The organism is Methylobacterium sp. Leaf108 (assembly GCF_001423265.1).
In the GTDB taxonomy this organism is placed as follows: domain Bacteria; phylum Pseudomonadota; class Alphaproteobacteria; order Rhizobiales; family Beijerinckiaceae; genus Methylobacterium.
Window position 1 is genome coordinate 1 of record NZ_LMND01000003.1, and the last position, 57,671, is coordinate 57,671.

Below are 57,671 nucleotides of genomic sequence, written 5' to 3' on the forward strand. Positions count from 1 at the left end.
GCTATCCCAGCACACTCGCAGACCTCCACATCGTCGCCTTCGTCTGCCTCATGCTCAAACAGGCCGCTCAACTGGCGGGAGGTTCATAACAGCCTCTAGCCGGCATCATAGCCGTGCGGGGCTGCGCTATGAAACCAATCTGACAGATGTGGAGTGGGCGGTGATCGCGCCCTTGATGCCGGAACCGGCGCCGGGTAGCTGACCTTCTATCTGGAAACGCGGGAGATCCTGAACGCTATCTTCTACGTGCTGGGCGGCGGCATTGCGTGGCGGCTGATCCCGAAGGCCCTGCCGCCGTGCTCGACCACGTTCGGCTACTTCGCTCGCTGGCGGGACGCGGGCCTGTTTGCCTGGATCAACCATGACATCGTCATGGCCGACCACGAGCGGGTCGGGCGGGAGGATTCGCCGACGGCCACGGTGCTCGATAGCCAGAGCGTCAAGACCATCGAGAGCGGTGGGCCGCGTGGCTAGGATGCGGTAATACCAACTCTCATTGATCAGCACCCATGGGCCCATCGGCGCAGTCCGATGGACATGATGCGCCAGGGTTGGGCGACGAGCTTGTTCCAGGCGTCGCAGCAGTGATCGAGGATGTCGTCGTAGGATTGGAAGATCCGGTTTCCGAGCCAGTTGTCGCGAAGGAACTGCCAGAGGTTCTCGACCGGGTTGAGTTCGGGTGAGCGCGCCGGCAGGGGCAACAGGGTGATGTTGTCGGGAATTGGCAGCTTCCTGGTGGTGTGCCAGCCGGCTTGATCGAGCAGGAGGACGGCGTGGGCGCCAGAAGCCAAGGTCGCCGAAATCTCTTCGAGGTGGCGGGCCATGGCCGACGTGGTGCAACGGGGCATGATCAGGCCCGCGCCCACGCCTCTGGCCGGGCAGATCGCCCCGAAGATGTAGGCCGAGGCCGTGCGCTGGTCCTTGGGGGCCGAGGGTCGCGTTCCGCGCTTGGCCCAGCGTCGGGTCAGGGTGTTCTTCTGGCCGACACGGGCCTCGTTGCAGAACCAGACTTCTACCGGCTTGCCGCCGACAGCCTGCGCGACGTCCGCCAGACGGTCGGAGAAGTCTTTTTAAAAACAGCCGTGGCGTCCGGATCCTGGGCGTGATGGCGCGGGCGGGCTGAGAGCTTGCGGTAGCCCATGGCCCGTAAAACTCGGCTCAAGGTCTGCTCGGAGACCGACACGCCGTGATCCTCGGACAGGATCTGGGCCAGATCGCACAACCGCCAACGCACCACACCGTGTGCGGCCGGCGTCGGTCCGTGGTCATCCAGCGCCTTGATGACATCGCGCTGGTCGGCGTTCAGGCGCGGACGGGCTCCGGGGGCCTTGCCGTCTATCAGCCCGTCCGGTCCATCGGCGTTGAAGGCCACGACCCAGTCGCGCACCGTCTGCAGCCCGACCCCGCCGATCTCGGCCGCCTTCGAGCGCAGACCACCCGCGGCGATCACCGACAGCGCCAACAGGAGGCGGGTCTGCGCCGGATCACGCGAACCCTTGGCCAGACCGCGCAAGGCCTCGGCATCGAAGTCTGATCGCAGCGGCACCGGAGCAGCCATCGCATCCTCCTCAGGCTCCAAACCCAAGGAAGGAATCANGGCCAGACCGCGCAAGGCCTCGGCATCGAAGTCTGATCGCAGCGGCACCGGAGCAGCCATCGCATCCTCCTCAGGCTCCAAACCCAAGGAAGGAATCACGACCGAGATACTGACGCTACCCCGCGTGAGTCCTGCTCAACGAGACTTGGTATAAGAAAGTTAAAGGCCGCAAGCGTCAGGCCTTAGTCGATACGGACGGACGTGCGCTCGTTCTCAATCCGCAGCCTGCCAACATCCAGGATCGCAATGAAGCCGGACCGGTGCTACGCCTGTCGCGGCGGAATTTCCCGTTCATCGCCAAGGCCTTTGCCGATGCTGGCTATGCCTGCGAGAGACCTGCGACCGCCGCGATCATCACCGTCGACATCGTGCTCAAACCCAAGGATCAGGTCGGCTTCGCCGTGCATCCGCGTCGGAGGGTGGTCGAGCGCTTCTTTGGTTGGATCAGCCGTAACCGCCGCCTCTGGAAGGACCTGGAAGCGACCCTCGCGTCAGCTCAGGCCTTCCTCTACGCCGCCGCCGTCATGATTCTCGTCCGAAGGCTCGGCCGACCATAATAACTCACCGGACGAACTCTAAGCTGTGTCAGGGCCTGAGTATCGGTTCCAAGGGCGTTGATGACCGTCCCGCCGGCGCTGACAGAAGGGCCGCCACTACGCCCAAGTCCTGCCGGCATGATGCGGACGGACAGAGTCGGGACGAACGTCTCCCGTCCGTGCCCTCAGGTGAGCACGAACTCCGACAAAAGCGACGGTGTGCTGACCCACCGCTCTGCCTGAATCTTGTGATCGATGAGCGTGCCGATGAGCCGCCACAGTTCCTAATGCTCTGGAACATGCCGTCCGAGGCCAAGGCGCTCAGATTAAGATTGGCGATCCGTTCTTCCAGATCAGCAACCTGTGTGAGCGTCAGATCAAACGTAAGCTTTCGTAGCCGAAAACCAAAAAGCCGCGGGGGGCGCCCTCGCGGCTTCGAAGTACTACTGCGGCTCGCGCATCCATTCAGGCAGCGCGAGCTTTCGTTATTGCTTCAGCCGATGGTGCCGCYSCCRAAGGAGCCGTCGGCGAAGGCGAGGCGGCCCTCGGCGATCCCGTACTGGAGGTAGTGCTGCATCGGGTTGATCTGCGCGGCGGCCACGTCGCCGTAGGCCCTCGCGCCATCCAAACTGCTCGTAATGGGTCAGGGGATTGAGACCGGCCGCAGCCACGTCGGTGTAGGTCGTCAGGTAGCCGTCGGTGTCGAATACGGCGTTGGGGTCGCGGCCCTCGGCGATACCGGAGGTTTGGTAGTGGTTCCGGGCGAAGGCGAAGACGTCGGCCGTGCCGAGGGCGGCGTCGGCGACGTCGCCGTTGGCGAGGAGATAGTACTCGGCGTCGAAGCCCGCCCGGGCGAGATCGGCCGTGCGTCCCACCGCCTCGTAGACCGTCCGGCCCTCACCCTGGCCGTACTCAAGGTAATGCGCCAGCGGGTTAAGGCCGGCCGCGGCCACGTCCGAATTGACCGCCAGGTAGCGCTGAGTGTCGAAGCTCGCGCCCGGATCGCGCCCCTCCTTGAAGCCGTAGGTCTGGTAATGGGCGAGCGGGTTGAGGCCCGCCGCCGCTACGTCGCTGTTGGCCGCGAGGTAGCCGTCTGTCGAGAAGAAGGCGTTGGGATCGCGGCCTTCCACGAAGCCGTATTGCGCGTAGTGGGCGTCGGCATCGAGCCCGGCGGCAAAGACGTCGGGGTTAGCGGCGAGGTAGAAAAGGTCGTCGACGAGTCGGTTGTCGTCCGCGTTGTCGATGGTCCGGTCCGCGAACTGGAACTGTTCGATCCCGCGGAACGTATCTGCGCCCTCTGGCCCTGAGATCGTGACGGAACCGTCCGCGCCCAGTCCCACCGCCGCTGCGCCGAGGGCGAACGTAAAGATCGCTTTGTCGATGCCAGTACCGCCGGCGAACCGATCGTTTCCGGCGCCGCCGATGAATGTGTCGTTGCCTGCGCCGCCTGTCAGCACATCGTCACCGCCGCCGCCGACGAGGAAGTCGTTGGCGGTGCCGCCCGTGACGCTGTCGTTCCCCATCCCCGCATTGAAGTAATAGGATCGGGTGCCCTGGACCGCGGTCAGCGTGTCGGCACCGGACGTGCCGAGGGCGACGACCTGGAACTGGTCGCCGCGCTGAGTGCCAGCCACGAGGTCGCGGACGTCGAAGGTCAGTCCGTCGGTGGTCGCGGTGAAAGTGATGCCCTCGTCGTCGAAGCGGCTCACCGGTCCGGTGAGCGCGTCGGCTGCATCCTCAGCCTGCAAGCGCACGGCGAGACCGCCGTCCTGGTTAGCCATCGAGTTGCTGTCGATGGCCGCGCCGTTGCCGACTTGAGACGAGGTGAAGCTCAGTCGGACCTGCCCGGCCGTCGCCGCCGAGACCCGGACCGTATCGGCACCGTCGCCGAGATCGACACTGTCGGCGCCGTCGGTCGTCACGTTCAGGAACGCCGTATCCGTGCCGACGCCGCCGGTGATTCGGTCGTTCCCGAGGCCGCCCGAGAGGGTGTCGTTGCCAGCCCCGCCGTCGAGGGTGTCGTTCGCCCCGCGTCCGTCGATGAAGTCGTTGCCGCCGAGGCCGGCATAGGTGTCGGCGGCGTCGGTGCCAATGTAGGTGTCGTTGCCTGCCGTCACCGCCGTCACGCCCAGACGAACCTGGTCGAGGAGATAGTCGCCGAGTTCGGCCTCGTCGGTGAAGGCACGACCGGATCCCACGGTCTGACCCTGCGCCGTTACCGCGGTATCGATCTGGTCGGCCAGTGAGAGGATCTGGCTCGATCCAGCACCAGCGGTATAGAGCGGGATCACCTGGTTCGAGTGGTTGCCGCTGAAGAACAGCCCTTCCGGTACGCCGTCGCCGTTGGCATCGGGCTGTACCGCCTGGAACGGTACCGTGGCGCCGTCGGGGCCGAACAGAAGATGGTCGTGATCGGCGGTGACGATGAGAAGCGTGTCCTCGAAGGTCGCCTGGCTCTCGTCAGAATTGATGTAGTCCACCACCGACTTCACTGCGTTGTTAAAGTCGATGTACTCCTCGATCATCCGGCCGAGGTTGTTGGCATGCATCGCCCTATCGACGGCGCCGCCCTCGATCGAGAGGTAGAGCCCGTCCGGATCCTGGTTCAACTTGTTGAGCGCGGCCAGGGACAGTTCCGACAGGGTCGGTGACGTCTCAAGCCGGCCAACGCTGAACGGGATCTCGGTTGTGTTCGGGGCGGCGGCACCAGATCGGTTGAAGTTGCTGGACGTGAAGGCCTGGGTGATCATTGCCAGGCGCTCGGTGGTCGGCGTGCCGGTGGCCGCGGCCTGGATCGAGGCGCGATCCTGCAGCAGCTGCCAGCTCTCGCCATCGGTCGACCGAAAGGTGTCGGCCTTGAGCGCGTTCCACTGGTCGGCACCGATCCAGGTGTAGTTCGGGTTGGCGCTGAGGCGGCCGTTGTCGTCGTAATCTGGATTACCGGTCCCCGCGATCACGTCGAGGGTGCCGGCGCTGAACATCTCGAAAGCGATCTGATTGGCGTTCGAACGGGCGATGTTGTGGGCGCCGCCGGTGGCCGACGGCGTCGCGTCGCTGAACTGAACCGTGGTGACCACGCCCGTGGCCTTACCCTGCTGCTTGGCGAGTTCGGCGATCGAAAAGAGCGATTCGCCGGAGCCGTCAACGTCGATGGCGTTGTTATAGGTCTTCTCACCGGTCGCGATCGAGGACGCGGTGTTGCCCGAGTCCGGATAGGTCGCCCGGTTCCACTCGTAACCGGCAAAGCCCTTCGGGTAGGCGATCGAGACGCCACCGTTGGTGACAGTGTCGGAGCCGGCCACCGGCCTGAAATCGTAGTTCTTGGCCGGATCGTAAACAACGTCCAGGTTCTGCTGCGTGCCGGTCGCACCGGGGATCGGGGTGGTGCGGGTATCCAGCGGGAACACCGACTGTGCGGTCGCCGTGAAGGCGGCTCCGTCGGCGATCAGGACCTTGCCGGCCGCACCGGCCCTTGGGTCGCCGTCCGCGAGGCCCTGGAGGTAGAGCCGCGTCGCCTCCAGCGTGTTAAAGCCGGCACCGTCGGCGATCATGACGATGACATTCTTGACGGGACCGGCAGTGCTGGCCATGGCGGCGCGTTTCCTGTTCCAGGCGTCCGGCCCCATGCAGGGACACGGCGCAAGACGTTGAAGGACGATTTGTGGAATACGTGCTCAGTCGGCGTCTGGGGCTACACTAAGCCGACGACGGCGCAATGGTGTAACGCGCGCTTTGCGACATCCAGATGAAGGTAAAGAAGCGCTGACGTCTTCGTGACCGACACATGCCATGATCCTAGCCATATAACATTATAACACTACTTTATTTGTCCCCGCTGATCTATGACATTGATGTTCGCGGCAGCGTCGTCGCGGGCGCGCGGCAAAGCGGACGTGGATGACGAAGTTCGAAATGCACATCCCGCGCTGCACGACACAGGTGGCCGAACTGCCGACGGCGCGGGCCTGATCAGCCCTTGAACGCCCAGATGGCCACGGCGCCATCCGGCCGGCCAGGGTTGTCGCGGCGGTAGGTCCCTTTCTCGAAGGCGATGGCGTTGGCCTCGACCTTCGAGACAATCTCGCCACTGAGCACCATGGCACCGCAGAAATCGACACGGATCACGCCGTGCGATGGGTCAACCCCGAAGAGCTGTTCCGTCGTCCAGCCAAGCGCCGCTGCAGCGTCCGCATGCTTGTCGAGGAAATCGAGGGCCGCGGCATGAACAGCTTGCCACTTCGCGGGCGTCATACCGGGGCAAGGGACTACACCCGGTTTCATCCCGAGGAAGGCACTGCGCCATGCCTGTGGGGTGTCTGGCTTGATATGGAAGGCGGGTGATGCTGGCATCAGATCCGTAGGCTGAGGTGTGCCGATCTGGATAAGTGCTGGTCGTTAATCGGCCATAACCGCGCGGATTGAGCGAGATGATCTATTAAAGGCCGCGGCAGGCTGACGCAGTTAGCGGCGATGCGAGTTTCCGAAATGTGCTGCCCGTGTGCTGCCCACGCTAAAACGCGAACTACCCCCGCAGGGCCAGAAACGCCTTAACCTACTGATAAGTTGAGTGAATATGGTGCTGCTGGACAGGATTGAACTGTCGACCTCCTCATTACCAATGAGGTGCTCTACCACTGAGCTACAGCAGCGTCCGAACCGGGTGGCGCGAGGCGTCCTTCCCGAACGGGTTGGGCATTAGCGGATCACACCGGGCTTGGCAATCGCCGCGACGCCCCGGTCTCGCCGATTGTCCCGCCGGCCCGTGCGGGGGGACGCGATGCCGGTCGGTTTATCCCTTCTTGCGCGTCTCGCCCTTGAAGGCCGAGCGGATGATCGCGGCCAGACCCGCCTCGGCCACCGCCTCGGCGGCCTCGGCGGGGGTGAACCAGCGATCCTCGCGCTGGTCCTGCTCGGGCCACGATTTCAGCTGCTTGCGCACCTCGAGGGGGAAGACCTTGACCTGGCACAGCACCGCGTCGCGGTTCTTGAGGCGCTTCTCGTAGAGGTAGAACCCGAGCGGGCGCTTCCCGACCTGGCCGATCAGCCCGGCCTCCTCGTAGGCCTCGCGGGCGGCGGCGTCGTAGGGCTTGCGGCCCTTCATCGGCCAGCCCTTCGGGATCACCCAGCGCCGGCTTTCCCGCGAGGTGATGAGCAGCACGCACAGCCCCCGTTCGGGCAGGCGCTGGAACGGCAGCGCGCCGACCTGGTTCCGGGTCTCGCGCTCCACATCGGCGTAGGTCGTCATGATGGGGCAACGCCGGGATCGCGGCCCCGTTCACCGCGCGACACGAACGGCGTGGCCGGTGCGCGCCGGATCGGTCCGGTCCCGCACGCTCGGTCGGGTGCGACGGACGCCCGGACGGGGCGTCCGCGATCAGTGGCAGGCACGATGCGGGTGTCTCATGATGATGGAGGACGGAGGCGGCGGACGGCCATCGAGGAATAGACGACAACCGACCGGCTTGACCAGCGTCGCTTAGCCGGCAACGCATGATCCGCGGCCGAGGTTCCGGCCGATGCGGCGCCCGGCGCCGTCGTCGCACCGGGGCCGACCGGGCGCGGGGCCGTCAGTCCGCCGCGCTGAGGTTCTCGATGAGGGCGTTGAGATCGGCCCGCAGCGCCTGCACCTCGGGCTCGGAGAGGTTGAGCTGGCACATCACGGCCTTGCGCACCGCTCCCGCCTCCGCCCGCAGGCCGCGCCCGCGGGCGGTGAGGGTGATCTCGACCTCGCGCTCGTCGGTCAGGCGCCGGCTGCGGGTGACGAAGCCCGCGGTCTCCAGGCGCTTGAGCACCGGCGTCAGCGTCCCGGAATCGAGGCGCAGCCGGCGTCCGATCTCGGAAACGGTGACGCCGTCGGTCTCCCACAGCACGAGCAGGACGAGATACTGCGGATAGGTCAGGCCCATCCGCTCCAGCATCGGGCGATAGCTCTTGGTCATGCGGTGGGCGGCGGCATAGAGCGCGTAGCAGAGCTGGTTGTCCAACAGCAGGGGATCGACGAGGGTCGCCTTCTCCTCCCTCGGCGCATCTACCGTACAGGTCATGCCATCCGTCCTCGACACCGACGCCCCTTATGACCCCGACCGGCCGTGGTGGCGACATCCTCACCGGCCCGGAGGGGAAAAACCTGCACGATGCGTTCGGTTGGGCCCGGCACATTGCGAAATCGTCCCGACTGGGCAGAGACATAGTGCCGAACACTTGTCCCAGCGTATAGGGCCTTTGCGCCGCCACGGCCGCCGGCGTCCACGGCGTCGCGCCTACGGCAGGGTCAGGGGCACCGGCCCGAGGTCGGCGATGGCGCCCTCCGGCGTGAGGCCACGCTCGCTGGCGGCGATGGAGAAGCCGTCGCCGTCCCGGGCGATGGCGTAGAGGCGATAGCTCGCCCGGTGGTGGCGGGCGTTGACGCCGGCTGAGGCGGAGGGCGCCCCCACCACCGGCACCCGCCGTCCGCCAGGCCCGGCGACGACGGCGAGGCTGCCGACGTGGTTGTGCCCGTGCAGGATCATCTCGGCGCCCGCCCGCCCGATCATCGCCGTGAAGGCGGCCGCATCGGTGAGCTCGCGCCCGGGCCTGGCGCCGCCGGGATGGGGCGGATGGTGGATCATCACCACCCGGCACGGCGGCTCGGCCTCGGCGGCGAGCGCCGTCAGCACCGCCTCGGCCGCGGCGATCTGCGCCGCCCCGAGCCGGCCGCTGGCGACGAAGGGTTTCGTGGGGATCGCCGAGGACAGCCCGACGAGGGCGACCGGCCCGCGCCGGCGCAGGTAGGGGAACCCGGCGCGGGCCTCGCCGTCGCCGGTGGCCCAGTCGCCGCAGGCCCCGAGCAGCCCCTCGAGGGAGCCGCGCACGTAGGCGTCGTGGTTGCCCGGCACGAAGCTCACCGCCCCGGGCGGGCCCAGGGCCTCGAGGAAGACGCGCGAGGTCGCCCATTCGCTGGGAAGGCCGATGTTGCACAGGTCGCCGGTGCAGGCGATGTGGTCCTGCCCCTGGGCGTGCAGGTCGGCCACCAGGGCGGCGAGCACGTCCATGTCGTGGCCCTGGCCCCGCCCGCGACGCCAGTTGACGTAGCCGGTGGCGCGCTTGCTCAGGAGCTGGCGCAGGCGGGGTCGCGGCAAAGGCCCCACGTGCGGGTCGGTGAGATGGGCGAGACGGAACATCGCGACCTAGGGCATGATGCGGAAACGCGGGGTCGGGTCTTTCCGACAGCGTCATGCCGGACCGGCATGACGGCACGTCGAGGCCCCGCCTTCGCGGCAACCCGCCGTCGCGTCAAGCGCGGCCGGTCACCCGCTTCCCGTCACTCGCCGGCCGTCACTTGCCGGCCCTCGGTTGCCGGCCGTCACTGGCCGATCGTGAAGGGCTGCTCGACGCGGACCGTGCGGTCGCCGCCGTCCTCGCGCAGGGTGTAGGCGAGCACGTAGGCGCCGGCGGGCGCGCCGTCGAGGCTCATGGTGCTGTTGAGGAAGAACTCCTGGTTCTTGAAATGGCTGGTGAAATCCTGCTTCAGGATGGCCTTCTGGCCGCCCAGGATCTCACCCGACGCCGAGACGATCTCGACGTCGACGGTGACGCCGAACCGGTAGGTGTCCGCACCCACGGGAGTGAAGGCGTAGCCGATCGGCTCGAGGTAGGTCAGGAGCTTCTCCCCCGGCGCGAACACGCTCGAGGGCCGCGCCTCGTAGTCGCCGAAGCTGTTGGCCTTGCGGGTGACGAACATCGCCCGGCGGGCGCCGAACGGCAGCCTCGACCAGATCGCCGCGGTCGCCGCCTGCTGCGCGTCGAACTCGGCGTAGGTGGCCGCCCCGGTGGCCGGTGCGGCCGGGCTCGCGGCGACCGCCGGGGCGGGACGCGCGGCGACCACGGAGCGCAGCCGCTTGCGCACGGCCTGGACGTCCTCGTCCTCCGGCTCCAGGCGGAACGCCGTCTCGACGTCGGCGAGCGCCTTGTCGGCGGCGCCGGTCTTCTCGTAGGCGAGGGCGCGGCTGTAGTAGGTCAGCCCGCGCTTGGGATCGAGGCGGATCGCCTCGTCGAAGTCCTTGATCGCCCGCTCGGAATCGCCCTTGTTGCCGTAGGCGATCCCGCGGTTGACGAAGCTGTCGCCCACGGTCTGATCGAGCTTGATGGACCGATCGTAGTCCTCGATCGCGGCATCGTAGCGTTCCATGTCGTCGTAGGTCGACCCGCGGCTACGGAAGAAGTCCGCGTCGCTGGGATCGACCGCGATGGCCTCGTTGAAATCGGCGATGGCGCGGTCGTAGTCTTCCTTTTTCCTGTAGGCGAGACCGCGATTGTAGAAGGCATGCGCGACGCTCGTCGTCGTCTCGCGCTTGCGCTGGCCGAGGACGAGGTTGCAGCCGGCGATGGTCTGTTCGGGCGTGCCGTCGTCGCTGAAGCAGGCGTCGCGGGGCTTGCCCGCCGCCAGGGCCGAGCCCGCCGTCGAGGCCGAGCCCGCCGTCAACCCGAGCGCCAGCGCGAGGCCGACCCGTCCAGACCAAACACGCATGCCGGCGTTCTCTCACGGTTCGCCCACGCCGGCCCCGACGGCCGGCTGGAACACGGTTGCACCGGCGTCCGAAGCGGGTTCGCGTCGGCGGGCCAACGCTTCACCCTGCCCAGGTCCTTGGTGTGTCACACCATTTCGGGTTGATCACGTCGTGATGCGGACATGGGCTTCGCTCAGGCGCCGCGCGGGCTCGGCGATACGGTTCACGCTCGATTCGAGCGGAAACCGTATCACCGGGTTGTGACGCAAAACCGGTGGCCGCTTTCGCGAAACCTCCTTAGGACCACCGATCCGTTTACGGAAGCGGTTTTGCGGACCCGGTCGGGAAGACCGTGCGTGCCGGGACGCGGTTGCGCCCCGGGAGGGATCGGAGCTAGACAGCCCGGCCTTTCCGCGTCTGCCGCCGTGCCAGCGGAGCGCATCCGCCGGCACCGGGAGACGCTCCGCGCGCGGCGCATCCCGGGGGAGCGAGACATGACACCGACCGCTTGGTCCCGACCCGCCCGTTTCGATTCCGCCCGTTCCGCGGCATGAGCCTGGTCAAGCGCATCGGCCGCGCGCCGGCGGTGCAGACCGTCCTCGGAGTCCTGGCCGAGCGCTACCTGCGCCTCGTGCGCCGCACCAACCGCTTCGTGGTCGAGCCCGCCGGCCCCGACCCCTGGCTCGACGGGCTCTCGCCCTTCATCGCGGGCATGTGGCACGGCCAGCACACGATGATCTCGTTCATGCGCCGGCCGCACGACCGCATCGCCACCATCATCTCCCGCTCGGCGGACGGGAACGTCAACACCATCGCCCTGACCCGGATGGGGGTGCGGGTGATCCGCGCCTCGGGTGCCCGCGGCCGCGCCGTGCGCGACGTGCGCGCCAAGGGCGGGGCCGAGGGCCTGCGCGCCATGCTGCGCGCCCTCAAGGACGGCGAGAGCGTCGCCTTCAGCGCCGACGTGCCGAAGGTGTCGCGGCGCTGCGACGCCGGCATCCTGACCCTGGCCCGCTTCTCGGGCCGCCCGATCGTGCCGGTGGCGGTGGTGACGAGCCGCCACCTGCGCCTGCGCAGCTGGGACCGGGCCTGCTTCGGCCTGCCGTTCGGGCGCGGCGCCATGGTGTTCGGCCGCGCCTTCGAGGTGCCGCGCGAGATCGAACCGGAAGCGTTCGAGGCGATCCGCCTGGCGGTGGAGGCCGAGATGAACCGGGTCCACGACCGCGCCTACACCCTGGTCGGGCGCCACGACCGCGTCGGGAATCCGCCATGACGGCACCGGCTCTCCAGAAGGCGCAGGCCCTGATGAAGGCGCCACCCCTGCCGTTGAGCATCACGGCCTACCGCACCGGCCTCACCCTGGCCGAGCCCGCCCTGTCGGGCCTGCTGGCGTTCCGGGCCCGGCGCGGCAAGGAGGACACCGCCCGCCTGCCCGAGCGCCGGGGCGTGCCCGGGCGGGTCAGGCCACGGGGGCGCCTGTGCTGGATGCACGGGGCCAGCATCGGCGAGGCGCTGTCCCTCGTCGGCCTCGTCGACGGCATGATCGCACGCGGCTTCTCGGTGCTGGTGACCACGGGCACCCGCAGCGCCGCCGAACTGATCGGCGCCCGGCTGCCGCCGGCCGCCTTCCACCAATACGTGCCGTTGGACGCGCCGCGCTGGATCGGCCGCTTCCTCGACCACTGGCGGCCCGACCTCGCCCTGGTGGCCGAATCCGAGATCTGGCCCAGCACCATCGTGGCGCTGCACGCCCGCGGGGTGCCGCTGCTCCTCGTCAACGGCCGGATGTCGGAGCGGTCGTTCAAGGGGTGGGGGCGCACGCCGCGCACCGCCGAGGCGCTGTTGTCGCGCATCGCCGTCTGCCTCGCCCAGACGCAGGAGGACGCGGAGCGGTTCGCGCGGCTCGGGGCGCCGCGGGTGAGCGTCACCGGCAACCTCAAGTACGATTCCGCCGTTCCCGCCGTGGACGAGGCGCATCTGGCGCACCTGCGCAGCGTCGTCGGCGGCCGGCCGGTCTGGGCTGCGGCCAGCACCCATCCGGGCGAGGACGCCATGGTCGCCCGCGCCCACCTCGCGCTCAAGGACCGGCTGCCGGACCTGCTCACCGTCCTGGTGCCGCGCCACCCCCATCGCGGCGCCGAGATCGCGAGCGAGGTCGCCGGCCTCGGCCTGCGCACCGCCCGCCGGGCGCAGGGCGGCTGGCCGCACGGGGCGATCGACCTCTACGTCGCCGATACGCTGGGCGAACTCGGGCTGTTCTATCGCCTGTGCCCGCTGGTGTTCCTCGGCGGTTCGCTGGTACCCCACGGCGGCCAGAACCCGATCGAGCCGACCCGCCTCAAGGCGGCCGTGCTGCACGGGCCGCACGTCGAGAACTTCACACAGGTCTACCGCGCCCTCGACGCGGCCGGGGGCGCCCTGGCGGTGGCCGACGAGCGCGATCTCGCCGCGGCCGTCGCTGACCTCCTGCCGGATCCGCGCCGGCTGCGGGCGATGGCCGCGGCGGGAGGGGCCGCCCTGCTGCCGTTCGAGGGTGCCCTCGACCGGACCCTGGCGGTGATCGAGCCGTTCATCGCGCAGATGACCCTCTCGGCCATGGCCCGGCCGTGAGGGTGAGCGGGTCCTGATGCGGCCCCCGGCCTTCTGGGACGCCTCCTCCCGCCATCCGGCCGCCCGGCTCCTGGCCCCCCTGGGCCGGCTCTACGGCCGCTTCACCGCGGCCCGCATGGACCGGCCCGGCGAGCCCGGCCCCTGCCCGGTGGTCTGCATCGGCAACCTCACCCTCGGGGGGGCCGGCAAGACGCCGACGGCGCTCGCCGTCGCCGCCCTCCTGCGCGATCGCGGCGCCCGGCCGGCCTTCCTCACCCGCGGCTACGGCGGCCGGCTCGCCGGCCCCGTGGCGGTGGACGCCGCTCGCCACGATGCCGCGGCGGTGGGCGACGAGGCCTTGCTGCTCGCCTGGGCCGCCACGACGGTGGTGTCCCGCGACCGGCCGGCCGGCGCGCGCCTCTGCCGCGACCGGGGCGCCACGGCGGTGGTGATGGACGACGGGCTGCAGAACCCGAGCCTGACCAAGACCCTGTCGCTGGCGGTGGTGGATGCGGGTGCGGGCATCGGCAACGGCCTGCCCTTCCCCGCCGGCCCCCTGCGGGTGCCCCTGGCCCGGCAATGGCCCCACGTCGACGCCGTGGTGCTGGTGGGAACGGGCGAACCCGGCGAGCGCGTCGCCGCCATGGCGAGCGCGCGCGGCCTGCCGGTGTTCCGCGCACGGCTGGTGCCGGACCGGTCCGGACCGCCGCTGGCCGGGCGCCGGCTCCTCGCCTTCGCCGGCATCGGCCGGCCGGACAAATTCTTCGCGACCCTGCGCGAGGCCGGCGCCGAGGTCGTCGGGACGCGCGGCTTTCCCGACCACCACCCCTACCGCGCCGGCGACCTCGCCGCCCTCGCCGCCGAGGCGCAGCGCCTCGGGGCCGGGCTGATCACCACGCAGAAGGACCTGGTTCGGGTGCCGCCGGCCTTCGCGGATCGGATCGAGGCGCTGCCGGTGACCCTGCGCTTCGCCGACGAGGCGGCGGTGGCCGGGCTGCTGCGGCGGCTCCCGAGCCTTTGATGGTCACTCCGGTCGGTGCGGACGTCCCCTTCCAGCCTAACCGAGCCGTCGACCGGGTGTCGGGTGTCGGAGGACAGGACCGGTTTCGTCATGGAACCGGCCGGCCCGTCGGTGTTTCACGGGAAACATACTGTCGCCATCGGCGAGGGATTCTTCGGGCTCTCCGCCGCACCTCATGAGAATGAGGAGACTGCTCCTGGCCGCATCGCCGACGCGCGACCCCGTTCACCCCGCCTTCGCACTCCCGGCCAGCCGCTCCATCACCGCCTCCGGCGTGGCATAGGCCTCCTGGCGGTCGACGCTCCAGTAGCGCAGGTCGTCGAGGGGGATGGCGGTTCCGGTCACCGCGCAGCGCACGAAGGTGCCGGGCTTGATCACCCGCATGGTGCCGTCGCCGTATTCCACCACCGCCTCGCCGGATCCGCTCCGATCGTATCGCCCCAGCATCGCTCTTGCGTCCTTCGTCCGTCCTCGCCGTGATGACGTGTCTTAGGAGTGCGGCCGGCGCTTGTCGACGCGGCCGGCCTCGACAGGCGCGAAGCCTTGGTGCCAATGATCGGCGATGCCCGCCTTTCCGCCCGACGCTTCCGCCTTGATGAGCGAGCCCGCCCCGCCCCTCGACGCGCTGTTCGCCGCCGCCCGCCTGGCGCGGGAGCGGGCGCATGCCCCCTATTCGACCTTCCGGGTCGGGGCCGCCCTCGTCGACGAAGCCGGCCGGGTCCATGCCGGCTGCAACGTCGAGAACGCGGCCTATCCGGTGGGCACCTGCGCCGAGGCCGGGGCCATCGCCGCGATGGTGGCGGGCGGCGGGCGGCGCATCCGCGCGATCCTGGTGCTCGGCGACGGCCCGGCCCTGGTGACGCCCTGCGGCGCCTGCCGTCAGCGCATCCGCGAGTTCGCCGAGCCGTCCGCTCCGATCCACGTGGCCGGGCCGGAGGGAATCCGGCGCAGCTTCATCCTCGACGACCTGTTGCCCGCCTCGTTCGGGCCGGACAACCTGGCGTGACGGCCCCCTCGCCCGATGTCGCCGTGGCGGCGGCCCGCGACCACCTGATGCGGCAGGGATTCGCCGGCCCCTACGCCTGCGCGATCGTCACCGGCACCGGGCTCGGCGCCCTGGTCGGCGGCCTCGGGGAGGCCCGTGCCCTGCCCTACGCGGAGATCCCGGGGTTTCCGGCCCCCGGCGTCAGCGGCCACGGCGGGAGCCTGCACAGCGGCCTTCTCGCGGGCCGGCCGGTGCTGGTGTTCGAGGGCCGGGCCCATGCCTACGAGCGCGGGCACGCCGCCGCGATGCGGGTGCCCGTCGGCCTCGCTCGCGCGCTCGGGGCGGGTGCCCTGCTGCTGACCAACGCCGCCGGCTCTCTGATGCCTCAGGCCGGCCCCGGCAGCCTCGTCGCCCTCACCGACCACATCAACCTGTCGGGGCTCAACCCCCTCGTGGGCGAGGCGAGCGACGCCCGCTTCGTCGGCATGGTCGGGGCCTACGACGCGGCCTTGCGCGGGCATCTCCACGCCGCCGCCGAAGCCTGCGCCGTCCCGCTGTTTGAGGGCGTCTACGCCTGGTTCTCCGGCCCGAGCTTCGAGACCCCGGCGGAGGTGCGCATGGCCGGGCGCATGGGGGCCGACCTCGTCGGGATGTCGACGGTGCCCGAGGTCATCCTCGCCCGGTTCTACCGTCTGCCGGTGGCCGCGGTCTCGGTGGTCACCAACCTCGCCGCCGGGATCGAGGGGGGCGACCCCGACCATGCCGAGACCAAGGCGGCGGCCAGCGCCGCGGCCGCCGACCTTGCCCGCCTCGTCGAGGCCTTCGTCGCGAGACTGCCGTGACACGTTTGCCCTTAGACGCCGCCTTCGCCCGGCGCGCCATGCCGCTCCTCGACCTCACCGACCTTTCGGAGGGCTGCACCGCCGCCGCCGTGGCGGCCCTCTGCGCCACGGCGCGCGACAGCAGGGTGGCGGCGGTCTGCGTCTGGCCGCGCTTCGTCACGGAGGCCCGCGGGCACCTGGGGACGAGCGGCGTGCGCGTCGCCACGGTGATCAACTTTCCGGGCGGCGGCGAGGACGTCGCGAGTGCCGTGGCCGACACCCGCGCGGCGCTGTCGGACGGCGCCCATGAGATCGACCTCGTCCTGCCCTACCGCGCCCATCTGGAGGGGCGCGCCGACCCGGTCCGCGCGATGGTCGCCGCGGTACGGGCGGCCTGCGGCGGGGCCCTGCTCAAGGTGATCCTGGAGACCGGGGAGCTGACGACGCCCGAGGCCATCGCCGGGGCGAGCCGCCTCGCCCTGGAAGAAGGTGCCGACATGCTCAAGACTTCCACCGGCAAGAGCCCGGTCTCGGCGACGCCGGAGGCCGCCCGCATCATGCTCGCGGCCATCCGCGCCCATGCCGGGCCGCGCCCGGCCGGCCTCAAGATCTCGGGCGGGGTACGCACCATCGCCGACGCCGCCCCCTACCTCGCCCTGGCCGACGCGGCGATGGGGGCGGAATGGGCGAGCCCGGCGACCTTCCGCTTCGGCGCGAGCCAGCTGCACGGGGCGCTGGCCGCCGCCCTCGGAGAGACGCGATGAGACTCCCCCAGGAGATCATCCGGCACAAGCGCGACGGCCACGACCTCGCGCCCGCCGAGATCGCCGGCTTCATCGCCGGGCTCACCGACGGGCGCGTCACGGAAGGCCAGGCGGCGGCCTTCGCCATGGCGGTGTTCTTTCGCGGGCTGTCCCTGGACGAGCGGGTGGCACTGACCCGGGCGATGACCGAGTCGGGCACGGTGCTGGCCTGGGACCTGCCCGGCCCCGCCCTCGACAAGCATTCGAGCGGTGGCGTCGGCGACACCGTCAGCCTCGTGCTGGCACCGATGGTGGCGGCCTGCGGCGGCTACGTGCCGATGATCTCGGGCCGCGGCCTCGGCCACACCGGCGGCACGCTGGACAAGCTCGCGAGCATCCCCGGCTACGACGTGGCGCCCGACCTCACCCGCTTCCGCCAGGTGGTGCGGGAGGCCGGCTGCGCCATCATCGGCCAGACCGCCGACCTCGCCCCGGCCGACCGGCGCCTCTACGCCATCCGCGACGTCACCGGCACGGTGGAATCGCTCGATCTCATCACCGCCTCGATCCTGTCGAAGAAGCTCGCCGCCGGGCTCGACGGCCTGGTGATGGACGTGAAGACCGGCTCGGGCGCCTTCATGACGAGTCTCGACGAGGCGCGCGCGCTCGCCACCAGCATCGTCACGGTGGCCAAGGGGGCGGGGCTGAACACCGTCGCCCTCGTCACCGACATGGACGCGCCGCTGGCCAGCGCCGCCGGCAACGCCGTGGAGGTGGCCTATGCGATCGACTACCTCACCGGCCGCCGCCGCGAGCCGGCCTTCCACGCGGTGACCCTGGCGCTGGCGGCCGAGATGCTGGTGCTGGGCGGCCTCGCCGGGGATGTCGCGCAGGCGACCCGACGGCTGGAGGCGACCCTGGCCGACGGCCGCGCCGCCGAGGCTTTTTCGCGGATGGTTCGCGCGCTCGGCGGCCCCGCCGACCTCGTGGAGCGCCCCGACCGTCACCTGCCGCGGGCGCCCGTCGTCCGAACGGTCCTGCCAACGGAACAGGGCCACGTCGCCGGCGTGGCGACCCGGGCGCTCGGCCTCGCCGTCATCGCGCTGGGCGGTGGCCGGACCCGGCCGCAGGACGGCATCGACCCGGCCGTCGGCCTCACGAACCTCCCCCGCCCCGGCGACCCGGTCGGCCCCGACCGCCCGCTCGGCATCGTCCATGCGGCGAGCGAGGCGGCTGCGGACGAAGCCGAAGCGGCGGTGCGGGCGGCCTATCGGATCGGGGCGCAGGGGCGTGAACCGAGGCCGGCCGTGATCGAACGGATCGGGTGATCGGTCGGATCGCGCGGACCGGGATCGCCCCCCCTCACGATGCGCCTGTCGCCCTGCGTCCGGCGACCCGGGCATGCACCCCCATCCCCACCGCCATCGCCCCCACGAACACCAGCACCGGCACGGCGCCGGAGGACAGCGCGGCCACCGCCGGGCCGGGGCAGAGGCCGGCCAGCCCCCAGCCGATGCCGAACAGGGCCGAGCCGATCACCAGGGGCGGGTCGATCCGGCGGCCGGCGGGGATCTCGAAGCGGGCGTCGAAGGCCGGCCGGGCGAGGCGGCGCTGGATCAGGGTGCCGAGGGCCGAGACGGTGACGGCGCCCCCGAGGACGGCCATCAGGCTCGGGTCCCAGGCGCCGCCGACGTCGAGAAAGCCGCGCACGCGCACCGGGTCGAGCATCCCTGAGAGCGACAGCCCGAAGCCGAAGACGAGGCCGGCGGCCAGGGCGGACAGGAGGCGGGCCGGGCTCATGCGGCGAGCCTCATGAGGGTGACGGTGGCCATGCCGCTCGCCAGGAAGGTCGCCACCGCGACGAGGGAGCGGGGCGAGAGCCGCGCCAGACCGGCGACCCCGTGCCCGCTGGTGCAGCCCGAGCCGAGGCGGCTGCCGAAGCCGACGAGGAGGCCGGCGACGGCGAGCAGCGGCCACGACGCCTCGATCCGCATCACCGGCCAGGCCCCCGTGGCCACCGCGAACAGCGGCGGGCCCGACAGGAGCCCGAGCACGAAGGCCAGATCGGTCAGGCGGCGCTCGCCCCGGTCCCTGCCGAGACCGGCCACGAGGCCGCTGATGCCGGCGATGCGGCCGTTGAGGAGCAGCAGCATCGCGGCCGACAGCCCGATGAGGAGCCCCCCCGCGAGCGAGGGGAGCAGCGGGCTTAGGATGTCGGTCACGGGGTCTCTCCGGTGTCGGCGTCCCCGGTGCCGGCGTCTCCGGTCCGGTCCGGCGCGTGCCGGCGCAGCCAGGCGAGGGCGCCCGTGAGATCGAAGCCGAGGCCGGCGCCGTAGGCGAGCACGTCCTCGCGCCGCATCCGCCCGTCCAGAACTTCTCCCAGGACGTGCAGGGTGAGCGAGCGGGTGCCGCCGCGGCAATGGGCGAGGACCGGCCCGGGGGCGGCCGCGACCGTCTCGCGGAAGCGGCGCACGTCGTCGCGGGTGATGGTGTCGCCCGTCACCGGCAGGTCGGCGTAGGCGAGCCCGGCCGCCTCGGCCGCCGCGCGCTCGGCCGCCGCGCCCGGCTGGCCTGGCTCCTCCCCGTCGGGCCGGTTGTTGAGGAGGCCGGCGACGCCGTGGGCGGGCAGATCGGCGATCTCGGCCAGACTCGGCTGCCCCGACACCAGGAGCTTGGGGGTGACGCGCGTGAGCGGCATGGGCTGTCCTCTTCGTCGTTGCGGCGGGCGAACGCGACGCCGCCCACTTGTGTTTCGCTGATAGATCGTCAAATATGCATTGTAAATCAATGACTTATAGAATTTTGAACCGCCAATCCAGCCCCACGGAGCAAGAATCGTCCATGAAATGGGATCGTCGCAGAAACCTCCATCCGCGGCCTCACCGACCGCGGCGGGCCTGACCGTTCGACCACCAGAACAGACGCGATTGTCAAGAATAGCAGCATCGGCAGGAGGGTTAGGCCATGGCACCAGGGGATCAGGTGGTGTTCGCACGGCTCGACGTCGCGGAAGCCCTCGGCATCTGGCGGCACGCCACGGGTCGCGTCGTGGGAATCCACCCCGCGACCGACGGGCCGCTGGCGGTGGACGTGGCCTTCGACGGCTACGGCGTCCTCGTCAGCTACATCGCCGCCCTGTTCACGCGCGTCGCCTGACGGCGCGGCCCGCATGACAGCGTCATCACACCTCCAGGAGCGGCCGCCCGTGACGGCGGCCGGCACCCTCGACGGCCTCAAGCCGCCTCTGCGCAGCATCAGCCACAGCACCACCGAGGCCGACGTCTGGCGGGAGATGCGGGCGGAGGCCGAGGCCGCCATCATCGAGGAACCGCTCTACGCGGGCATCATCCAGGCGACGATCCTCGACCAGCGGTCGATCGCGCACGCCTTCGCCTATCGCCTCGCCCATCGCCTGGGCGACGGCGACCTCGCGCGCCTGGCGATGCGCGACCTCTGCCTCTCGGCGTTCGAGGCCGACCCGCACGCCGGGGCGCACGCGGTGCGCGACCTCGTCGCCATCCGCGAGCGCGATCCTACCTGCCGGCGCTACCTCGACCCGTTCCTGTTCTACAAGGGCCTGGCGGCGCTGGAGGGCTACCGGGTCGCCCACTGGCTCTGGCACCAGGGCCGCGCCACCTTGAGCCTCCACGTCCAGAGCCGGATCTCGGAGGTGTTCGGGGCCGACATCCACCCCGCCGCCCGGATCGGCTCGGGCGTGTTCATCGACCACGCCACCGGGGTCGTCATCGGCGAGACCACGGTGATCGCCGACGATGTCTCGATCCTGCAGTCGGTGACGTTGGGCGGCAACGGCAAGGAGAGCGGCGACCGCCACCCCAAGATCGAGCGCGGGGTGCTGCTCAGCGTCGGCGCCAAGGTGCTCGGCAACATCCGGGTCGGCGAGGGCGCCAAGGTCGCCGCCGCCGCGGTGGTGCTGCACGACGTGCCCGCCCACACCACCGTGGCCGGCGTCCCGGCCCGCGTCGTCTCCCGTCTCGGGACCGGCGAGGCGCCCGCCCTCAGCATGGACCAGTTTTTCGCAGACGGGATCTGACCGCCTCCGCGAGAGGCTTTTCTCGTTCGCTTCCACTGCAGCGGCGTTCTCGAGGATAAATCTCTCCCGATTGCGGCGCGGAAAGACCGTTCCCGCAGTCTACCTCCGGATCCGACAAGTCTGTTCTGAGAATTTATGTCAATATAGAATTTAATTCCATTGACGACTGCGAAAATTACAGACTAAATACGGAGCGTCGACGCAATTTATGCTTGCGTTAGACAGTCGACATCACACGAATCGGGGTGATTTTTCCCTGCCCGACAAGGTTCGGGCGGTGCGTTTGCTTGCGGCCATAGCCCGACGGGATGGCAACCGCCCGTCACCAGCCCTCCCGATCACGACCCCCGACGATAAAAAGGAAGCTTGAGACGATGAGTGGACCGGGTCTGAGCGTAAGCGCCTCTGCGGCGCGCAACCTAGCGACGGCGACCGTCACCGCGGTCCAGAACGCCGCCACCACCCCGCGCTGGTTCCACCGGCTCCTGCCCTTCGTGGACGTGCCCGGCGGCGTCTACCGCGTGAACCGCCGCGCGGTGGTGCTGGCCAAGCCCGGCCGCCTGACGCTGGTCAACGAGGGCGAGGAGCGCACGATCCGCTCGGCCTCGCTGCGCGCCGTGCCGCTGTTCAGCCGGCTCGGCGACGCCGAGCTCGCGACGCTGGCCCAGACGTTCACCCTCAGCCACCACAAGGCCGGCGACGTCATCGCCGAGGAGGGCTCCACCGGCCGCAGCCTCGCGGTGGTGGCCGACGGCACCGTCGAGCTCAGCCTGTCGGGTCCGTTCAAGAACCGCCTGCGCCAGGGCCTGGCCACCCGCGGCGACTACTTCGGCGACGACGACCTCGTGGGCGAGAACGCCCCGGCGCCGGCGGTCAAGGCGCTCTCGGCGGTGACGCTGTTGACCCTCGACCGCGCCGCCATCGACGACGAGGCCATCCGCTCGCGCATCACCCAGTACCAGGAGGAGCGCGACCGGCTGAAGGGCCACACCAACTCCCACGGGGAGCAGGGCATCGAGCTCCTGGCCGTCCATACCGGCGAGCCGCGCCTGCCCACCACCTACGTCGATTACGAGATCGACCCGCGCGAGTACCACCTCTCCACCATCCAGACGATCCTGCACACGCACACCCGCGTCACCGACCTCTACTCCAACGAGATCGACCAGCTGCGCGAGCAGATCCGCCTCACGGTGGATGCGGTCAAGGAGCGCGAGGAGTGGGAGCTGTTCAACAACTCCGAGTTCGGCCTGCTCCACGAGGTCGGCCCGCGCCAGCGCATCCCCACCCGCGGCGGCCCGCCCACCCCGGACGACCTCGACGAACTGCTTACCCTGGTGTGGAAGAAGCCGGCCTTCTTCGTGGCGCATCCGCGCGCCATCGCCGCCTTCGGCCGCGAGGCCACCCGCCGCGGCGTGCCGCCGGTGGTGATCCACCTGTTCGGTTCGCCCTTCCTCACCTGGCGCGGCGTCCCGATCGTGCCGAGCGACAAGCTGCCCATCGACATCGACCCGGTCACCGGCGCCCAGACCACCTCGATCCTGCTCCTGCGCGTCGGCGAGCACGAGCAGGGCGTGGTCGGCCTGCAGAAGTCCGGCGTCACCGGCGAGGTCGAGCCCGGCCTGTCGGTGCGCTACATGGGCACCAACGACCACTCCATCGCCTCGCACCTTGTGACCCGCTACTTCTCGGCCGCCGTGCTGGTGGAGGACGCCATCGCGCGCCTCGATAACGTGCTCCTGGGCAACTACCATGACTACGCCTGAGACCGGGTTCCTCCACGCCGCGCCGGGATTTTCCGGCCAGACTTCCCATGCGGATCTCGTGGCCCGGCTGGCCAACGAGATCTACGGCCGGGGCCATGGGCCGAGCGCTCCGTTCACGCCAGCGCAGGCGCCGGGCGTGAGCCGGGAGGCGGGCGTGGGCTCGCGGTCCTTCGGCACGCCCCCCGTGGGCGTGCCCGGCATCACGCACACCCCGCCGCCCGACACGGCGACGATCCCCTCGGTGCATCCCCTGGCCGAGCCGCAGGCTCTTCGGCCGCTGCCGGAGTTCTTCGTGCCGAGCCTGTCCGAGGCAGCGGCCGGCCTGCCCGGCGGCCCCGACCTGCACCGCCGGATCGCGGGCGACCACCCGCGCGCCACCGCCTTCGCGGACGCGCTCGCCGGCGCCTTCGCCCTTCCCTCGGTCCACCCCCAGGGGGCCGGACCGGCGACCGAGCCGGCCCGCCACGACGGGGGCCGGCCCTCGTCCCGGCACGTGCGCACGGTGGAGTATCCGGGCGACTATTACTTCCTCACGTCCGAGACGAGCCGCACCGCGCCGCGGCCGGCCGCCTCGCACCAGATCGACGAGCCTCTGCTCGACGAACATCGCGGCTCGCGGGCCGGCGGGACGCCGACCCACGTCCACGCGCCGGCCTCGGCCCCGCCGGCCGCCGCCTTCGACGTCGAGACGGTTCGAAAGGACTTTCCGGCCCTGCACCAGACCATCAACGGCCATCCGCTGGTCTGGCTCGACAACGCCGCCACCACGCACAAGCCCCGGAGCGTCATCGACGCCACGTCCGAGTTCTACGGCCGCCACAACTCGAACATCCACCGGGCCGCCCACACCCTGGCGGCGCGCTCCACCGACCTGTTCGAGGGGGCGCGCGAGACGGTGCGGCGCTTCCTCAACGCGCCGAGCAAGGACGACATCGTCTTCCTGCGCGGCACCACCGAGGCGATCAACCTCGTGGCCAATTCCTACGGCCGCGCCAACATCGGTCCGGGCGACGAGATCATCGTCAGCCAGATCGAGCACCACGCCAACATCGTGCCCTGGCAGCTCCTGACCCAGGCCACCGGCGCCACCCTGCGGGTGATCCCGGTCAACGACCGGGGCGAGATCGTCTTCGAGCGGTTCGCCGCCCTGCTCTCGGGCCGCACCAGGATCGTGTCGGTGACCCATGTCGCCAACGCGCTCGGCACCATCAACCCGGTGGCCGAGATCATCGCGCTGTCCCACGCCTACGGGGTGCCGGTGCTGGTGGACGCGGCCCAATCCTCGCCGCACATTCCCCTCGACGTGCAGGCCCTCGACGCCGACTTCCTGGTGTTCTCCGGCCACAAGGTGTTCGGGCCCACCGGCATCGGGGCGCTCTACGGCAAGACGCACCTGCTCGCGGCGATGCCGCCGTGGCAGGGCGGCGGCCACATGATCGAGGACGTCACCTTCGCGAAAACCGTCTACAAGGGCGCGCCCGAAAAGTTCGAGGCCGGCACGCCCGACATCGCCGGCGCGGTGGGGTTAGGCGCCGCCCTCGACTACCTCGAGGGCGTGGGCCTGCCCGGCATCGCGGCCTACGAGCACGACCTCCTGGAGTATGCGCAGGCCGGCCTCGCCGAGGTGCGGGGCGTGCGCCTCATCGGCACCGCCCGCCGGAAGGCCAGCGTGATGTCCTTCACGGTGGCCGGCCACGACAACGAGGCGGTGGCCAAGCACCTCGACGCCCGCGGCATCGCGGTACGCTCAGGGCATCATTGCGCCCTGCCGGCCCTGCGCCGCTTCGGCGTCGACCAGTCGGTGCGCGCCTCGCTCGCCTTCTACAACACCCGCGAGGACGTGGACGTCTTCCTCAAAGGCCTGCACGCCTTGGCGCGGCGATAGGCGGACCGCGGGAGACGGGTCCACCCGTCTCCCGCCACGGCCGTGCCGATTGTCTGGAGGTGGCGTCCCCGGCAGGTTGAACCGATGAGGCGAAATTCTGCTTGTTAATCAGTATTCTAGCGCCGCCCTTGAGGCAAACTTTGTATGACCATCCTGCCTGGACGGTCAAGCCGGATCACTAGGTCACCCCGACTACCCAAGGGGTCAACCATGCGAGACCTCACACGTAGAGGCCAGCGCAGGCGTTTCCCCCCGTAGGGGTACTCGCGCACGCCCTAGCGCGTGGAGTAGCACCCCCGCCTACCCGCGTGACCATCTCCGGGCGCCCGCGCGAATGAGTCACCGGGCCGGCAGCCCTGGCTGCATCCCGCCGTCCGCCTCAAGTCCAGGCGCAGCATCATCCTTCGCAACTTAAGTCGGCATCGGCGAGGGGTGAGACGTGGCCGCACCTCGGCAGCGGCGAGCCAAGACCATATCACCACTCATCGACGAGCGTTGATGGGTATTGACACAGACCTATCGAGGACTCAGCTTAGGGCGAGCGCCACCGAGGCCCGCCGCCATGACCACCTACGTCGCCTACTGCCGAGTGAGCACCGACAAGCAGGGCCGCTCTGGGCTAGGCTTGGAAGCCCAGCAATCCGCCATACAGTCCCACCTCCGGCCGGGAGACCTCCTCCTCCAGCCGCCCTACGTCGAGGTGGAGAGCGGCAAGCGGGCCGACCGGCCGCAGCTCCAGGCCGCCATCGCGCGGTGCCGGAGGACGGGCGCTACGCTCCTCATCGCGAAGCTGGACCGACTGGCCCGCAACGTCGCCTTCATCTCGAACCTCATGGAAGGCGGCGTCGAGTTCGAGGCGGTGGACTTCCCAAAGGCCAATCGGCTCACGGTCCACATCCTCGCCGCCGTGGCCGAGCACGAAGCCAAGATGATCTCCGAGCGGACCAAGGCAGCCCTGGCAGCCACGAAGCGCCGGGGCACGAAGCTGGGAGGGGATCGGGGGTATCGCCCATCCGCACCGCCTTCCGCAGAGGACGTGGCGCAGGCAACGGCTGTGAGGCAGCGCAAGGCGGACCATGCGGCCTTCGCGGTGCTGCCCGTGCTGGAGGAGCTTCAGGCCGACGGGGTGGTGAGCCTCAACGCCCTCGCCAAGCGCCTCAACGAGATGGGCCACCAGACCCCGCGCAAGGGCACCTGGACGGCTACGGCGGTGAAGCGGGTCCTGGCCCGGGTGGCTTAGGGCCGGCGGCTACGGTGCCCGCCAGGGCTACTCCAGGACTTATCCTGTTAGGCCGCTGCCCGCTTGGTCGCGAGCACAAGCCGCCCATGGCCTACCTCGGCATCCGGGTTGCGCAGTTCGCGTATGCCCGGTGCCTTGCCGGTCATCAGGAAGGCCAGCACGGTCATTGCCAGGATCGCCTTCGAGCCCATCGCCCTTGCCTCATGTGTCATGGAGGCGGTCTAGGCCCGAGGGCTCCGGGGCGGCATGCGGTAGCGCACAGCCACAGGCCAGGGCCGCCGCCGTGGTGGCCTCATGGTGAACGAAGGGTTCACGCTAGGAAGTGGGGATGCCCGAGACGGCGTTGAGGAAGGGGTCTACTCGCCTTCGGTTGGCCCCTCGCCGGCCGGGGGTTCTGTCCTTGAGGAGGCCGCCTCTCGGCGCTCCAGCTCTGCGACTACGGCATCCCGGATGAACTCGGCTCTCCGCCGGTTTCCCACGAGGGCATCGATCCTCTCCGGCACCCCCTCCGGCAGCCGCACCTTCATTGCCTTCACCTGAAGCGGCGGTCTTCCCACGGTCTCGTCTCCATCGCTCATTCAATCGATCTGCCGGATTAGCAGACCTCCTTTATTGACAGGTTAAAGGACCTCTTTTATCCCTTGCTGCGTCGAGGTGCTGCCACACACAGCAGCCCTTCTCACACCCCGCACCCCGATCCTGGAGCCCATCCATGAGCGAGCAGCTTGCCGCGCTTTGCGCCGACCCGTGCCTTATCGCCACCGCCTCCCGGCCGCCCCACTCGCCCGTCCTGAAGGGCCTCGGCGTGCCCGGTCCGGTCGACCTCCAGGCGGCGTGGCGGGGTCTTCCAATCGAGACCCGGGACCGCATCGGCGCCATCGCCCTGGAGTTCGCGCTCTACACCATTGTGGACTGCCAAGGTGTCACCGAGAATGACTTCGAGGTGCTCGGGCGGACCAAGGCGGTAGCCGTGCAGGCAGCCGCAGAAGAGCAATCGAACGTCGCGATGGATGATCTCTTCAACGCCGCCGAGGCTGCCCTGCCGGCAGTCTTCGGGCGGCTTGGTGGTGGTGCCGAGCTTGGGAGAACGTAGACCATGGACGACAGGCGGCCTCTCTCTGGTGTGACCGTTCGGGGCTTCTCGATCCCGTGCCCCGCACCGCTCGCCGCCGTCTTCGAGCGGCAGGCCACCATCACGCTTGCCGAGCTGGCCCGCCTGCTGCCTATGGACCCGGAGACCCTTCGCGGGCACATTCGCCGGGGCCACATCAGCTACGTCCAGATCGGCTTCGGGGAGAGGGCGCCTCGTCGCGTCTTCACCCTGGATGCCGTCCTACGCTTCCTCGAAGATCGGAGCCGAACCGAATGTCTGTCTACAAGCGGGCCGGCGCGGAGACGTACAGCTACGACTTCGAGCGTGGAGGGCGGCGGTTTTCTGGCTCTACTGGAGAGGGAAGCCGCCGAGCGGCAGAGGCCGTCGAGCGGGAAGGAAGAGGGTTTCCTGGCGCTACGGGCGAGGCGTATCGCCGAGCGGGCTAAGAAGACGAAGCGGTGAGTGCCCTTCGACGCCGTTTAGTCTGCAACCACGAAGCTGGCACCTAACAGGACGACGACCTTGCGGAGCGGCTGGTGGAATGGGGCCAGCGGGGGTGGGACCTCGCCGCCCTCGTCCACACGGGTTCCTCGTGGTTCCGGGTGGTGTTCAAGCGGGCGCTCTAAGGGCCCCATTGAAATCATTGAGGAAATAGCCCGAAATACCCTCCGTATAAGAGAGGGGCACCTAAAGCCTCCCCCGGGTGTTATACCATGCAGTGTAGACCCCTCATCACCTAGACCCCTAGGACCCTGGTGCATGTGCGTATGGGCGCAATGCTTGGGTGCCTACCACTAGGTCTGTGCTCCACCTATCCCACTTGCCTACCCTAACCCAGGCCCCACCCCAAGCCACCCCGATGCCCACCCCAAGCCCGACAAGAGGGAGGCGAGGGAGCAGGGCACTACCCCCCGGGGTAGGCACTAGGCCGGCACCGGGCACCCGATGGTCTTCATCACCCCGGCCGAGGCCACCCCAAGGACCCCATCAGGGGACGGCACTAAGTCGGCTCGGGGATGGCGTGGTGCCGGCTCCAGGTCCCATGCAGGTGCCCCCCAAGTCAGCGAAGGGGGAAGGCCCAGGTAGACCCGAGGTCGGCCTAGAGTAGGCGGGCGGGAGAGGCGATAAACCGTGTCAAGAGAGGGTTAGCAGAAAGCTCTCGTCGGGTTAGCTTTCAAGCGGCTTCGTAGGAAAAAAGCATTCGTTCGCAAATACCTGCGAAAACGTGCGGCAAATCATCTCGGAAATACCAGTGGTATGTGAAAGGAGATAGCTCAAAGCTGCCTCCTCCGGGAGCCTCTAGAAGCACCCTATCCGCCGCCCTTGCCCCCTAGACCCCGACAACTCCCCTACCTCCACCCAGACACCCAGCCCACCCTTGAGCGATACCACCAGTGCTCTCCTACTCGGCCACTCTGTTTCCGGTGACCGGCGGGAGGTCTTCGAGCACCGCACGGGGTCGCCACCGGGTCACCTCAAGAGGCACCCCCACATGCCCACCATCAGGACCAAGACCAAGACCAAGGCCCCACCGCCTCTACCCATCCCTGCGCAGCCCAAGGCCACCCAGAAGGCCCGCAAGGTCCGGCAACAGGCCACCCCTCCGACCCCCGAGATGGTGGTGGGTCTGGTCGCCTACTTCGACGAGGTGGTGGCCTACCTATGCCCACCGAACACGGCGCCCACTCCAGACACTCGCCATCTACTCGCGGGGTTGCCCTGCGGCCCCATCACCTTTGCCCGCCCTGTCGCCGAGGATGAGGGGGTCCCCGAAGCACCTGCCATCTGGTTCACCATCGACAAGGGGAACCCCCGCATCCTCACCCACGCCGGCTTCTTCCTCCTCCGAGTCCTCTCGCTACCTGGAGGCCTACCCTACGAACGCGAGGCGTCCCACGGTATCGAGGTGCTGGAGCCGGGGTTCACTCTCACCCGCCTCATGGCCGATGCCGATGATGGCGAGGTGGTCCGGCTTCAGGGCAAGCATGTCGACCTTCGCCCATGGTGTCTGTCGATAGAACCGGGAAGGCCAAGTGGCAGGCGGCAGCGCAGAGATGCCATCGAGTGCGCCGTGCGCCGCTACGGGGACCACGTTGAGGAGTGGGGTCTCACTGCCCTCCTCCCTCCCGAGGGCTACGAGGCCATGCTCAAGGGGGCGTTCCGCATGTTCGACGTTGAGCACGCGATGCACTTCCTCCGGCCGTTGGGCGGGGAGGAGGCAAGGTCAATCGGATCAAAGCCTTAGAATTAGCTGTCGTCTTGAAAAGACCTAGCGCCGCCTAGGCGTCTGCCTAACGCTTCGCGGCCGACATGCACTCCGCCTACCGCAGCTCCCGCGCCTGCCCACGCGTTGAAACCTCGACCTCGGCAACGTGCTCTCCTCCGACTACTTCTTCGCGTAAATCCAATGGGTTAGAATTACCCTCCGATTAGAGAAGACCTAGCGCCGTCCGCTCGGAATTTCCCGCTGCGTCCTCAATGGCTTAGAATTAGGTCCCGTTACCAGAAGACCTAGCGCCGCCCATACGGTGGTCCCTCCAGGAAACTACGGGTCCCGAATTACCCTCCGTTACGGTAAGACCTCGCGCCGCCCGCCCGATGGTAGTCCCCGAGCACGACGCCTCGGGAAATACATCGGGATATGAGAAGACCTGCCGCCACCTGCCTGCCCTCTACCTCCCGGCAAAGACCCACCAGCCCCTCATCCGGCAGATAGGATCGGTCGGGGTCTACTCGGTCACCATGGGCGCTCGGCTGCCCTACCCCAGCGCGGCACGACTCGGCGCGTAGCAGCCCCACCGGGCCCCCACCGCTCGCTGCCCAACCCCTTCGGCTACCTCCCGCACACCCGAGAGCGGTAGCCCAACCCCATCACAGCCCCGCCCCTACCGCCGCCAACCCCGCCCCGGGAACGAGAACCCGTGCCCGCATGGGGCCCCGGGCCGTGCGGTGCCGGGAGGGGAGAGCTGTGTGCCCCCGGACCGGAACCCCACCCGGCCGCTACCCCCAGCAAGGACCAGCCACCCCATGGCAGACGACACGACACCCCCGCGTAAGGCGAAACGATCCTACGGCTACGCCCCCATGAGCGCCGAGGCGTGGGAGACCCGCATCACCTATCTCCGCCAAGCCCTTGCCAAGATCAAAGACCCCTCCACCCCCGAGCCCGACCCTGCGCTCCTCGCGGTTGGACCCCATGGCCCCCTCACGGGCATGCGGGTGGCCCCGGCGCCGAACAACGGGCCGGTCTCGATCTACTTCACCGTCCAGAACTCGGAGCGCGGGCCGAGGTGGTCTCCCCCCGAGGTCTTCCTTATGCTCGACCTGTTGCTGGCCTTCGGAGGTGGCGCCTCGGTCAACGACAACGGCGGTGGTTGGGCCTACGTCCGCCCCTGGAGCGACAACGACCGGCACACGTTGGGCCGTCTCGTCGCCAACCCGAAGCCCGGCCAGGTGGTGAAGCAGTGCAAGAGGTCCGACCACCACGACCAGCACCCGCAGCACTTCCAGGCAACCGGCGGCGAGGGGTACGACCCGGCGGCCCTCGGCACCCCGCGTCGGGACCGCGAGGACGCCATTGCGACGGCCCTCGGGTACTGGGACCGCAACCACCACCGTCGCCCTGACATCCGGGTGACCCGGGCCGAGTACGAGGCCGTCCTCCGGGACTGCTTCCGCCTCGTGGACGCCTACTATTCCGAGGACCCCGCCGACGCCGACGAGGCCTGAGGTCTGACACCGAGTTCCCCGCCGAGAGCAGCCTGACGGGGCGCCTCGAAGACGGGGGTACGCCGGCCGGAGGGGGAACACGTGGGGTGGCACCCCTCCGGCCTATCCCCTCATCACCGCCACCCCGAACATACCCACCACCACCGCACTACCCAGCGCCCGGCATTGAGCACCCACGCTCTGCCGGGTGTCTCCGCATGCATCCACCCCTCACCAGGAACGCCACCCCCATGTCGCCTGAAGAACTCTTGGCCCTCGACGCAATGCCCACCCCCGGCCAGACCACGCCACCCCCGGCCGCTCCCAAGGCCCCCGGAGAGATGACCCCGGCGGACCTCGAAGCACTCATGGACGCCGCACCGGCTACTACCCCCGCCCCGGCACCGGCCGCCCCCTCGGGGGCCTCTACTATGTCGCCGGCCGAACTCTTGGCCTTGGACGCTGCACCTGCTGCCCCGCTCCAGGCTCCCACCCCTGCGCCCGCCCCTGCCGCCCCCGCCGCTCCCCTGCCCACCGTGAACGGCAACGAGCTGGACGCCGCCGGGCAAGTCGGTGCGGCCATCCTCACGGGTGCCGCCAAGTCGATCTACGAGACCAAGGACTTCATCTTCGGGAAGCCGGAGACCAAGTCGGAGACCCGGCAGTCCGTCGAGAAGCTCGACAAGGAGCTGGGCGAGAGCAGCATCGCTAACTCGTTCGTCTCTGGCCTTTCCCAGTTCGCCACGGGGATGCTGGGAGCCGGCAAGATCGTCGGGGCGGCAAAGCTGGTCCCCGGTGTCGGAGGCGCTGTAGGGGCCCTGGAGGCCACCAAGGCGGGCGCCACCGTGCTCTCCTCCGGTAAGGCGGCGGCGGTGGGCGCGGTGGCCTTCGATCCCAACGGGCCCCGCCTGTCGGACCTCGTGCAGAAGTTCCCCGCCCTCCAGAACCCGGTGACGGAGTTCCTGGCGTCGGCTCCAGGGGATAGCGCGGCGCTGGGCCGGGCCAAGAACGCCCTGGAGTCCATCGGCGTGGACGCGGCGGTGGGTGCGGTCTTCGCGGCCAGCATGGCGGGCTTCAAGGCCCTGCGGTCGGGGGATCAGGCGGCGGTGGCGGCGAGCCAAGCCGAGCTGGCCCATGCGGTCGCCTTCAAGGACGCCAAGCTGGCGGCGAGCAAAGGGGACCTGGAGGCCGTCGAGCGCCTTCGTGCGGACCAGCCCGAGGCCGTGGCGCTGGTGGAGGCGGAGACGCTGGCGAAGGTGCAGCCGGAGGTCCCGCCGGCCGCCCCGGGCGCCGACATCACGGTGAAGCCGGACGGAACCGCAGAGATGCAGCTCCCGGAGATGGCGGTGCGGGGCGCCGACGAGATGCCAGCCGGCAGTACCACCGAGCCCACCTTCCCAGCCCGGCCCGAGATGCTGAAGGTCTCCGATGAGCAGGTCTCGCGCCTCATCGCGCACAGCATCGCCGACACGGAACAGCTCCTCTCCCCCGGTGGCTGGGAGGGCGCCCTGGAGCGGGGCTACAGGTTCGGCGACGGTGGCCGCATCCCCTGGCAGAAGTTCGCCCTGGAGGCGGACCAGATGCCCGGCACCTCGCCCCTGGACCAAGTCATCCGCCGCGTCTCCGACGAGTTCGCCACCGAGATCGCGGCGGCCAAGGGCGGCTATGCCCAGGGCGTGCGGTCCGACGCAATGCAGGACCGCATGGTCCGGCAGCGGGTGGCCCTCTACGGCGACGACCCCGAGGCCCTGATGGGCGCCATCGAACTCGCCGGCCGGGATGCCGATGGTCTCGTGGCGAACGTGGCGGCAGCAGACCTCATCACCCTTCGCGCGGCCACCGACGCCAAGAACCTCGCGGATCGCATCAAGCTTGGGATGCTGGAGGAGTTCGGGGGGGACCTGTCGGCGGCCATGAAGGCGCTCCGGGCCCACTATCAGGTGGCAGCCACGGCGCGGGCTCACGGCTCCGCCATAGTGGCCAACGCGGCGCGGACCTTAAGGCGGCAGCGGGCCGACTTCGCCTACAGCCTGGAGGACGTGGCGGCGATGGGCCGGCTTTCGGATACCAAGATGCTGGCTCTCATCGACGGCGCCGGAAGGGACCCGAGGGTGGCGGACCGGCTCCTCCGGCGGGGCTTCTGGTCCCGCGTCCAGGACGACGCCTCCTTCCTCTACGTCAACAACCTCCTCTGGGGACTGCGGACCCACTTCGTGAACTTCGCCACCAACGCCTACATGCTCGGGGGCCGTCCCCTGGAGCGGATGATCGGTGGTGCGATCCAGGGTGACCGGGTGCGGGTCGCCGAGAACGCCAAGCAGTACGCCTACATGGCCGCCTCGGTGCATGAGGCGTGGCGGGATGCCGTGCGGACCTGGACGACGGGAGACAGCATCCTCTCCCCGCAGGCCTCGGAGCTGAGTGCCGCCTCCGCCAGCCGGTCGGTCAACTGGGTGGCCGAGGACTTCAAGCAGTGGGACTCCACCGCCAACGTCCTCTCCAACGCCTACACCGGCTTCATGAAAGCCGCCGGCCTGCCCACCCGGGCGCTGGGCACGGTGGATGAACTGGTCAAGCAAACCGTCTACCGGTCCAAGGTCATGTCGGCGGCCCACGCGGAGGGCATCGTGGCTGGCCTGGAGGGGCCGGCGCTCACCGAGCACGTCACCAAGACCCTGCACGCGGCCTTCGATGATGCCGGCCGCGCGGTGGACGTGAAGGCCCTGGAGGAGGCCAGCATCGCCACCTTCCAGCAAGACCTCCTCCCGGGCACGCTGGGCAGTCTGGTGCAGACCGGGACCAACACCATCCCGGCCATGCGCTTCATCATCCCCTTCGTGCGAACGCCCACCAACGTCCTGCGGCTCGGCTGGAAGATGACCCCCGGCCTCAACATGCTCCAGGGGGAATACCGGGCGATGATCCGGGGCGAGATGGGCGCGGAGAAGCAAGCGCAGGCCATAGGCCAGTTCGCGATGGGCTCGCTCTTCATGGGCACCGCCGCGATGCTCACCCACGCGGGGCGCATCACCGGGGGCGGACCGCTGGACCCGCAGCTTCGCAAGGACCTGATGGCCACCGGGTGGCAGCCCTACTCCTTCGTGGTCCCCGGGACGGACGGGGTGCCCACCTACGTCAACTTCGGGCGCTTCGATCCCGTGGCGATGCCGCTGGGCATCATGGCGGACGTGGTGGATATCCTGGAGCGAGACCAGGATGGAGACGGCGCGGGCGAGAGGGCGGCACAGGCGTTGGGCGGGGTCTTCCTCTCCCTGGTCAAGCAGCTCGGGCAGAAGACCTACCTCACCTCGCTCAACGAGACTCTCCAGGCGATCACCAGCCCGGAGCGGGGAATGGCGAAGACGGCCGGGGGCATGGCGGCCAACTTCGTGCCCTTCGCCTCCGGCCTCCGCTTCGTGAACCCGGACCCGCACATGAGGGAGACCCGGGGCATCGTGGATAAGATCATGGCCACCGTGCCGGGTCTGTCGGAGACGCTCCCGGCCAAGCGAGACCTCTTCGGAGACCCCCTCACGGTCCACAAAGGACTTTGGGTCCACGGCGCCGGGGGCCTCGTGGATGCCGAGGTGCGCCGCATGATTGACGAGGCGGGGGTAGGACCGTTCGGCCCGCCGTCACCGAGACAGCGTGAGGTCGACCTCCGAGAGGTGACCATGAAGGACGGCCGGAACGCCTACGATGCCTTCCAGCATCTCGCCGGGCACCCGCCCCGGGGGCCGAGCATGAAGGAGACCCTGGCGAAGATCATGGCGACCAAGGCCTACCAGAAGGCGCCGGACGGGGAGCCCAAGACGAAGGGCACCAAGGCGGCCATGCTGACGGGCACCGTCTCGAAGTACCGGGAGGCGGCGTGGCGCCAGATGATGGCGGACCCGAAGGTGCGTGAGGCGGTCTCCCGGCAGAACATGAAGGCGCGGGGGGCAGTGGCTGGAAGGGATGGTGCGGGGACTGGCGGGGGCGCTGAGGCTTCGGCGCTAGGCCAACTGGGCAAGGCCTTCGGGGTGGGCTTGGGCGACTGAGCTGCACCGCGTAGATGCGTTGAGGAGGCCGGGGGTGGGCATCAGGTGCTTGCCCCCGGCCATGCCCATGGCCAGCAAGGCGAACCCGTCGCGGTCCATGATGAAGTAGCGGGTTTCCCGGTTGGCGGTCGGGTTGAAGGCGCTAAGCTGTTGAAACATAAAGCCGTCCAGAACAGGACCCAGCTTCGCGATTAGGCCGTCTATGTCGCAGAGGACGTGTTTGTGGTCCTTCTCGAAGGCCGCCGAAACCGAGGGCTTAATCATCGGCCGCGCCGACCCGCAGCTACTATGATAAAATAATAAATTTGAACATTTGTAAGTGCGGAGCGAAGCCTTTTATGCCCTAATATTTTATCGGCGGAATTTAATCCAGGCTCTGACGACAGAGAGTTGGTTACGCTCTCGCCTACTGCGCGGAACAAAAATTGCCTCGGTATTACTTCACCATTTTTGATGGCCATAGCAGTCCTGATACGGATGGCACTGACCTGCCTGATTTATCTGTTGCCCGGCGAGAAGCCATTCGTTTAGCGGGCCACGTCATACGCGATGAAGCAGACCGGATGGCGCCTGGAGGGGAATGGAGGATGGAAGTGACGGACGCGAAAGGCCTCATGCTTCTTCAGATCGATTTTAGCGCCACAGACTCGAAGACCGTACAATAGCGCTCATCAACTTCTAACCTCACGGTTAGTCGAAAAGTAGCAAAACCGGCTCTCCTTTGGCGTCTCAGCAAGGGGGCGGGGGTCTGATCGGCAGCTGAGTGGCCGGCACGCGGCCCGCTTTAAGCAGCCCATGTTTGCGAGCGGGGGCGCGTAGCGGCCCACAAGCGCGAGCGTCGCAATGGGCGAAGCCCGCTCAAAGCCCTACCGCGCTTTGTCTGCCTCCAGTTGCTGCATCAGCTCAGCAAGCCGGGGGTCCAGAGGCTCATCAATGATCGGCTCGTACAAGGCCTGTAGCTCTCTGCCGAGCCGCACCCTCGTCTCCTCGCTGAGCAATGAAACGGCCGGCTCGGGGCGAGCGAGGCCCGGGACCCGGTATTCGTTACGGAGCATCATCAATCCTTAGCCGGGGTGCGGAGGATGAACGCCAGCGGCGGAGACATGTTCAAATGCAGACCGCACCACAGCAAACCCGGCCGGTCACACCTTGGGCTCCGGCGCCGGCTCCCATCGCAGACCCGTCACGGCCTCCGGCGCTTCAATCCGCGCCAGCTCCTCCGCAAGCGCCTTTAACCCGAAGCCGCTCCCGTAGCCCCGCCCAACGCTGCTACCGCCACTGTGCCCTGTGAGGGCATCGTGCACCTCTTCCCCGAGCCGTGCGTCCCTCGCCATGCGTTTGAAGCTGTGGCGGAAGGAGTGGAAGACCTTCGTCCGGTCCTCAATGCCGGCCTTCTCGCGGAGGTGCCGGGTGAACCACTTTGACCATGCACCCGCCGGCTGGACCTCGCGGCTCGCCTGGAGCCCCGGCCAGAGGGGGCTTTCGGGCCCCGCGCCTGCATCGAGTAGGGACTGGCGGTAGCGAAGCAGACCGATCCGCTCCAGCTCGGGGTGCACCGGGACCTTCCGGCGGGAGGAAACCGTCTTGATCGTCCGGCCGCCCGCCGTGCCGATGTTGAAGAACCAGACCCCCGTCTCCGCATCCTGGGCCAAGTCCGCCACCCGGAGCTGGGCTAACTCGGCCTGTCGGGCGCCGGAGAGCAAGGCGAGAAGGGGGAGCCAGAAGGCCGCCTCCTTGCATCCGCCTACCGGCCGATCCCCGGCAGTGAAGACCCCCGTTGCGAAGAGGCGGCCCAGGTCAGCCTTGTCGAAGGGTTGGCGGCCCTCCTCGCCTCGCCCGTCCACCACCAGCTTGGCGCCTCTGCCGAAGGGGTTCCGGTAGCCCGCCACCGCGTCGAGCCGCCCGGCCGCCTCCTCATGGCTCACGATGGCGGCGAGGATGTTGAGGGACTTGTTGACGGTCACCGCCTGGACCGCTGGGAAGCCCTTTAGGTCGCGCTTGAGCAGCTCGCGTAGGGGAAGCGCCCGGAGGTCTCCGGCCAGCCGCGTTGGCGCCCTCGCGAGCGCATCCCGGAAGTCGCGAGCGATCTCCCGTGTGATGTCACCGAGGCGGATATCACCCTGCCACTCGATGAAACGCCGCACCGCGTGGCCGGCTTCGAGCAACGTCTTTGGGCTGGGCTGCCGGCTGCCCTTTGCGCCACTACCCTTGGTCCAAGCCTCCAGCGCCTCGGAGAGCTTCGGGCCCCGGCGGGCACTCGGTGCGGGGGTGGTGACGATCTCGCCCTTCTGCCTCTCCAGCATCAGAGAGTAGGCCTTCACGTGGGCCTGGAGCACCGCAAGGCCTGCCTCGTGGTAGGCCTCGGAGGCAGGATCTATCGGTATGTTTTTTCGGCGCAGGTAGTCGCGGCACTCCACATCGACGGCGCTGGTGTCTGAGCGTGAGAGGGCTTTACGGTAGTCCGCAAGGAGCAGCTCGATGCCCTCTCCCATGGCGTGATGGTAGTCCTCCGGGATGCCTATGCGGTCGAAGAGCACAGGGGCCAGCGCAGGCCAGCGCTGCCGGTCTTCGCGTGTCTGATGCTGCTTGCGGGCGTCTCCGTCCGACCGCTCCGCTGCGTCGTCAGCGAGCAACTCTACCAGCACATCGTGGGCGATCTCGTCGGCGGTGGGCATGAGCGGCGGCCGATTGCTCGGGCTCGGTGCCTCGCCACGCATCGCCCGCTCGGCTGCCTCGAAGTCCGCCATGCAGTCCCGCAGCATGCGGGCGCCTGCTTTCTTGGCGGCTGCCGGCTGCTTCGTCCCGAGGCTGCGCTTCCAGCTCCCCTTGCGGGTCCAGGGGGCGGGCATGAAGGGCCTGAGAACCTCCGGGATGACCCGGCGGAAGTAGTAGGTCCCAAGCCTATCCCGGATCAGGTACGACATCAGAGCCATCGCGTTTGTACCGCCCGTTTGTATGACCGGCGGCGCGTAAGCTACTGATATCGGCAGATTTTCAGCCCCGACAAGGGCTTAAAGAATGGTGGCGTCCCCGGCAGGTCTCGAACCTGCGACCCCAGGTTTCATCCCACTTCGGCTTCCGCCGCCGCTGCGGCAAGACGCAGCGTTCGTGGTCTGGACTATCCCTTCACCATGGGCCCGTCCGAAGAAGGCCTTTAGGTGCCGCCCGTCTAGTCTCTACACCTTCCGCGGGAAGCGCTGATGCGCATCCCTGGCTTGGCTCGGGATCGGCCGGGGCCCGCGAACGGGCCCGTGGGCGTTCCCCGAATTTGAGCGGATCCGCCGCGTGGTTTCCCGGCGCGACGCCCAATTTACGGTCTTAGGAAACCTGTGCTCTGTCCAGCTGAGCTACGGAGACTCACCGTGGGCAGCCATAGCACCAACCGCCCGCACGGCCAACCGCGGGATCGCGGCCGGGACAGCCGCTGCGGCCGTCGGGATACGCCGCATCATCGACCCTCGGGTTGTGACGATCCTGCCGCAGGGTGCCGGGAAAGGCGCCGCCCGGCCGCGCGGCCCTGGCCGATCGCACCGCAGCGGGCCAGGATGGCGACGGTCGGATCGGAGGGCGGGCGGTTGCGTGGGAAGGTCGGCCCGGTCCTCGCATGGCTCGCTGCGACCGCCGTCGCCCCCGCTGCGGCCGCACCCCGGCCGGTGCCCGAATGCCGGACCGCCCCGGTGCGGAGCGACCGGCTGACGGACTTGGGCGCACGCGGCGAACTCGTCCTCGCGTCCGGCACCCGCGCCGTGCTCTCGGGCCTGAACTGGCCGGAGGAGGCGGGCGCGGCGACGGCCTGGCTGCTGGGCAAACGTGAAAAAGCGCTCGCCCTCACCGCGCGGGGCGAGCCGGACCGCTGGGGCCGCATCCGGGTCGATGCGGTCGTCGAGGGCGAGGCGGTGGATCTGGCCGGAGGCCTCGTGGCGGACGGCCTCGCCATGGTCGATGCCGGCGAGGGCGATTCCCTGTGCCGGCCGGGCCTGCTCGCCCTGGAGGAGACCGCGCGCCGAGGCGGCCTCGGCCTGTGGCGGACGGCCTCGCCCGAGGCGCGGGACGGGGCCGGCCTGCGCGCCAGGGCCGACCGGTTCGTGGTGGCGCAGGGGCGCCTCGTGAGCGTCGGGGAGCGGGCGACGCGCACCTATCTCGACTTCGTGCCGCGGGGGCAGGACGGGCTCACGGTCACCGTGTCGAAACGCACTTGGCGCCGGTTGCAGGAACGTGGTTTGAGTGCGGCGAGCCTGAGGGGGCGCCTCGTCCGGGTGCGCGGGATCGTCACGATCGGCCGCGGGCCGGTCATCGACCTCGCGAGCGCGGACATGATCGAGGTTCTGGACGAGGAGCGGGCGCTTCGGCGCTGACGAACGGCATGCAGGGGTCCGCATCTTTCGCCATTCGCGCGCGGCATCCCCGGGCGCGCGCAGACCGGTCGCGCGCGGGCTGGGTGTCCGCGCTGGCGCTGCTGTGCCTGTCGGCCTGCGCCGGCGACCAGGCCAGCGCGGTGCTCACCCCCATCGCGATCCCCCCCGAGGCGCCGCGGGTGACGGGCCGGGAGCGCACCGCCCCGGACGCCGACCACACTCAGCTCGTCGCCTCCTTCGGCGGCGAATACCGGGCGCCCGTCACCCAGCGCGCGGTCGGCGAGATCACCGACCGGCTGGTGCGCGCCACCGAGCGGCCCGACGAGACCTACGCCGTCACCCTGCTCGATTCGGCGGTGATCAACGCCTTCGCCCTGCCGAGCGGCCGGCTCTACGTCACCCGCGGCCTGCTGGCGCTGGCCACCGATACCTCCGAACTCGCCGCGGTGCTCGCCCACGAGATCGCCCACGTCACCCTGCGCCATGCGAGCGCGCGGAGCGAACTGGCGCTGCGATCGCAACTCGTGAGCAAGGTCGTGGCCGACGTGCTCAACGACCCCGAGACCGGCGCCCAGATCCAGAGCCAGTCGCGCTTCGCGCTGGCCCGGTTCTCCCGCGACCAGGAGCTGGAGGCCGACCGCATCGGCGTGCGCACCCTGGCGCGGGCCGGCTACGACCCCTTCGCGGCCGGGCGCTTCCTGACGGCCCTGAGCCGGACCACCGCCATGAAGACCGGCACCGGGGTCGCGGGGGAGCCCGACATGCTCGCCACCCACCCGGGCACCGCCGAGCGCATCACCCTCGTCACCCGCGCCGCCCGGCTGATCGGGGCGCCGGGCCTCGGGGTCGACGAGCGCGCCCGCTACCTCGCGGCCATCGACGGCATCGCCTACGGCGACAACCCCACCGATGGGGCGGTGCGGGCCAAGCGGTTCCTGCACCCCAACCTCGGCATCGCCTTCGACGTGCCCGACGGTTTCTCCGTCGACAACACCCGCAGCGCGGTGCTGGGCACCACCAACGAAGGCAGCCGCCGGCTCCTGTTCGACCAGGTCGACACCACGATCGGCCAGGGCCTCGACGAGGTGCTCAAGGCGACCTGGAACGACGGGCTCGAGGGCAGCGAGAACCGGATCGTGGCCGGCAACCCGGCGGTCACCGCGGTCTCGCGCGGCAAGGAGTGGACCTTCCGCCTGGCGGCGATCCGGGTCGGCGAGCGCACCTTCCGCATGATCATGGCGGCCAAGGGCGCCACCGACCCCGATCCGGCCTTCCGCCGCTGGATCGAGAGCCTCGCCCCGGTGAGTGCGGCCGAGACGCAGTCGCTGCGCCCCTCGCGCATCCAGGTGGTCACGGCCGCCCCCGGCGAGACCGCCGAGGTGCTGTCCCGGCGCATGGCGGTGCAGGACCGGGCGCTGGACCGGTTCCTCGTCCTCAATGGCCTCGAACGGGGTGCCGGCCTGAGGCCGGGCCAGGGCTACAAGCTCGTGGTGGAATGACGGCTTGCCGCTCGGACGAGCGGCAAGCCGTATCACACCGCCCGCAGGCCCTGCCCTCCGGGGCCGGCCTGAGGCCGCGTCCGTGCGCGGAACCGGGTCCGGACCGCCCTGGCCGCCTGCTCGACGCTGGGGAAGACGGTGCCGTCGAGGGGGTCGAAGTCCCGGCGTGACGAGAAGAAGCGCACGCCGCCGTGCTCGGGCACGGCGATGCCGGCGGTGATCTCGCCGATCTCGATCACGCGGGTGGGGGCCGGCTCGCGGTGCAGCCGGTTGCCGGCGCGGCCGGCGAGATGGTCGACGAAGGGATCGTCGAGGTGAGGGGCCAGGCCCGGGTTGGACCGGGACGGGGCGAAGGCGAACTGAAGCTGAGGCATGACGAAAACTGCTCTTCGATGAGAGCCGACTGTCGCGTCGGACCGGGGCGGGGAACGGGTTCGGCGGTGGCGGCGTCGATCAGCGTCGACAGCAGCCCTGCGAACGGCCCCGGCCACGGGACAGTCTCGGTCTGGGGAAGGAGGAAGCCACGGCAAGTCATCCTTTATCCGACAAGGACCACGAGCGGTCTTGAGCCTCGTGATGCTTTAGCGTTTGGTGACGCGGCGCAAGCGATCCACTTCAAATCACCGCGGTGGCCGTAAGGCAAGACTGATGTCTTGCCTGTCAGACCACGCAGGAAAGATGCGTTGCGGAGCCTTGTCCGTCAACGGAGCGATCTTTCGTATTTCACGTGAAACAGGGCAGGACCGACCCCGTTCCGGTCCCGCGGCGACCCCTTCGTTCGGCGGCGGCGGTTTTCGGCCTTCCCGCGCGGCTACAGGCCGGCGTCCTGCGCCTGGCGGAAGACCTGCCCGTGGGCGCAGTAGCCCTCGACGATCTCGCGCATCAGCGCGCGCTTGCTCGCGTCGAGGGGCGCGAGGATGCGGGCGGGGCGGCCGCCCCAGAGGTGGCCGCCGTCGAGGAGCTGGCCCGGGTCGGTGGTGGCGCCGCCGGCCAGCATCACGTCGTCGGCGATCACCGTTCCCGGGGCCACGACGCAGCCGATCCCGATGAGGCTGCGCGCCCCGATCCGGCAATCGGCCAGGCGCACGTTGTGGGCGATGGTGGTGTCGCGCCCGATGACGATGCCCTCGCCCCGGCTGCGCAGGACGCTGTTGTCCTGGATGTTGGTGTCGGCCCCCACCACGATCGGCCCGACCTCGGCGTCGAGCAGGCAGGAGAACAGCACGCTCGATCCCGCGCCGAGCGCGATGCGGCCGCGCAGGCGGGCGGTGCGGGCGACGAAGACGCTGTCCTCCACCTCCGGCGTATCGCCCTGCGGCGGCGCGGGCGTCTCGCCCGAGGCCTCGCGCAGGCGCTCGGCCCGCTCGGCGAGTTCGGGGGCGTCGATCGGGCGGATCGGCTTGGCCGGGCTGCCGCCGTAGACGAAGCCGGCTGGCAGGCGCGCGCGCGGAAACACCGTGGCACCCGCCTCGATCACGACGCCGTCCTCCACCACCGCCCCGTCGAGGACGATGACGTCGTCCTCGATCACCACGTCCGAGCCCACCGTGCAGGCATGGACCACGGCGTTGCGGCCCACCGTCACCCGGTCGCCGACCGTGGTCCCGAGGGTCTTGGTGGCGATGTGGACGGTGGAGCGGTGGCCGAGCCAGAACCGGTCGCCGAGCACCACGGTCTGGCCGTCGGCGCGGATGACGCTGTCGTCCCCCAGCCAGGCCTGCGCCCCGAGGGTGGCCATGCCGATGACGGTGCTGGCACGGCCGCACCACACCGGCCGCGCGGAAAACACCGGCCGGACGCCGTCGTGGGGCAGGATCAGGTCTGGGCTCACGCGAGCGTTTCCTCGAAAAGGCCGATCGGCCGGGACCTGCCGGGTGCCGCAGCGTGAATTCGCCGCTCCGGTCTGACAAGCCATGGAGGGCAGGGTATGTCCCGTCGATGCCGGGTAAAATCGGCCCCTTGCCGAAAATGGCAAGTTCGCAAGCCCGGATTTCGCGAACCCGGATTGCGCGAGCCCGTCTTTCGACACGCACGAGGTCCACCGTGACGACGTCCCCGGTCAGCATCCAGAGCGCCCCCTTCGACACCGCCGCCGAGATCGCGGCCCTGTCGGACGCCCTGCACGGGCGGGTCGGGGCCATCGTCACCTTCAGCGGCCTGTGCCGGGACGAGGGCGGGCGCCTCACGGCGCTGGAACTCGAGCATTACCCCGGCATGGCCGAGGCCGAGATCGGGCGGGTGGTGGAGGAGGCGCGCGCGCGCTGGCCCCTCGACGGGGTGCGCGTCGTCCACCGCCACGGGCTCGTGGCCCCCGGCGACGGCATCGTGCTGGTGGTGACGGCCTCGTCCCACCGCATCGCCGCCTTCGAGGCGGCGAGTTTTCTGATGGACTACCTCAAGACCCGCGCGCCGTTCTGGAAGCGCGAGCACCTCGCCGACGGCACCACCGGCGGCTGGGTCGAGGCGACCCGGGCCGACGACGACGCGGCCGGGCGTTGGGCTTGAGGCGATGCGCGCCGGCGAGCAAACGCGTCATCCTGCCGGGGCTTTCGGGGTCGCGCAGGTTCTCGATGCAAGACCGGTGACCACGTCTGCTCCGGTCAAAACCCGATCCGCTTGCCTGTTCGAGGGGCTGCTTACGACCCTTCGCAGACCATCGGAAGGTCCGCTTCGCGGCGGCTTGGTGGGGATGAGCTACGTCCGGGTCGGGTGGAAAGCCAACATTGAGGATCGGCTTCCGCGCCATCTACTGAGCGGGGATCCCCTGGATGTTCAGCGCCGCGAAGATTTGCTTGGCGAGGGTGAGCCGCACGGCTGTCGAATGGTTGCGGTTCGCCAGCAGCACAAGCCCGATCTTGCGGCCTGGGATGAAGGCCACGTAGGCCCCGAACCCGTTGGTGGCTCCCGTCTTCGTGACGAGACTGTCGGCAGGCGGTGCCTGCGGCGGGCTGAGGCGCGTGACCGGAGTGGGCTTCAGCACCATCGCGTCACCGTTGCCGACCATGAGGTCATCATCCGAGACCGGGAGTGGATACCACTCCCAGATCAGCGCCTGCGTCATCGGTCCGGCCTGGAACTGACCGACCTGAGTCGCCGAGAGCGCACGTCGCATCGTGGGGCTCATCTCGATCCGCCCGAGATGCGCTTCCACGAATCGCAGCAGATCATGCGCTGTCGTGCGAACGCCGTAGGCTTCGGTGGCGAGAGGAGCCATCGAGACCCTGACCAACTTGCCGTCTCGCGTGTAGCCCTGGGCGTGGTTTGCCTGTTCGCCCTCGGGAATGTCGTGGAAGGTGTGCTGAAGTCCGAGCGGGCCCGTGATGTGCTCTCGCACGAGCGCGGCGAACTGGCCCTTCATCGCGCTGGCCGTCACCACGCCGAGCAGACCGATGCTGGGATTGGCGTAGGTGCGCACGCTCCCCGGCGGCGACGGCGGTGTCCACGTGCGGAAGTAGGCAATGAGATCGGCGTCGGTCCTCACGTCATCGGGTAATTGTAGCGGCATACCCCCGGTCGTGTGGGTCGCGAGGTTGAGGAGAGACACCCGGTCGAGGGCGCTATCCTTCAATTCGGGGATGTATCGGCCGGGTGCGGCATCCCATTGAAGTGCCCCGATCTCCGCGGCGTAGGAGGCCAGCGCCACGGTGAAGGTCTTGCTGATTGACCCGACCTCGAACAGTGTGCGTTCGTCCACGGGCGTATCAGTCTCTATCGAGGCGACGCCATAGGAGAACACCTTCGCGCCATCTGGTGTCACGATGCCGACAGCTAGTCCGGGCGCACTGGTGCGTTCCATGAAGGTGCGGGCCGCGGCGTCGATGCGGCTCTTGTCCAGCCCTTCCGCTAGCGCAGAAGCTGAACCCAGAAGCAAGAGGGGGAGCGCAAGCAGGCGCAGATACCTGCGTGCCGTCAGCACCATCGATCGATCCGCGTTCAAGGTGGGCCCTCCTTCACGAGCAGGCCGCGTATGCCCGGTCTGAAGAGGCACCACAAAGGGCGATTTCTCGACCCTGACCTGAACGTCTTTGGCCCTGGCGTGGATGGAAGAACGACCAGCACCAAGGGGCCAAGGTCTGCTCAGGGTCGGGACCCGTCCGTTTGCTCGATGGCCGGGTTAGGTGGGGAGCGGACCCCGACCCTTCACCCTGAAACGGACGTTCCGCCTCCGACCCTTCCTTGAAGTCAGGACATTCCGCTTTCGGGCGCTTGGCTGGAGCAGCCCTAACGCCTGGAGCCGATCAGCCCACCCGACAAAGCTCGTGTATGTGCTTTGTACGCAGCAGACCCGTATCATTTTCCGCGCAATACTCGCCAAAAATGGGGAGAAGACGATGCGAAAAAACCTTATCGCGACCTTGATCCTCGCTTTTATCGTATCCGGTTGCTCAACGTCGAATACGAGTGGTCGGAACCCGGATCGCGACAACGCATCCTCCCTTGACCCTAGCCGATCGAAGTCGTGTTACGGCGGCCCTGTTTACGTACCTTGTTAGCTGTTCCGCCAACCAGAAAAATGGCGCTCGCAACCGCAATGTTCGCTTGGAGGCGGAATGTCTGCTTCTGGCCGAAGGGCTGAGGTCCGTTTGCCACCCTGAGCAGCCCTTCGCGTGGTCGAGCGGCTCGGGTTCCGACCCCCAGACCTGCCGAGGGTTCGTCCGCCAGCGCCGCCCGCGCAACCCGGCGCCGCTGCCGCCTCGTGCGATCCCCCTATGCGTCCCGAGCGGTCGCCTGCGTGTCGGGAGCGGGCGCCTCGGGGGCGCGTCTGCCGATCCGGCGCAGCATCCGGCGGCTTTCGCGCAGGCGGTCGAACAGGGCGGGGTGGCGCTGGAGGGTGGCCTTGGCGCCGCGCAAGGCCCGTTCGGCGGCCAGGATGGCGTGGCCGCGCAGGCTGCGGGCGTGGGCGACCTCCATGAGGTCGTGGGCCACGGGCCGGAAGCCGTTCTTGTAGGGCAGGTCGCCGATGGTGAAGTCGAGGTAGGTCAGGCCCTGGCGGCGGGCCCAGACCATGATCTCGGCCACGATCAGGATGCCCGGCGAGCAGCCCTTCCAGGGCTCCCCGGCCATGGCTAGGATGATGCCGTGGAAGGCGCCGTGGTGGCACAGGCCGTAGGCGGTGGCGATCCATTCGCCGCCGACCGCGATGCCGAAGACGCGCACGAGGCCGTCCGGGCCGCCGTTGAGCGCGGCCGCGCGGTAGAAATCCACCACCTCGGGCCGGTCGAGGAGGTCGAACCGGCCAAGCTCGCGAAACCGGTCGCGGCGCTGGCGCAGGAGGGCCTCGAACAGGTCGGTCACCTCCGCCTCGGTGCGGGCCTCGACGAAGCGGGCCTCGCCGATGGCGGCCAGGCGCTTGCGACGCTTCTCGATGTCCTTGGCCATCGACTTGCTGCAGACGCGCTTGATCAGCGTCTCGGGGTCGCCCTCGATGACGAGCCCGGAGGCGCGCATGGGGATGACCTGCGCCTCGGGCAGGAGGGCCAGGGGGTTGGGGGTGCCGAAGATCGATTGCGTGATGCGGGTGATCCGCACGAGGTCGGCCTTCGGCAGCACGGCGCGCACCGCCTCCCAGGCCAGCACCGCCTCAGCGGGGGACAGCACGACGCCCGGCGCCATGACCGGCGCGGCGTAGTCGCAGACGCCCAGATCGAGCCACTGGATGGTAGTGGTGCCGCGCTTGCGCAGGCGCGCGAGCGGCAGGAGCATCACCGGGCGGCCGCTCTCGGCCTCGTCGACCTGGACGATGAGCGGGGTTGCGCCCGAGCCCGGCACGAGCTTGTCCACCACCGCCTCGGCCCATTCGAGGCGCTGGTAGGCGGTGCAGGCGCCCTCCGCCTGCAGCCTGCGCCAGAGCGGCGCCGCCGCCGCGAGGTCCGGGTGGAGGCGGGCGCGGTAGGCGGGCGCCGCCGCGCCGCGGGGCGCCGCCGCGGTGGGGTCGCCGGCGGCGAGGGTCGCGCCCGGCCCGGCGGGGATGGGGCCGTCGGCCGCCTGGAAGTCGAAGGTCATCGCCATGAGGGTGCGGTCGCCGGATGGAGGGGCCCGTCCCCGGAACGGACGGGAGGGAGGGCAGCGGCCGACAGGATCGCCCGCCGGCAGTAGAGGAGGACCACCAGTTCCGAGGCGACGACGCCCAGCAGCGACCAGGCCGGGGTCGCCAGCCACAGCAGCAGGCCGACGAGGCCGATGCCGAAGGCGGCGCTGGCCAGCGCCACACGGGCCAGCGCCCGGAACTCGCCGCGGGTCTCGAGCAGGGTCTTGGGCCCGACGTAGAGCATGGTCGCCGTCACCGTCGCCCAGACCAGGAGCGCGATCAGGCCGAGCGGCTCGCCCGCGAACCGCCCGGCGAACAGCTGGCTCTCGATGAGCCGCAGGGTCGCGGCCAGGAAGACGCCGTAGCCGAGGCAGCCGGCCAGCAGCAGGCCGGTGGAGAGGGCCATGAGGTGGCGCAGGCGGGCGCCGTCGCCCCGGGCGAGGCTGGCGGCCATCTCCGGCTGCATCAGGTTGACGACGACGGAGGCCGAGAGCCGCAGGGGCGAGAACAGCACCAGGGTCGCGGCGATGGGGGCATAGGCCGCCGGCCCGGCGAGCAGGGCGACGAGGAGGGTCTGGCCCTGCGCCTGGATATTGGCGGTGGCGACCCCCGCCACCGACCAGGCGAGGGAGCGCCACAGGCCGCGGTAACGCCGCAGCACGTGGCGCCCGAGGCTGATGCGGACCGGCTCGCGGAACGCGGCGAGGCCCGCGAGGATGGCGATGCCGTGGGCGGCGGCCAGCACCGCGAGGCTGCCGGGCAGGACGAGGTCGGCGCGCCCGCCGGCGAGAAGGCAGGCGAGCAGCACCGTCCCGGTCCCGGCGAAGGTGGCGTCGCTGATGCCGGCGATGCCGGGCCGGCGGCAGGCGAACAGCATGTTGCGCAGGTAGCTGCGCAGGCACCACAGCCCGACGAAGGCCCCGCCCGCCGCCGCGGTGGCGGCCCCGAGGGGAATCGCCAGGACGAGGGCGGTGCCGAGCCCCATGGCCAGGGACAGCAGGGCCGCGCCGGAGCCGAAGGTGACGGCCTGGGCCCGCATCGCCCGGGCGCCGCGGGCCTGCGGGATGAAGACGCTCGCCGGCATGCCGGCCACCGCCCGCACGAAGGTGAGCGCGATGCCGCCGATCAGGAAGACGATGGCGAACAGCCCGTAGTCGTGCGGGACCAGGGCGTGGACCAGGGCGATGTTGAGGCCGAAGTGGAACACGCTCTGGAGCACCTCGCCCCCGAGCATCAGGACGAAGCGGCGCCCGAGCCGGACGAGGTCGCGCCGGCCGCCGGGTTCGGCGGCGGCATCCGCGAGGGAGGCGGTGTGTTGGCGGATCATGGCAGGCGGATCATGAGTGGACCACCGCCGGGGCGGCCGCGCGGGGCTTGCGTGCGAGGCGGGGGGCGAGCATGGCGGCAAAGGCCCGGCCCACCGCCGCCTCGCTGAACAGGGTCTCGAAGCGCCGGCGGGCGGCGGGCGCACGGGCGGCGAGCGACCCCGGGTCGGCGACGATCGCCGCCAGGGCGGCACTGAGCGCGGCGGCATCGTCGGGGGGCACGGTCCAGCCGGTGCGCCCGGCCTCCACCACCTCGACGAGGCCGCCGATGGCCGAGACCACGGGCGGGCGCCCGTAGGCCATCGCCTCGATCGCCACCCGGCCGAGCGATTCGGGCAGGCGCGAGGGCACGACGACGACATCGGCCCAGCGGTAGTGGGGCGCCGGATCGGGGTCGAACGGGCGCAGGGTGATGCGCCCGTCCATGCCGGAGTCACCGATGCGAGCGGCGAGCGCCGCCTCGCGGGCGGCGTCCTCGAAGGCGCTGCCGACGATCCTGAGTTCGATCCGCGCCCGCACAGCCGCCGGCAGGGCCGCGATGGCGTCGAGCAGCACCTCCTGGCCCTTGATGCGGCTGATGCGGCCGAGCATCAAGAGGCGCAGGGGCCGGGTGCCGTCGTAGGTGACCGGCTCGGGCGCGGCCGGGCCGGCGATGCCGTTGTAGATCACGCGGGTGTCGGCGCAGGCCGGCAGGGCGAAGGCCGCCCGCGTCGCCTGCGAATTGAACACCACCTCGGCCCCGCTCCAGCGCACGAGCAGGCGCAGGACCCTGCGCACCAGCCCCTCGGGGATCTCGTGGACGTGCAGGATGGTGCGGCCGGGAAACAGCCGCGCGGCGATCAGGTAGTCGGCCACCACCGTGGTGTTGACGTAGACGAGATCGCAGGTCGCCAGCCGCCGGGCGGCCCTGGCCAGCGCCAGGGGCAGGCGCAAGAGGCCGAGGGTGGCCAGACGCGCCAGGCCGCGCCGGCGCAGGATCCACAGCGGCTCGTACAGGATCTCGTCGGCCAGGCCATGCAACAGGTCGAGGATCGGGCCGGGCCGGGGCAGGACGACGGTGATGCGCGCATCGGGGGCCAGCGCCCGGATCGTGCGGATGCTCTCGGCGAAGCACCGGTCCGAGCCGTAGAGTTCGTAGCCCTGATGGATGCAGGCGATGTGCATCGGTGTCCCCGTGGCCCCGTCCGGAGCGGATGCGGGGCTCGAATTCTCTACCCGACAGGTCGTGAGCAAATCGTAGCTTTGACGGGAAACATGCGATCGGAACGAATGCATCGCGGGCGGTAAGGATGATTTAGGCGTTGCCGGTGCAGGGTTTGACGACTGCCGGCGCGAATTCCACGGGTCGCGGCGGCGCCGAACCAGAGCCACGCCGCCATGACGACCACGCGCCGGCCTTCCATGCTGATCCTCGGGACGCGTGGCGTCCCGGCGGCGCACGGGGGTTTCGAGACCTTCGCCGAACGCCTCGCCCTGCACCTGGTCGAGCGCGGCTGGGACGTGGGCGTCTACTGCCAGCGCGACGTGAGCGCGGTGACGGAGCGGTTCTCCAGCACCTACTGGCGCGGCATCGAGCAGATCCATGTGGAGGTGGCCTCCACCGGCCCGGCCGGGACCCTCGACTTCGACGCCCATTGCGTGCGCGACGCCGCCGACCGCGACGGCGTCTGCCTGGTGCTCGGCTACAACGGGGCGGTGTTCCTGCCGTATCTGCGGCTGGCCGGCTCCAAGATCATGACCAACATGGACGGCATCGAGTGGCGCCGCCCGAAATGGAGCCGGGCCGTGAAGGCGTGGTTCTGGATCAACGAGTGGATCGCCGCCTGGTCGTCGCAGCGCCTGGTCGCCGACCATCCTGTCATCGCCGACCACATCGCCACCCGGCGCCCGCGCAAGGCCATCGCCACCATCCCTTACGGCGGGCAGGAGGTGCTCGGCGCCCCCCTCGCCCCGGTGGAGGCCCTGGGCCTGACGCCGGGCCGCTACCTGATCTCGGTGGCGCGCATCGAGCCCGACAACAGCATCCTGCCCATCGTCGAGACGTTTTCGCGGCGCCCGCGCGGCATGACGCTCGCGGTGCTCGGCCGCCTCGACGACGCCAACCCCTATCACCGGGCGGTGCGCGCGGCGGCGGGCGGTGAGGTGCTGTTCCCCGGCCCGATCTACGACCCGCCGTCGCTGCAGGCCCTGCGGTTCCACGCCCGCGCCTACGTGCACGGGCACACGGTGGGAGGCACCAACCCCTCGCTGGTCGAATCCCTGTGGGCGGGCAACCCGGTGATCGCCCACGCCAACGCCTACAACGCCTGGACGGCGGGGCCCGAGCAGCTGTTCTTCTCGGATGCCGACGACCTCGACGCGGCCATCGCCACGGCGCTCGGCGACGACGCCTGGGTCGCCCGGGCCGGTGCGGCCGCCCGCGTGCGAGCCTCGCGGGATTTCGCCTGGAGCGACATCCTCAAGGCCTACGAGCAGGAGCTGCTCGTGCTCGGCGGCTACGCCGCCGCCCCGGCGCTGGCGCCGGTCATGGACGGCGCCCTCGGCCTGCCGGCGGAAGAGATGGTGCGGTGACCCCGGAGGGAACGCTCGGCCGCCGGGCGTTTCTCGCGCAGGGGCTGGCGGCAGGGCTTTCGGCGGCGGGGTTTGCCGCCCTGCCATCCGACGCTTTGGCGCAGGCCCGGATGCCGCGGCTGCGGCGGGGCATCAACGTCTGGCCGTGGTTCTCCCTCACCAAGGAATATCCCGCCCCGCGCACCGACTACGCCTGGCCGCCCTACCAGGACCAGCGCCCGGTGCCGCGTGCCGCCGACCTGCGCAGGCTGCGCACGGCGGGGTTCGACTTCCTGCGGATCCCGGTGGACCCCGGCCCGTTCCTGGCCTTCGGCCAGCCGCAGCGAGGTGCCCTCCTCGGGCTGCTCACGGACGCGGTGGCGCGAAGCCTCGACGCCGACCTGTCGGTGGTGGTCAACCTGCAGATCAACGAGGCGACCCACCATTTCACCTCATCCCGCCTGATCGCCGGCACGCAGGCCCCCGATTTTGCCGGCTACGGGGCGCTGGTCGGCGAGGTCGCCGGAGCCCTGGCGCGCATCGGGGGCGGGCGGGTGGCGCTGGAACCGGTCAACGAGCCGCCGCAGGGCTGCGGTTCGGCCGAATGGGACGGCGTGCAGCTCGCCCTGCTGCGCCGGGCCCGCGCGGCCGCGCCCGGCCTGCCCCTGGTGGCCACCGGCGCCTGCGGCGGCATGATCCCCGGCCTCGAAGCGCTCGATCCGGCCCCGATCCTGGCGCTGGCACCGGTGTTCTTCACGTTTCACTATTACGAGCCCTACCTGTTCAGCCACCAGGGCGCGCCCTGGATGCGCGAGCCGGTCTACCGGGCGCTCAACGCGGTGCCGTGGCCGGCCTCGGCCGGGTCCCTTGAGGCGACCCTGGCGGCGGTGCGCCGGCGCATGGCCGCCGACACCGTGCTGTCGGCGACGGCCAAGGCCAACGCCTACGCCGAGACCGAGCGGGTGCTGACCCAGTATTTCGACGCCCGGCCCGACCGGCCGTTCGTGGACCACGCGATGGCGCGGGTGAGCGCCTACGCCCGCCGCCACGCCATCCCGCCCGAGCACATCGTTCTCGGCGAATTCGGGGCCCTGCGCTCGGACGCCCGCTACGTCGCCGCCCCCGCCCCGGACCGCGCCCGCTACATCCGCGACGTGCGGACGAGCGCGGAGGCCGCCGGCTTCCCCTGGGCGTTCTGGAACCTGTTCGACGGCATGGGCCTCATCGACGACACCACGCGGGTGTTCGACCGCGCCATCGCGGATGCGCTCGGGGTCGGCGCGCCGGATTAACGCCGCCGTGCCGGAACGACCCGATCCCCCGGCGGCAGCGGCCGGAACATCACCAGCATCAAAACCGCGAACTTCATCATCAGCGTGGTCTTGCCCGCGATGCTCTCGGAGGTGTTGAGGAGCAGCGCGAACACGATCACCGGCAGGGCTGTGCCGGGCCGGCAGCGGCGGATCACCTCGGTCATGAACAGGACCACGGCGATGGTGAGCAGGGCCGTCATGAACACGCCCTGGTAGAGCACCATGCGGATGATCGGGTTCTCGATGCCCCATTCGAGGCCGCTGATGCGGCGCAAGCTATCGACGAGCGCCGTGTCGGGGCCGAACATCAGGTCGCGCAAGGGGATGCGGCCGAACAGTTCGAACATCTCGACGCGGGCGTTGGCGCTGCCGCCGTCCGAGACGAAGCGCTGCAGCAGCTTGTCGAAGAAGCCGCCCACCGCCAGGCCCACCACCGCCATCGGCGCCACGGCGAGGACGACGAGGAAGATGCCGGCGCCCAGGAGCGGCACCCTCCCCGAGCGCAGCACGCGAAGGCCCTGCACGAGGGCGTAGGCGCCTCCGAAGACGAGGCAGGCGACGATGGCCGAGCGGCCGCCGAAGGTCACCAGCGCCACGAGCTGGAGCGCGATCATCGGCAGGCGCAGGGCGGCGGGGATCGCCGAGCCGCCGCCGGCCTGGAGCGCCATGAGATAGAGCCCGGTGACGGTGGCGTTCACCAGCGGGTGCCCCTGCAGCGCCGCCGAGCGGGTGTCGGTGGGAAACACCGCGCCGTCGAAGCGGTAGGGGAACACCAGGGTGCCGGTGAGGAATTCGGCGAGCCCCAGGAGGGCGTTGGCGAGCATGACGAGGTGGAGCGCCTGCTCCATCCGGCGCAGGCCCCGGCCGTCGAGATTGGCCATCACCGGCACCAGCAGGGCCGGGCCGACGTAGGTGTCGATGGAGCCGGCGAGCCCGCTCGCCCCGCGCAGGGCGATGTGGGCGGCCATCGACAGGGCGACCACCAGCAGGAACAGGCTGGCCGGACAGGCCTGGACCGAGCGCACCAGGAACCCGACCGGGTCGCCGTTGGTGAGGAGCGACCAGGCGAACAGCAGCACCGCGCAATAGGTCGCCGGGTGGATCTTGGCCGCGGCACTGCCCGAGAGGCCGTCGTAGTTCAGGCCGGCGTACCAGAGCATGCCGCCCGAGACGCCGAACAGCAGCACGGTGGTCAGCACCAGGGCCGCCACCGGCGCCGAGCGTCGCACGCTCACCGGCCGCGAGGCCTGGGCCGAAAAGACCGGCGCTTCGAAGGCGGGCGTCCGGTTCGGCCCGGCGGGGGACGCGGTGCGGCTGCGCATCGGCCCCTCAGGCGGCCCGCGAGACCAGGACGCCGGCCGAGATCGGGCGCCCGTTGAGGATGGCCGCCTCGGTGGCGTCGAGGAGGTCGCGCTGGGTGGTCACGCCGGCGTCGGCCACCAGCAGCACCGCGTCGGCCAAGACCATCAGCGGGGTCGCCTGCAGGCTCTCCACCAGGGCGCCGCCCTCCACCACCACGAGGTCGAAGCGCCGCCCGACCTCGTCGAGGAAGCGTTCCTTCGCGTCGAGGTCGGTGACCTCGCCGCGCTTCTGGCGGCCGAGCCCGAGGGTGCGGATGCCGCTGGCGGGCTGGGCCCGGATCACCGTGTTGAGGCTGCGCTCGCCGCGCAGCACGTCGAGGAAGCCCGGCGAGGCGCCGCCCTCGCGCAGGTCCGTCTCGATGTAGAGCACGCGCAGGCCGCGGGCCTCGGCCACGGAGGCCAGGAGATGCGCGATCCGGCGGCGGGCGGTGTCGTCGCCCCGGCTCGAGGTGACGAAGACGCTGCCGATGGTCTCGCCGCCGCGGCCGCGCAGGGCGAGCATGCGCCCGAGCAGCAGGCTCACCGCATGGACGTCCGGCCCCCCGGCGGCGGCGGGTTTGGCGCTCCCCGCCCTGGCGGTGGTGGCCTTCAGCGGAACCACCCCGAGGACGGGGGCGTCGGCCAGGGCCTGCATCTGGTTGCGCGAGAGCACGGTGGGGCTGAGGTACTCGCGCACCACCGCGAGCCCGGTGCCGAGCCCGAGGCCCGCCGCCAGGGCGCCGAGCGCGAACACGCCGGGCAGCGGCCAGCTCTTCTCCTGGGGCGGGTTGGCCAGCGAGATGATGCGGGCGTTGGTGGAATCGATGCCGGCCTGGTCGCGGATCTCGCGGGCGCGGGTGAGGAACGCCGTGTAGACGGTGCGGCTCGCCTCGACGTCGCGCTCGAGCTCGCGCAGCCGGATCGAGGCCTGCGACGTCGTGTTGGTCTCGCCCTGGAGGCGTTTCAGGCTGGCGGACAGGGACTTCTCGTTGGCCAGCGCCCGCTCGTAATCGGCCCGGGCCGAGCGGGCGAGGCGCCCGAGTTCGCCGGAGATGAGGTTGCGCACCTCCTGCATCTGCGCGCCGATGGAGACGATCGAGGGATGGCGGCCGCCGAGCTGGGTCGAGAGGTCCGCCTGCCGCTCGGAGAGTTCGGCGAACTGCTGGCGCAGCCGGGCGATCACCGGGGATTGCAGCGCCTCCGCCGTGGCCTCGGCGCCGCCGCCGGCCCTGCGGATCTGCTCGATCTGCTCGATGCGGGCCTTGAGCTCCGAGGCCTTGCTCTGGGCGGCGCTGAGCTGGATGTTGATGTCGCTCAGCTGCTGCTCGGTGACGAGGCGGCCGTTGGAGCGCACGAGGTCGTTCTGCGCGCGGAAGGTCTCGGCCCGGTCCTCGGCCTGGCGCACCCGCTCGCGCTGCTCGTCGAGCCGGCTCGTGAGTTCGTCGGAGGCCCGCCGGGAGGCCTGCACCCGGGCGTCGGCGAGGTCGGCGAGATAGGCGCTCGCGATGGCGTTGGCCAGGCGCGCGGCCTTGGCGGCGGATTTGGCCGTGATGATGATGTCGATCACGAACACCTTGTCGGCACGCTTGATGGCCAGGCGCTTCTTGAGGGCGCGCAGGGTGCGCTCGTTCAGGTCGGCCGGGCTCTCGGCGGCCGGCGTTTTGCCCACCAGCCCGGCCAGGGCGTCGGTGACGGCGGAGAAATCCCCCCGTCCCGCGAACTCGGGGTCGGCGGTGAGGTCGGTGGCGGCGATGGCACGCCCGAGCACGCTGGCCGATTCGATCAGCCGGACCTGGCTCTCCACCTGCGTGATGCCGCCGTCGGGCGCCACCGAGACCGGGTTGATGTCGTTGGTCATCACCGTGCGGTCGCGCGGGTCGATCAGGATCTGCGAGGTGGCGGTGTAGAGGGAGGGCGTGGTCAGCCCGTAGGCGAGGGCCACCGCCACAAGGACGAGGGGGGTCCACAGGATCCAGCCGCTGCGGCGCCGCAGGATGCGCCAGAGGTCGCCGATCTCGGCGGTGCGGTCGAGCTCGGGCCCGGCGAAGTTGACCGCCGGCCCGCCGGCCACCGCCATGGCCCGGCCCCGCGCCCCCATCGTGCTTTCGAACTGCGTCATGGCCTACCGGTCGCCTGTGACACGGCTCCGGCGCGGACGCTCCCGAGGGAGGAACCGCCGCCGGACCGAGATCGCCAACCACCCGACGCTACGAGACGATTCACCAAGCCGAGGTTTCCGGCCGGCGCGGATCTGCCGACATGGTGAATGCGGCGCTAACGGCGGTTTTGCGCGGCCACCCGCCGAACCTTTGTGCGGCCGCGCCGGAAACTTGTGCGGCCGTTGGCTCGTGCCCGGACGAAGGTGCATTGACCACCGGCCCGCGAATGGGACATTCCAGCAGGGACCGAGCACGGGACGCGACGAGGGCAAGGCCGCCGCATGGAATTCTTCGCCCAGCAGCTCATCAACGGCCTGACGCTGGGGTCCATCTACGGCCTCATCGCCATCGGCTACACGATGGTCTTCGGCATCATCGGCATGGTCAACTTCGCCCACGGCGACGTCTTCATGCTCTCGGCCTTCGTCGCGCTGATCGTGTTCCTGGCGCTCACCACCTGGGTCGGCCTCGTCTCGGTGCCGCTGGTCTTCGTCATCGTGCTGGTCTGCGCCATGGCGGTCACCGCCCTGTGGGGCTGGGCGATCGAACGGGCCGCCTACCGCCCCTTGCGCGGCTCGTTCCGCCTCGCGCCGCTGATCTCGGCCATCGGCGTCTCGATCTTCCTGTCGAACTTCGTGCAGGTGGTGCAGGGCGCGCGCAACAAGCCGGTGCCGCCGCTCGTGCGCGACGTCGTGGTGCTCTACCAGCGCGACGACTACATGGTGACCCTGTCCTACAAGCAGATGCTGATCATGGTCACCACGGCGGTGCTGCTCGCCGGGTTCTGGTACCTCGTCCAGAAGACGCCGTTCGGCCGGGCCCAGCGCGCCTGCGAGCAGGACCGGCGCATGGCCGCGCTGCTGGGCATCAACGTCGACCGCACCATCTCGCTGACCTTCGTGCTCGGCGCGGCCCTGGCCGCCGTCGCCGGCACCCTCTACCTCCTCTACTACGGCGTGGTCTCGTTCTCGGACGGCTTCGTGCCCGGCGTGAAGGCCTTCACCGCGGCCGTGCTCGGCGGCATCGGCTCGCTGCCGGGCGCCGTCATCGGCGGGTTGATCATCGGCCTCATCGAGACGTTCTGGTCGGCCTATTTCTCGATCGAGTACAAGGACGTGGCCGCCTTCCTGATCCTGATCATCGTGCTGATCTTCAAGCCGTCGGGCATCCTCGGCCGGCCGGAAGTGGAGAAGGTCTGACGTGGCGCAAGCCTATCCTTCTCCCGCCTCCGCGCTCCCCGCCGGAGCGCCCCCCCGCCGGGACGCCTCGCCGTATCCGGAGATCCTCAAGGACTGCGCGCTGTTCGCCCTGGTGACCCTGGGGCTCTCGATCCCCATCGTCGCCATCCGCACCGACCTCGGCCAGGGCACCGGCCTCTTCCTCACCACCCGCTGGGGCGCCGTGGCGGTTTTGTGCGCGGCGGTGTTCGCCTTGCGCCTCGTGCAGCGCCTGATCCTGCTGCGGGTCGGGCGGCGCCGGACCGCGGCGCAGGCGCGCCAGGCCGCCAGCGGGCTCGCCGCCCCCGTGAGCCGGCTCGCCGCGATCCTGTCGCCCCTGACGCTGGGCCTCGCGCTGTTCCTGCCCGTCCTGGCGGTGGTCGGCGGCGGCGGCCTCAGCGAGGGCCGCTACTGGATCGATCTGGGCATCCTCATCCTCACCTACGTCATGCTCGGCTGGGGGCTGAACATCGTGGTCGGCCTCGCGGGCCTGCTCGACCTCGGCTACGTCGCCTTCTACGCGGTGGGAGCCTACACCTACGCCCTGTGCGCGACGGTGTTCGGCCTGTCGTTCTGGGTCTGCCTGCCGCTCGCCGGCCTGTTCGCGGCGGCCTTCGGCGTCTTCCTCGGCTTTCCGGTGCTGCGCCTGCGCGGCGACTACCTCGCCATCGTGACCCTGGCCTTCGGCGAGATCATCCGCCTCGTCCTCATCAACTGGGTCGACTTTTCCGGCGGGGCCGCGGGCCTGTCCTCGATACCCCGCGCCAGCTTCTTCGGCATTCCCTTCACGGCCGGCGAAGGCGGGTTCGCCGCCACCTTCGGGCTCGACTTCAACCCGATGCACCGGGTCGTCTTCCTCTACTACCTGATCCTGGTGCTCGCGCTGATCACCAACCTCGTCACCCTGCGCATGCGCCGCCTGCCGCTGGGGCGCGCCTGGGAGGCCCTGCGCGAGGACGAGATCGCCTGCCGGTCGCTGGGCATCGACACCACCATGACCAAGCTCACCGCCTTCGCGCTGGGCGCGATGTTCGCGGGCTTCGCCGGCTCGTTCTTCGCCGTGCGCCAGGGCTTCGTCTCGCCTGAGAGCTTCAACTTCCTGGAGAGCGCGATCATCCTGGCCATCGTGGTGCTCGGCGGCATGGGCAGCCAGATCGGGGTCGCCATCGCCGCCATCGTCATGGTCGGGGCGCCCGAGATGCTGCGCAACCTCGGCTTCCTGAGCGCGGTGTTCGGCGAGGGTTTCGACCCCAACGAGTACCGCCTGCTCCTGTTCGGCCTCGCCATGGTGGCGATGATGGTGTTCCGCCCGCGCGGCCTC

46 protein-coding genes, 2 tRNA genes and 2 pseudogenes (1 of these 50 running past the window's edge) are annotated in these 57,671 nt (G+C 70.0%); 26 read left to right on the forward strand and 24 right to left on the reverse strand.

All coding sequences use genetic code 11. The annotated features are described in order from the left end of the window. Positions 1–85: 85 nt before the first annotated feature. Positions 86–471 (forward strand): annotated as a pseudogene (locus ASF39_RS04380) (transposase); the annotation flags it as partial. A gap of 29 nt (positions 472–500) precedes the next feature. On the opposite strand, the gene ASF39_RS20220 reads toward ASF39_RS04380, so the two are convergent. Further along, positions 501–1,594 (reverse strand): IS630 family transposase gene (locus tag ASF39_RS20220; protein ID WP_244472265.1). Its coding sequence is split into 2 segments (ribosomal slippage): positions 501–1,048 and positions 1,048–1,594, totalling 1,095 coding nucleotides; the frame shifts between segments, so codons are not numbered across the junction. A gap of 155 nt (positions 1,595–1,749) precedes the next feature. Here ASF39_RS20220 and ASF39_RS04395 point away from each other — a divergent pair. Beyond that, positions 1,750–2,154: pseudogene (locus tag ASF39_RS04395) on the forward strand (transposase); the annotation flags it as partial. A 464-nt stretch (positions 2,155–2,618) separates the two neighbouring features. Here ASF39_RS04395 and ASF39_RS04400 read toward each other — a convergent pair. From ASF39_RS04400 to ASF39_RS04430, 7 genes are all read right to left on the reverse strand, one after another. After that, a complete protein-coding gene (locus ASF39_RS04400) occupies positions 2,619–5,723 on the reverse strand; it encodes an alkaline phosphatase (RefSeq protein WP_244472266.1) in 3,105 nt (1,034 codons plus the stop codon). 379 nt (positions 5,724–6,102) lie between these two features. Further along, a complete protein-coding gene (locus ASF39_RS04405) occupies positions 6,103–6,483 on the reverse strand; it encodes a hypothetical protein (RefSeq protein ID WP_056281370.1) in 381 nt (126 codons plus the stop codon). A 224-nt stretch (positions 6,484–6,707) separates the two neighbouring features. Beyond that, positions 6,708–6,782 (reverse strand) — tRNA-Thr (locus ASF39_RS04410). Positions 6,783–6,922: 140 nt separating this feature from the next. Beyond that, positions 6,923–7,378: an NUDIX hydrolase gene (locus ASF39_RS04415; protein ID WP_056281373.1), complete on the reverse strand. Its 456-nt coding sequence runs from the start codon at positions 7,376–7,378 to the stop codon at positions 6,923–6,925. Positions 7,379–7,700: 322 nt separating this feature from the next. Continuing rightward, a complete protein-coding gene (locus ASF39_RS04420; protein WP_055880326.1) occupies positions 7,701–8,177 on the reverse strand; it encodes a MarR family transcriptional regulator in 477 nt (158 codons plus the stop codon). Positions 8,178–8,393: 216 nt separating this feature from the next. After that, positions 8,394–9,293, reverse strand: a complete 900-nt coding sequence (locus ASF39_RS04425; RefSeq protein ID WP_056281374.1) for a metallophosphoesterase — start codon at positions 9,291–9,293, stop codon at positions 8,394–8,396. 182 nt (positions 9,294–9,475) lie between these two features. Beyond that, complete coding sequence (locus tag ASF39_RS04430) at positions 9,476–10,639, reverse strand: tetratricopeptide repeat protein (protein ID WP_082494358.1); 1,164 nt, start codon at positions 10,637–10,639, stop codon at positions 9,476–9,478. A gap of 530 nt (positions 10,640–11,169) precedes the next feature. Here ASF39_RS04430 and ASF39_RS04435 point away from each other — a divergent pair. Genes ASF39_RS04435 through lpxK form a run of 3 tightly spaced genes read left to right on the forward strand, consistent with a single transcriptional unit; the run spans position 11,170 to position 14,229 of the window. Then, positions 11,170–11,892 (forward strand): lysophospholipid acyltransferase family protein, encoded by a 723-nt coding sequence (locus ASF39_RS04435; protein WP_055880335.1) that lies wholly within the window; start codon positions 11,170–11,172, stop codon positions 11,890–11,892. 32 nt (positions 11,893–11,924) lie between these two features. Beyond that, complete coding sequence (locus tag ASF39_RS04440; protein WP_056281486.1) at positions 11,925–13,229, forward strand: 3-deoxy-D-manno-octulosonic acid transferase; 1,305 nt, start codon at positions 11,925–11,927, stop codon at positions 13,227–13,229. 16 nt (positions 13,230–13,245) lie between these two features. Beyond that, complete coding sequence (lpxK, locus tag ASF39_RS04445) at positions 13,246–14,229, forward strand: tetraacyldisaccharide 4'-kinase (RefSeq protein WP_056281377.1); 984 nt, start codon at positions 13,246–13,248, stop codon at positions 14,227–14,229. Between the two features lie 225 nt (positions 14,230–14,454). On the opposite strand, the gene ASF39_RS04450 is transcribed toward lpxK, so the two are convergent. Further along, entirely contained in the window at positions 14,455–14,676 is a 222-nt protein-coding gene (locus tag ASF39_RS04450) for a DUF2093 domain-containing protein (RefSeq protein WP_055880341.1), read from the reverse strand. 148 nt (positions 14,677–14,824) lie between these two features. Between ASF39_RS04450 and ASF39_RS04455 the strand changes: the two genes are divergently transcribed. The 4 genes from ASF39_RS04455 to deoA are packed head-to-tail and all read left to right on the forward strand — an operon-like array spanning position 14,825 to position 18,106. Continuing rightward, positions 14,825–15,235, forward strand: coding sequence for a cytidine deaminase (locus ASF39_RS04455; protein WP_056281487.1), 411 nt, complete (start codon positions 14,825–14,827; stop codon positions 15,233–15,235). Next, a complete protein-coding gene (locus ASF39_RS04460) occupies positions 15,232–16,056 on the forward strand; it encodes a purine-nucleoside phosphorylase (RefSeq protein ID WP_280137189.1) in 825 nt (274 codons plus the stop codon). The genes ASF39_RS04455 and ASF39_RS04460 overlap by 4 nt, the downstream gene beginning before the upstream one ends. Before the next feature lie 38 nt (positions 16,057–16,094). Beyond that, positions 16,095–16,799 (forward strand): deoxyribose-phosphate aldolase, encoded by a 705-nt coding sequence (gene deoC, locus ASF39_RS04465; protein WP_056409661.1) that lies wholly within the window; start codon positions 16,095–16,097, stop codon positions 16,797–16,799. After that, positions 16,796–18,106 carry a thymidine phosphorylase gene (gene deoA / locus ASF39_RS04470; RefSeq protein WP_056281388.1) on the forward strand — a complete coding sequence of 437 codons (1,311 nt, stop codon included), beginning with the start codon at positions 16,796–16,798 and terminating at the stop codon, positions 18,104–18,106. Before deoC ends, deoA begins: the two co-directional genes overlap by 4 nt. Before the next feature lie 34 nt (positions 18,107–18,140). On the opposite strand, the gene ASF39_RS04475 is transcribed toward deoA, so the two are convergent. From ASF39_RS04475 to ASF39_RS04485, 3 genes are read right to left on the reverse strand one after another with little or no spacing between them, the layout of a single operon-like run. Further along, positions 18,141–18,578, reverse strand: a complete 438-nt coding sequence (locus tag ASF39_RS04475) for a YeeE/YedE family protein (protein WP_056281389.1) — start codon at positions 18,576–18,578, stop codon at positions 18,141–18,143. Then, positions 18,575–19,000 carry a YeeE/YedE family protein gene (locus tag ASF39_RS04480; RefSeq protein WP_348271509.1) on the reverse strand — a complete coding sequence of 142 codons (426 nt, stop codon included), beginning with the start codon at positions 18,998–19,000 and terminating at the stop codon, positions 18,575–18,577. The genes ASF39_RS04475 and ASF39_RS04480 overlap by 4 nt, the downstream gene beginning before the upstream one ends. Then, complete coding sequence (locus ASF39_RS04485) at positions 18,997–19,476, reverse strand: TIGR01244 family sulfur transferase (protein ID WP_056281392.1); 480 nt, start codon at positions 19,474–19,476, stop codon at positions 18,997–18,999. The genes ASF39_RS04480 and ASF39_RS04485 overlap by 4 nt, the downstream gene beginning before the upstream one ends. Positions 19,477–19,742: 266 nt before the next feature. On the opposite strand from ASF39_RS04485, the gene ASF39_RS04490 reads away from it, so the two are divergent. From ASF39_RS04490 to ASF39_RS04510, 5 genes are all read left to right on the forward strand, one after another. Further along, the gene (locus ASF39_RS04490; RefSeq protein WP_055880358.1) at positions 19,743–19,934 is read left to right on the forward strand and encodes a hypothetical protein; all 192 of its coding nucleotides are present in this window, start codon (positions 19,743–19,745) and stop codon (positions 19,932–19,934) included. Between the two features lie 136 nt (positions 19,935–20,070). Then, positions 20,071–20,832, forward strand: a complete 762-nt coding sequence (cysE, locus tag ASF39_RS04495; protein WP_244472271.1) for a serine O-acetyltransferase — start codon at positions 20,071–20,073, stop codon at positions 20,830–20,832. A 374-nt stretch (positions 20,833–21,206) separates the two neighbouring features. Next, the gene (locus ASF39_RS22515; RefSeq protein WP_056281396.1) at positions 21,207–22,598 is read left to right on the forward strand and encodes a family 2B encapsulin nanocompartment shell protein; all 1,392 of its coding nucleotides are present in this window, start codon (positions 21,207–21,209) and stop codon (positions 22,596–22,598) included. Beyond that, positions 22,585–24,483, forward strand: a complete 1,899-nt coding sequence (locus tag ASF39_RS04505) for a cysteine desulfurase (protein WP_056281398.1) — start codon at positions 22,585–22,587, stop codon at positions 24,481–24,483. The genes ASF39_RS22515 and ASF39_RS04505 overlap by 14 nt, the downstream gene beginning before the upstream one ends. Before the next feature lie 562 nt (positions 24,484–25,045). Then, positions 25,046–25,723, forward strand: coding sequence for a recombinase family protein (locus ASF39_RS04510; RefSeq protein ID WP_056281400.1), 678 nt, complete (start codon positions 25,046–25,048; stop codon positions 25,721–25,723). 47 nt (positions 25,724–25,770) lie between these two features. Here the strand turns inward: ASF39_RS04510 and ASF39_RS21720 are convergent, their stop codons facing one another. After that, complete coding sequence (locus ASF39_RS21720; RefSeq protein ID WP_210168655.1) at positions 25,771–25,935, reverse strand: hypothetical protein; 165 nt, start codon at positions 25,933–25,935, stop codon at positions 25,771–25,773. A 500-nt stretch (positions 25,936–26,435) separates the two neighbouring features. Here ASF39_RS21720 and ASF39_RS04520 point away from each other — a divergent pair, with 500 nt between their 5' ends. The 5 genes from ASF39_RS04520 (at position 26,436) to ASF39_RS21820 (ending at position 34,564) form a co-directional block, all read left to right on the forward strand. After that, positions 26,436–26,816: a hypothetical protein gene (locus ASF39_RS04520; protein ID WP_056281402.1), complete on the forward strand. Its 381-nt coding sequence runs from the start codon at positions 26,436–26,438 to the stop codon at positions 26,814–26,816. Between the two features lie 3 nt (positions 26,817–26,819). Then, a complete protein-coding gene (locus tag ASF39_RS04525) occupies positions 26,820–27,278 on the forward strand; it encodes a helix-turn-helix domain-containing protein (RefSeq protein WP_156648379.1) in 459 nt (152 codons plus the stop codon). Between the two features lie 916 nt (positions 27,279–28,194). Then, positions 28,195–29,061: a hypothetical protein gene (locus ASF39_RS04530; RefSeq protein WP_156648381.1), complete on the forward strand. Its 867-nt coding sequence runs from the start codon at positions 28,195–28,197 to the stop codon at positions 29,059–29,061. A gap of 782 nt (positions 29,062–29,843) precedes the next feature. After that, positions 29,844–30,545, forward strand: a complete 702-nt coding sequence (locus tag ASF39_RS04535) for a hypothetical protein (protein ID WP_156648383.1) — start codon at positions 29,844–29,846, stop codon at positions 30,543–30,545. A gap of 230 nt (positions 30,546–30,775) precedes the next feature. Continuing rightward, positions 30,776–34,564, forward strand: a complete 3,789-nt coding sequence (locus tag ASF39_RS21820) for a hypothetical protein (RefSeq protein ID WP_156648385.1) — start codon at positions 30,776–30,778, stop codon at positions 34,562–34,564. On the opposite strand, the gene ASF39_RS04545 is transcribed toward ASF39_RS21820, so the two are convergent. The 3 genes from ASF39_RS04545 to ASF39_RS21045 form a co-directional block, all read right to left on the reverse strand. After that, entirely contained in the window at positions 34,520–34,828 is a 309-nt protein-coding gene (locus ASF39_RS04545) for a Rha family transcriptional regulator (protein ID WP_056281412.1), read from the reverse strand. The two genes, ASF39_RS21820 and ASF39_RS04545, sit on opposite strands and share 45 nt — an antisense overlap. An 878-nt stretch (positions 34,829–35,706) precedes the next feature. Then, entirely contained in the window at positions 35,707–37,488 is a 1,782-nt protein-coding gene (locus ASF39_RS04555; protein ID WP_056281415.1) for a site-specific integrase, read from the reverse strand. Between the two features lie 98 nt (positions 37,489–37,586). Then, positions 37,587–37,663, reverse strand: a tRNA-OTHER gene (locus ASF39_RS21045). 476 nt (positions 37,664–38,139) lie between these two features. On the opposite strand from ASF39_RS21045, the gene ASF39_RS04560 reads away from it, so the two are divergent. Together ASF39_RS04560 and ASF39_RS04565 are read left to right on the forward strand one after the other, a co-directional pair. Then, positions 38,140–38,919 (forward strand): DNA-binding protein, encoded by a 780-nt coding sequence (locus ASF39_RS04560; RefSeq protein ID WP_244472267.1) that lies wholly within the window; start codon positions 38,140–38,142, stop codon positions 38,917–38,919. 8 nt (positions 38,920–38,927) lie between these two features. Further along, entirely contained in the window at positions 38,928–40,418 is a 1,491-nt protein-coding gene (locus ASF39_RS04565) for a M48 family metalloprotease (RefSeq protein WP_055880406.1), read from the forward strand. Between the two features lie 32 nt (positions 40,419–40,450). Here the strand turns inward: ASF39_RS04565 and ASF39_RS04570 are convergent, their stop codons facing one another. Both ASF39_RS04570 and ASF39_RS04575 read right to left on the reverse strand, forming a co-directional pair. Then, positions 40,451–40,792, reverse strand: a complete 342-nt coding sequence (locus ASF39_RS04570; RefSeq protein ID WP_244472268.1) for a hypothetical protein — start codon at positions 40,790–40,792, stop codon at positions 40,451–40,453. Between the two features lie 437 nt (positions 40,793–41,229). Then, positions 41,230–42,249, reverse strand: coding sequence for a gamma carbonic anhydrase family protein (locus ASF39_RS04575; RefSeq protein ID WP_056281419.1), 1,020 nt, complete (start codon positions 42,247–42,249; stop codon positions 41,230–41,232). Between the two features lie 212 nt (positions 42,250–42,461). Here ASF39_RS04575 and ASF39_RS04580 point away from each other — a divergent pair, with 212 nt between their 5' ends. Further along, positions 42,462–42,923, forward strand: coding sequence for a molybdenum cofactor biosynthesis protein MoaE (locus ASF39_RS04580; RefSeq protein WP_056281421.1), 462 nt, complete (start codon positions 42,462–42,464; stop codon positions 42,921–42,923). A gap of 241 nt (positions 42,924–43,164) precedes the next feature. Here ASF39_RS04580 and ampC read toward each other — a convergent pair whose 3' ends face one another. From ampC to ASF39_RS04600, 4 genes are all read right to left on the reverse strand, one after another. Further along, positions 43,165–44,355 (reverse strand): class C beta-lactamase, encoded by a 1,191-nt coding sequence (gene ampC / locus ASF39_RS04585; RefSeq protein ID WP_210168653.1) that lies wholly within the window; start codon positions 44,353–44,355, stop codon positions 43,165–43,167. A 770-nt stretch (positions 44,356–45,125) separates the two neighbouring features. Further along, positions 45,126–46,427: a GNAT family N-acetyltransferase gene (locus ASF39_RS04590; protein ID WP_244472269.1), complete on the reverse strand. Its 1,302-nt coding sequence runs from the start codon at positions 46,425–46,427 to the stop codon at positions 45,126–45,128. Then, positions 46,418–47,773, reverse strand: a complete 1,356-nt coding sequence (locus ASF39_RS04595; protein ID WP_156648388.1) for a hypothetical protein — start codon at positions 47,771–47,773, stop codon at positions 46,418–46,420. The genes ASF39_RS04590 and ASF39_RS04595 overlap by 10 nt, the downstream gene beginning before the upstream one ends. Positions 47,774–47,783: 10 nt before the next feature. Further along, a complete protein-coding gene (locus tag ASF39_RS04600; RefSeq protein ID WP_056281425.1) occupies positions 47,784–48,935 on the reverse strand; it encodes a glycosyltransferase in 1,152 nt (383 codons plus the stop codon). 213 nt (positions 48,936–49,148) lie between these two features. On the opposite strand from ASF39_RS04600, the gene ASF39_RS04605 reads away from it, so the two are divergent. Together ASF39_RS04605 and ASF39_RS04610 are read left to right on the forward strand one after the other, a co-directional pair. Further along, a complete protein-coding gene (locus ASF39_RS04605; protein ID WP_056281427.1) occupies positions 49,149–50,342 on the forward strand; it encodes a DUF1972 domain-containing protein in 1,194 nt (397 codons plus the stop codon). Then, a complete protein-coding gene (locus tag ASF39_RS04610; RefSeq protein ID WP_056281429.1) occupies positions 50,339–51,613 on the forward strand; it encodes a cellulase family glycosylhydrolase in 1,275 nt (424 codons plus the stop codon). Before ASF39_RS04605 ends, ASF39_RS04610 begins: the two co-directional genes overlap by 4 nt. Here the strand turns inward: ASF39_RS04610 and ASF39_RS04615 are convergent. Together ASF39_RS04615 and ASF39_RS04620 are read right to left on the reverse strand one after the other, a co-directional pair. Continuing rightward, positions 51,610–52,956 (reverse strand): VpsF family polysaccharide biosynthesis protein, encoded by a 1,347-nt coding sequence (locus tag ASF39_RS04615; protein WP_210168654.1) that lies wholly within the window; start codon positions 52,954–52,956, stop codon positions 51,610–51,612. The two genes, ASF39_RS04610 and ASF39_RS04615, sit on opposite strands and share 4 nt — an antisense overlap. A 7-nt stretch (positions 52,957–52,963) precedes the next feature. Further along, positions 52,964–55,093: an exopolysaccharide transport family protein gene (locus ASF39_RS04620; RefSeq protein WP_056281431.1), complete on the reverse strand. Its 2,130-nt coding sequence runs from the start codon at positions 55,091–55,093 to the stop codon at positions 52,964–52,966. Between the two features lie 321 nt (positions 55,094–55,414). Between ASF39_RS04620 and ASF39_RS04625 the strand changes: the two genes are divergently transcribed. Continuing rightward, entirely contained in the window at positions 55,415–56,332 is a 918-nt protein-coding gene (locus tag ASF39_RS04625; protein ID WP_055880433.1) for a branched-chain amino acid ABC transporter permease, read from the forward strand. A gap of 82 nt (positions 56,333–56,414) precedes the next feature. Continuing rightward, a protein-coding gene (gene livM / locus ASF39_RS04630; RefSeq protein ID WP_156648393.1) for a high-affinity branched-chain amino acid ABC transporter permease LivM crosses the window boundary here: on the forward strand, positions 56,415–57,671 show its 5' portion. The gene runs 48 nt beyond the window's last position; only the first 1,257 of its 1,305 coding nucleotides appear in the window; it begins with the start codon at positions 56,415–56,417; its stop codon lies beyond the right edge, outside the window.

Coding starts and splice junctions, on each gene's coding strand:
- ASF39_RS04405 (WP_056281370.1), bottom strand. CDS start 6,483: ATGCCAGCATCACCCGCCTTCCATATCAAGCCAGACACCCCACAGGCA.
- ASF39_RS04415 (WP_056281373.1), bottom strand. CDS start 7,378: ATGACGACCTACGCCGATGTGGAGCGCGAGACCCGGAACCAGGTCGGC.
- ASF39_RS04420 (WP_055880326.1), bottom strand. CDS start 8,177: ATGACCTGTACGGTAGATGCGCCGAGGGAGGAGAAGGCGACCCTCGTC.
- ASF39_RS04425 (WP_056281374.1), bottom strand. CDS start 9,293: ATGTTCCGTCTCGCCCATCTCACCGACCCGCACGTGGGGCCTTTGCCG.
- ASF39_RS04430 (WP_082494358.1), bottom strand. CDS start 10,639: ATGCGTGTTTGGTCTGGACGGGTCGGCCTCGCGCTGGCGCTCGGGTTG.
- ASF39_RS04435 (WP_055880335.1), top strand. CDS start 11,170: ATGAGCCTGGTCAAGCGCATCGGCCGCGCGCCGGCGGTGCAGACCGTC.
- ASF39_RS04440 (WP_056281486.1), top strand. CDS start 11,925: ATGAAGGCGCCACCCCTGCCGTTGAGCATCACGGCCTACCGCACCGGC.
- lpxK (WP_056281377.1), top strand. CDS start 13,246: ATGCGGCCCCCGGCCTTCTGGGACGCCTCCTCCCGCCATCCGGCCGCC.
- ASF39_RS04450 (WP_055880341.1), bottom strand. CDS start 14,676: ATGCTGGGGCGATACGATCGGAGCGGATCCGGCGAGGCGGTGGTGGAA.
- ASF39_RS04455 (WP_056281487.1), top strand. CDS start 14,825: ATGAGCGAGCCCGCCCCGCCCCTCGACGCGCTGTTCGCCGCCGCCCGC.
- deoC (WP_056409661.1), top strand. CDS start 16,095: ATGCCGCTCCTCGACCTCACCGACCTTTCGGAGGGCTGCACCGCCGCC.
- deoA (WP_056281388.1), top strand. CDS start 16,796: ATGAGACTCCCCCAGGAGATCATCCGGCACAAGCGCGACGGCCACGAC.
- ASF39_RS04475 (WP_056281389.1), bottom strand. CDS start 18,578: ATGAGCCCGGCCCGCCTCCTGTCCGCCCTGGCCGCCGGCCTCGTCTTC.
- ASF39_RS04485 (WP_056281392.1), bottom strand. CDS start 19,476: ATGCCGCTCACGCGCGTCACCCCCAAGCTCCTGGTGTCGGGGCAGCCG.
- ASF39_RS04490 (WP_055880358.1), top strand. CDS start 19,743: ATGGCACCAGGGGATCAGGTGGTGTTCGCACGGCTCGACGTCGCGGAA.
- cysE (WP_244472271.1), top strand. CDS start 20,071: ATGCGGGCGGAGGCCGAGGCCGCCATCATCGAGGAACCGCTCTACGCG.
- ASF39_RS22515 (WP_056281396.1), top strand. CDS start 21,207: ATGAGTGGACCGGGTCTGAGCGTAAGCGCCTCTGCGGCGCGCAACCTA.
- ASF39_RS04505 (WP_056281398.1), top strand. CDS start 22,585: ATGACTACGCCTGAGACCGGGTTCCTCCACGCCGCGCCGGGATTTTCC.
- ASF39_RS04510 (WP_056281400.1), top strand. CDS start 25,046: ATGACCACCTACGTCGCCTACTGCCGAGTGAGCACCGACAAGCAGGGC.
- ASF39_RS21720 (WP_210168655.1), bottom strand. CDS start 25,935: ATGACACATGAGGCAAGGGCGATGGGCTCGAAGGCGATCCTGGCAATG.
- ASF39_RS04520 (WP_056281402.1), top strand. CDS start 26,436: ATGAGCGAGCAGCTTGCCGCGCTTTGCGCCGACCCGTGCCTTATCGCC.
- ASF39_RS04525 (WP_156648379.1), top strand. CDS start 26,820: ATGGACGACAGGCGGCCTCTCTCTGGTGTGACCGTTCGGGGCTTCTCG.
- ASF39_RS04535 (WP_156648383.1), top strand. CDS start 29,844: ATGGCAGACGACACGACACCCCCGCGTAAGGCGAAACGATCCTACGGC.
- ASF39_RS21820 (WP_156648385.1), top strand. CDS start 30,776: ATGTCGCCTGAAGAACTCTTGGCCCTCGACGCAATGCCCACCCCCGGC.
- ASF39_RS04545 (WP_056281412.1), bottom strand. CDS start 34,828: ATGATTAAGCCCTCGGTTTCGGCGGCCTTCGAGAAGGACCACAAACAC.
- ASF39_RS04555 (WP_056281415.1), bottom strand. CDS start 37,488: ATGTCGTACCTGATCCGGGATAGGCTTGGGACCTACTACTTCCGCCGG.
- ASF39_RS04565 (WP_055880406.1), top strand. CDS start 38,928: ATGCAGGGGTCCGCATCTTTCGCCATTCGCGCGCGGCATCCCCGGGCG.
- ASF39_RS04570 (WP_244472268.1), bottom strand. CDS start 40,792: ATGCCTCAGCTTCAGTTCGCCTTCGCCCCGTCCCGGTCCAACCCGGGC.
- ASF39_RS04590 (WP_244472269.1), bottom strand. CDS start 46,427: ATGGCGATGACCTTCGACTTCCAGGCGGCCGACGGCCCCATCCCCGCC.
- ASF39_RS04595 (WP_156648388.1), bottom strand. CDS start 47,773: ATGATCCGCCAACACACCGCCTCCCTCGCGGATGCCGCCGCCGAACCC.
- ASF39_RS04600 (WP_056281425.1), bottom strand. CDS start 48,935: ATGCACATCGCCTGCATCCATCAGGGCTACGAACTCTACGGCTCGGAC.
- ASF39_RS04605 (WP_056281427.1), top strand. CDS start 49,149: ATGACGACCACGCGCCGGCCTTCCATGCTGATCCTCGGGACGCGTGGC.
- ASF39_RS04615 (WP_210168654.1), bottom strand. CDS start 52,956: ATGCGCAGCCGCACCGCGTCCCCCGCCGGGCCGAACCGGACGCCCGCC.
- ASF39_RS04620 (WP_056281431.1), bottom strand. CDS start 55,093: ATGACGCAGTTCGAAAGCACGATGGGGGCGCGGGGCCGGGCCATGGCG.
- ASF39_RS04625 (WP_055880433.1), top strand. CDS start 55,415: ATGGAATTCTTCGCCCAGCAGCTCATCAACGGCCTGACGCTGGGGTCC.